Consider the following 57,671-nt stretch of genomic DNA (forward strand, 5'->3'; position numbering starts at 1 on the left):
CTTCTCGGGCCGCCTGCCCGTGACCTGGCCGGCCTCGGCCGACCAGGTGCCGGTCAACCAGGGTGACGACGTCTACGAGCCGGCGTTCCCCTACGGCTGGGGCCTGTCGACGACCCCCCCGCGCGCCGCGCTCGAGGCGGTCGCGGCCGACCTCGGTCCGGGCGCGGTCGCGGCCCGGGTCCGCTCGGCGCTGCGGGCGCCGGTGTGGACGGCGGACGGCCAGGTGCGCGACTCCTCCGCGGCGCGCGAGACCGCGGGGGAGCGCCTGCTCGCCGCGGTGGAGCAGACGCAGCGGGGCCGCGGGAAGGACTCCGACGCCGCGGAGCCCCTCGTCGAGGTGCTGCGCGACGTGGCCCAGGCCGACGTCGTCGCCGGGGACGCCGCGCCCGGTGCGGCGGCGCTCGTCGCCGACGCCGAGCACGCGCTCGCGAGCGGCGACGTCGTCGGGGCCGCGCGCCTCATGGCGCAGGTGGTCGCCGAGGGCTGAGCGCCGCGCCGGCGCCGCCCCGCCGGCCGGACCGACGGGCCCGCCGCCCCTCCTCGGGAGGGGTGGCGGGCCCTGTCCGTCCCGCGGCCCCGTTCCGTCGGGTCGACCACGTCACGTCGCCCCGGGGTGCCTCCTCCCCGCACGTCGACGACGTCGCGCGCCCGGCGGCGCCCTTGTGTCGCACGTCGACGACTTCTCGCGCCTGGGGATGCCCCTATGTCGCACGTCGACGACGTCGCGCGCTCGGGGGCGCCCGTATGTCGCACGTCGACGACTTATTGCGCTCGGGGGTGCCCCTGTGTCGCACGTCGACGACGTCTCGCGCCTGGGGGCGCCCTTACCCGGCACTTGGACGACTTCTTGCGCCTGGGGGCGCCCCTGTGTCGCACTTCGACGACTTCTTGCGCTCGGGGGTGCCCCTCACCCGCACTGCGACGACTTCTTGCGCTCGGGGGTGCTCTCGGGTCGCACGTCGACGACGTCGTGCGCTTGGGGGCGCCCGTATGTCGCACGTCGACGACTTATTGCGCTCGGGGGTGCCCCTGTGTCGCACGTCGACGACGTCGTGCGCTTGGGGGCGCCCGTATGTCGCACGTCGACGACTTATTGCGCTCGGGGGTGCCCCTCACCCGCACTTCGACGACTTCTTGCGCTCGGGGGCGCCCTCGGGTCGCACGTCGACGACGTCGTGCGCCCGGAGGTGCCCCGGTGTCGCACCTCGACGACGTGGTGCCGGGCGACGCAGGAGGGACCGTAGGGTCGCGGTCCGTGAGCGCGTCCCCCGTCGTCGGCGTCCTCGGCCTGCAGGGGGACACCCGGGAGCACCTGCGCGCGCTGGCGGCCGCGGGCGTCGAGGCCGTGGTCGTGCGGAGGCCGGACGAGCTCGCCGCCGTGCACGGTCTCGTCCTGCCCGGCGGGGAGTCGACGGTCATCGACAAGCTGCTGCGGGTCTTCGAGCTCCGCGAGCCGCTCGTCGACCGGATCGTCGACGGGCTGCCGGTCTACGGCTCGTGCGCGGGGATGATCCTGCTCGCCGACCGCCTCCTCGACGGCACGCACGACCAGCAGACGCTGGGCGGCCTCGACGTCACCGTCCGGCGCAACGCCTTCGGCCGCCAGGTCGACTCCTTCGAGACGGACCTCGAGCTCGCCGGCGTGACCGACCGCGACTGGCCCTCGCCCGGACCGGAGGACGGCGGCAGCGTCCATGCCGTCTTCATCCGGGCGCCGTGGGTCGAGGACGCCGGGCCGGGCGTCGAGCCGCTCGGCGTCGTCCCCTCCGGCCCCGCCGCCGGTAGGATCGTCGCGGTGCGAGCGGGGAACCTGCTCGCGACGTCGTTCCACCCGGAGATCACCGGGGACACCCGGGTGCACCGGCTCTTCGCCGAGGTTGTCCGCGCGGCCTAGCCCGACGACACGTCTGGCGGACCCGCGACGGACGCACGGCGGGGCACCGGGGCCCGCACGCGCAGGAGGTCGATCCGCCATGTCCGGCCACTCCAAGTGGGCTACCACCAAGCACAAGAAGGCCGTCGTCGACGCCAAGCGGAGCAAGCTCTTCGCGAAGCTCATCAAGGACGTCGAGGTGGCGGCCCGCACCGGTGGGGGCGACCTCGCCGGGAACCCGACGCTCTTCGACGCCGTCCAGAAGGCCAAGAAGAGCTCGGTCCCGGGCGACAACATCGACCGCGCGGTCAAGCGCGGCTCCGGCGCCGAGGCCGGCGGCGTCGACTACCAGACGATCATGTACGAGGGGTACGGCCCGAACGGCGTCGCGGTGCTCGTGGAGTGCCTGACGGACAACCGCAACCGGGCGGCCTCCGACGTCCGCGTCGCCTTCACCCGCAACGGCGGCACCATGGCCGACCCGGGCAGCGTCTCCTACCTCTTCTCCCGCAAGGGCGTCGTCACGGTGCCGGCCGAGGGGCTCGAGGAGGACGACGTGCTCGCCGCCGTCCTCGAGGCGGGCGCCGAGGAGGTCAACGCGACGGGCGACGTCTACGAGGTCGTCAGCGAGGCGACCGACCTCGTCGCGGTGCGGACCGCCCTGCAGGAGGCGGGCATCGAGTACGACTCCGCCGAGGCGCAGTTCGTGCCGTCGATGCAGGTCGAGCTCGACGTCGAGGGCGCCGAGAAGGTCCTGCGCCTCATCGACGCGCTCGAGGACAGCGACGACGTCCAGAACGTCTACGCCAACTTCGACGCCAGCGACGAGGTGCTCGAGCAGGTCGGCTGACGCCGTCCGGCGCCCGGCGCGCCGGGCGCGCGCCTGCGCCGTCCTGCCCGCGCGGCCTGCGACGGTGGGCACGTGCGCGTGCTGGGGGTCGACCCGGGGCTGACCCGTTGCGGCGTCGGCGTCCTGGACGCCGCGCCGGGCCGGCGGGCCGTGCTCGTCGACGTCGCCGTCGTCCGCACGCCGGTCGACGCCCCACTCGCCGAGCGGCTGCTCGCGCTCTCGGAGGCGCTGGAGCTGGCCGTCGCGCGGCACCGCCCGGACGCCGTCGCCGTGGAACGGGTCTTCAGCCGGCACGACGTCAGCACCGTGATGGGGACCGCGCAGGCCTCCGGCGTCGCCCTCCTGGCGGCCGCGCGGGCCGGGCTCCCCGTGGGGCTGCACACGCCCAGCGAGGTCAAGGCCGCCGTCACCGGCTCCGGCCGGGCCGACAAGCGGCAGGTGACCGCGATGGTGACCCGCATCCTCGGGCTCGAGGAGGCGCCGAGACCCGCGGACGCCGCCGACGCGCTCGCGCTGGCGCTGTGCCACCTGTGGCGCGGGGCGGCCCCGGCCTCCTCCGCCTCCGGTGAGCCGACGGCCGCCCAGGCCGCGTGGGCGGCGGCGGACCGCGACGCCCGGGCGGTGCGCCCGACGGCGTGGGGCGCGGCGGCGCGCCGGTCCTCCGGGGTGCGGCCCGGCGTCGGGGGTGCGCGCTAGCGTCGCCGTCGAACACCTGTCCGGGCGGTGCCGCCGTCCGGGCCCCGCCCGACGTCCCGTCGCCGAGGAGAACGCCGCCCGTGATCGCCTCCGTCTCCGGCCGCGTGGCCGCGCTGCGCCTCGACGCCGCCGTCGTCGTCACCGGCGGCGTCGGCCTCCTCCTGCACGCGACGCCGGCGGTGCTCGCGACGCTGCGCGTGGGGCACGAGGCCGAGCTGGCCACGAGCATGGTCGTGCGGGAGGACTCGCTGACCCTCTACGGGTTCGCCGACGACGACGAGCGCGCGGTCTTCGAGATGCTGCAGACCGTCAGCGGCGTCGGTCCCCGCCTCGCCCTGGCGATGCTCGCGGTCCACGCCCCCGACGGGCTGCGGGCGGCCGTCGCGGGAGAAGACCTCACCGCGCTGTGCCGGGTCCCCGGCATCGGTCGCAAGGGCGCGCAGCGGCTCGTCCTCGAGCTCGGCGACCGGCTCGGGCCGCCGCAGGCCGCCTCTGGTGCGACGCCCGCGGCGGCGCTGCCGACGACGACGGCGTCCTCCGCGGCCGGGGGAGGGCCCGTGGTCGAGGCGCTCGTGGGGCTCGGGTGGACGGCGAGGGCGGCGCAGGACGCCGTCGCCGCCGTCGGCCCGGCCGACGGCGAGGAGGACGGCCGCGACGTCGCGCAGGTGCTGCGCGACGCGCTGCGCCACCTCGGGAGGGGCCGATGACCCCGAGGAGCAGCCCGGGGGCCGACCCGGGCGAGGGGGCGCACGCCGACGGGTCCGCCGAGCTCGACCTGGGCGCGGCGCCGACGGCCGCCGAGGAGGCCGAGCTCGCCGGGCGCGGCGGACGCCTCGTCGACACCGGGGCCGACCTCGACGACCGGGCGGCCGAGGCGGCGCTGCGCCCGTCCTCGCTGGACGACTTCGTCGGCCAGCGCGTCGTGCGCGAGCAGCTGTCCCTCGTCCTCGAGGCGGCGCGCCGCCGCGGCCGGGCGCCGGACCACGTCCTGCTCTCCGGCCCTCCCGGGCTCGGCAAGACGACGCTGGCGATGATCGTCGCGAGCGAGCTGGGGCGGCCGCTGCGGATCTCCAGCGGGCCCGCCATCCAGCACGCGGGCGACCTCGCGGCGGTGCTCTCGTCCCTGGAGGTGGGCGAGGTGCTCTTCCTCGACGAGGTCCACCGCATGGCGCGTCCGGCCGAGGAGATGCTCTACGTCGCGATGGAGGACTTCCGGGTCGACGTCGTCGTCGGCAAGGGCGCCGGCGCGACGGCGATCCCGCTGCACCTGCCCCCGTTCACCCTGGTGGGCGCGACGACGCGGTCCGGGCTGCTGCCGGCCCCGCTGCGCGACCGCTTCGGCTTCACCGGGCACCTCGACTTCTACGCGCCGGACGAGCTGGAGCAGGTGCTGCGTCGCTCGGCGGCCCTGCTCGGCCTGGAGCTCACCGGGGGAGGAGGGCGCGAGATCGCACGGCGGTCCCGCGGCACGCCGCGCATCGCCAACCGCCTCCTGCGGCGCGTGCGGGACTGGTCGCAGGTGCGCGGCAGCGGCGTGGTCGACACGGGCGCCGCCCGCGCCGCGCTGCGGGTCTACGAGGTGGACGAGCTCGGGCTCGACCGGCTCGACCGGTCCGTCCTCGGCGCGCTGTGCCGCCGCTTCGGCGGCGGTCCCGTCGGGCTGTCGACGCTCGCCGTGGCGGTGGGGGAGGAGCCGGAGACCGTGGAGACGGTCGCCGAGCCCTTCCTCGTCCGCGAGGGGCTCATCGGTCGCACCCCTCGCGGACGGGTCGCGACGCCGGAGGGGTGGGCGCACCTGGGCCTGCGGCCGCCGCCCGGGGCCGTGCTCCAGCCGACGCTGCCGGTGCTCGGCGAGGGGCGCCTCCACGGCGGGGCCGTCGACGACACGACGTGATCGCTCGCACGGTCCGTCATCGCGTCTCGACTCTCGGTCACGGGTGGCGGGACGGTCGTCGACCCGCTCGCCCGACCGGGGGCTCCAGGTGCCTCCCGTAGAGTGACGAGGAGTGCCCTGCGTGGACGCCTCCCACGGCGTCCACCTCGACGACTGCGAAGGCTGGCTCCGCCCCATGGAATCCGCGATCCTGCTGCTCCTCCTCGTGCCGCTCGTGCTCATCGCCTTCCGCGGCAGCAAGCAGCGCAAGCAGGTGGCGCAGATGCAGAGCAGCCTGGGCCCGGGCACGGAGGTCATGACCGCCTCCGGGCAGTTCGGCTACGTGGTCACGGTCGAGGGGGACCGGGTCGAGCTGGAGATCTCCCCGGGCGTCACGACGTGGTGGCTGCGCCAGGCCATCGCCCGCACGGTCGACCCCGTCGCCGACGACGACGCGGTCGACGAGGAGTCGGTCGACGACGACGTCCTGTCCGACGACGACCCGCGTCACGACGCCGTCACCGGTACCCCGGAGACCCGCGTCGACGACGGCGACGACCGGCCCGACGGCACGCGCCGCCCCGCCTGACCCGACCCCGCACGGGTCGTCGGCGGGCATCGCCGCCCGCCCGCCCCACCCCGCCTGGAGGACGACGCCGCCGTGGCCGCCACCACCCGCACCCGCTCGATCCGCACCCTCGGCGCCCTCGGCGTCGTCGTGGCGCTCCTCTACGGCGGCATCGCCGCCGCCGCCACGTGGGGGAGCGCGGCCTGGACCCCCGGCCTGGGCCTGGACCTCGCCGGCGGGACGCGCGTCATCCTCACCCCCGTCCCGACCGAGGACGGCTCGCAGCGCCAGGTCACCGACGACACCATCGACGACGCCATCGAGATCATCCGGCAGCGTGTCGACGGCAGCGGCATCGGCGAGGCGAGCGTCAGCGCCCAGGGCGCGCAGAACATCCTCGTCGAGCTCCCCGGCGACCCGCAGGACCAGCAGGCGACGCTCGAGCTCATCCGCCAGTCCGCGCAGATGACCTTCCGCCCGGTCCTCACCGTCGCGGGCCCCGGCCCGATCGACCCGACGACCGGCCAGCCGCTCGACGGGGCGACGCCCGCGCCGACCGACGGGGCCACCCCGGTCCCCACCGACGGCGCCACCGGAGCACCCACGGACGGCGCGACCCCCGCGCCGGCGGCCACCGCTCCCGAGACGGCGAGCCCCCAGACGGCAAGCCCCGAGACGGCGAGCCCCGAGACGGCGGCCCCGCAGACACCCGCTCCCGCGGTGACGCCCGAGTCGACCCAGGGCAGCGTCGTCCCCTCCGCGCTCCTCACCAGCACGCCCGCCGCCGCGACCACGGCCGCCACCCCGGCGGCGACGCCGACCGCCCCGGCGACGACCGCTCCGGCCACGGAGGCGCCCGCCACGCCGGCACCGACGGCGGCGCCGACCGAGGCCCCGGGCGCCGGGACGGCCAGCGACCTCTCCGCCATCACGGCCGAGGTCGCCGAGGAGTTCGCGGCGCTCGACTGCACCGACCCGGCGAACCGCAGCGGCGGGGCCGCGTCCGACCCCGACGCCCCGCTCGTCACCTGCGACCAGGAGGGCCAGCAGAAGTTCATCCTCGGCCCCGTCGAGCTGTCCGGCTCCGACCTGTCCGGCGCGAGCTCGTCGCCCGCCACCAACAACCAGGGCTTCCAGACCGGTGGCTGGGTGGTGTCGATGGACTTCACCTCCGAGGGCGGCGACCTCTTCCGGGACATCACCTCGCGGATCTCCCAGCTCCAGCCGCCGCAGAACCAGTTCGCCATCGTCCTGGACGGTCTCGTCATCTCGGCCCCCAGCGTCCAGGGCCCCATCGCCGGCGGGCAGGCGCAGATCGACGACGGCGGCTCGGGGACGTTCACGCAGGAGACGACGCAGACCCTCGCCAACCAGCTGCGGTTCGGCTCGCTGCCCGTCTCGTTCCAGGTCCAGACCGAGGAGCAGATCTCGGCCACGCTCGGCACCGAGCAGCTGCAGAGCGGCATCGTCGCCGGCCTCATCGGCCTCGGCCTGGTCGTCGTCTACTCGCTGCTCCAGTACCGGGCGTTGGGCCTCGTGACCGTCGGGAGCCTCCTCATCGCGGCTCTCCTGTCCTACGGCGCCATCACCTTCCTGTCGTGGAGCGCGGGGTACCGGCTGAGCCTGCCCGGCGTCGCGGGTCTCATCATCGCCATCGGCGTCACCGCGGACTCGTTCATCGTCTACTTCGAACGCGTGCGCGACGAGGTCCGCGAGGGCCGCTCGGTGCAGGCCGCGGTCCAGACCGGCTGGGCCCGTGCGCGGCGGACGATCATCATCAGCGACGTCGTCCAGCTGCTCGCCGCCGTCGTGCTGTACGTGCTGGCCGTCGGCGGCGTCCAGGGCTTCGCCTTCACGCTCGGGCTCACCACGATCATCGACCTGCTCATCGTCGTGATGTTCACCCACCCGCTGCTCAGCCTGCTGGCCCGCACGCGCTTCTTCGGCGGCGGTCACCGGCTCTCCGGCTTCGACGCCGAGCACCTCGGCCGCACCGTCGCCTACGCCGGGCGCGGACGGCTCCGCATCCCGGCGAGCGGGCGCGACCTCGCGGGCCCGGACGGTCCCGCCGGACCGGACGACCGGCCGCCGGCCGACGCGGACCGCACCCGGCCGCGCCACGGCGAGGGCGCCGACGCGACGTCGCCCGAGGAGGCCGGGCACCCGCGCCGTCTGACGATCGCCGAGCGCCGGGCGGCGGAGGAGCGTCGCCGGCGCGACGGGGAGCAGGACCTGGAGCGGCCCGAGGACGACGGCGCCCGCGGTCCCGGCGACGACACCCCCGTGCCGCACGGCGTCGCCGGTCGCCCGACCACCACCCCGGAGGACTGAGACGTGCCCAGCTTCGCCGCCTTCGGCAACGACCTCTACACGGGGCGCCGCTCCTTCGACTTCGTCCACCGCTGGCGCCGCCTCCTGACGATCGCGGCCGTCGTCGTGCTGCTCTGCGTGCTCGCGCTCGTGGTGCGCGGCTTCAACCCCGGCATCGAGTTCACCGGAGGGTCGGAGTACACCGTCTCGCAGGTGGCGGACCCGGACGAGGGGCTCGCCACCGAGGCGGTCGAGTCCGTCGACGCCGACGCGCAGCCGCCGGCCGTGTCCGTCGTCGGCGGGGACAGCGTCCGCGTCCAGACGGAGCAGCTGCCCGAGGAGCAGACGGGGGAGGTGGCCGCCGCGCTCGCCGCGGCGTACGACGTCGACCCCGCCCAGGTCACCTCGAGCTTCGTCGGACCGGTGTGGGGCGACGACATCACCCGCCAGGCGCTCCTGGGCATCGGCATCTTCCTCGTGCTCGTCACCGGGGTCATCGCCCTCTACTTCCGCGACCTCGCGATGGCGGGCGCGGCGCTCGTGGCCCTGCTGCACGACCTGCTCGTCACGGCCGGCGTCTACGCCCTCGTCGGCTTCGAGGTGACGCCGGCCTCGGTCATCGGCTTCCTCACCATCCTCGGCTTCTCGCTCTACGACACCGTGGTCGTGTTCGACAAGGTGCGCGAGCAGACGGCGGGCGTGCTCGACGGCAGCTCGCGCACCTACCTCGAGCAGGCGAACCTCGCGGTCAACCAGACGGTGGTGCGGTCCATCAACACCTCGGTCGTCGCGGTGCTGCCCGTCGCCTCCATCCTGTTCATCGGCGCCCTGCTCCTCGGCGCGGGGACGCTGCGCGACGTGTCGCTGGCGCTCTTCGTCGGCACGCTCGCCGGCACGTACTCGTCGATCTTCGTGGCCCCGGCCTTCCTCGGCCTCGTCAAGAGCCGCACGGCCGTGGTGCAGGCGCACGACGAGCGGGTCCGCGAGCACCGGCGCGAGGAGGCCGAGCGTGACGAGGCCGAGCGGGCCGGGGCCGGGCCGGCGCTCGCGACGGCCGGCGCCGCAGCGGGTGACGGCGCGGCCGGTCCTGCCCGCGGGCAGCGCCCGCAGCCTCGCCGCGGGCGTCGTCGTGGGTGAGCCGCCCGCGGCGGTGCTGGCGGAGGGCGCGGCGGGCGGGACGGCCGACCGGCTGCTGCCGCTGCTGACCGCCGTCCCCGACCACCCCGTCCCGGGGGTCGTGTTCCGCGACATCACGCCGCTGCTGGGAGACCCGGGCGCGCTGCGGGAGGCCGTCGGGGCGCTCGCCGGGCTGCTGCCCGCGGGGACGGACCTCGTCGCGGGCGTGGAGGCACGTGGCTTCGTCCTCGGCGCGGCGGTGGCCGTCGCCGCGGGGGCGGGCTTCGTGCCCGTCCGCAAGTCCGGCCGGCTGCCGCGGGAGGTGCTCGTGGAGTCCTACGAGCTCGAGTACGGTTCCGCCGCCGTCGAGGTGCACGCGGACGCCGTCCCCGCCGGGAGCAGGGTCGTCGTGCTCGACGACGTCCTCGCCACCGGCGGCACCGCGTCGGCCGCCTGCCGGCTCGTCGAGCGGGCCGGCGGCGAGGTGGCCGCCGTGGTCGTCCTCGCCGAGATCGGCGGCCTCGGCGGACGTGACGCCCTGGCCGGCCGGCGCGTCGAGGCGCTCCTGACCCTCTGACCGGCGGGCGGCTCTCCGCCCGCCCCCGCCCACGTACCCGCCCTGACGCGAGGGACGGCGATCCCCGCCCACCGGGCGCGGACGTACGCTGGGCACCAGGTCGACGCACCGGGGGAGGTCCTCCTCCGGGGCCGCGCGAGGAGGTGCCGGTGTCCGACGACGTGGTGCAGCGCTCCGGGACGGCCCCGGCGGCGACCGGGACGCCCGCGGCAGACCCCGCACCCGGCACGCCCTCCGTCACGGACGTGCCGACGCGGCTCGACGACGGCACGTCGACGGGTCTGCGGGCCCGCCTGGCACGGCTCGGGTCCCGGCCCTCCAGCACCTCGCCGGTCCTCGAGCCGTTGCTGCGGAGCCTGCGCTCGAACCACCCCAAGGCCGACACCGCGCTCGTGGAGCGCGCCTACGTCGTCGCCGAGAAGGCGCACCGCGGCCAGGTGCGCAAGAGCGGGGACGCCTACATCACCCACCCGGTGGCGGTGACGACGATCCTCGCCGACCTGGGGATGACGGCGCCGACGCTGGCGGCCGCGCTGCTGCACGACACGGTGGAGGACACGGGCTACTCGCTGCCGGCGCTGCGGGCGGACTTCGGCGACGAGGTCGCCATGCTCGTCGACGGGGTCACCAAGCTCGACAAGGTGCAGTACGGCGACGCGGCGCAGGCCGAGACCGTGCGCAAGATGGTCGTCGCGATGGCGCGCGACATCCGCGTGCTCGTCATCAAGCTGGCCGACCGGCTGCACAACGCCCGCACCTGGCGGTACGTCTCCGCCGCCTCCGCCGAGCGCAAGGCGAAGGAGACCCTGGAGATCTACGCGCCGCTGGCGCACCGGCTTGGCATGAACACCATCAAGTGGGAGCTGGAGGACCTCTCCTTCGCGACGCTGTACCCCGGCGTCCACGCGGAGATCGTCCGGCTGGTCGCCGAGCAGGCGCCCGCGCGCGACGAGTACCTCACGGTCGTGCGGGACCAGGTGGCCGCGGACCTGCGGCAGGCCAAGGTGCGCGCGACGGTGACCGGCCGGCCCAAGCACTACTACTCGGTCTACCAGAAGATGATCGTGCGGGGCCGCGAGTTCGCCGACATCTACGACCTCGTCGGGGTCCGGGTCCTCGTCGACTCGGTCCGCGACTGCTACGCCGTCCTCGGCGCGCTGCACGCGCGCTGGACGCCCGTGCCCGGGCGCTTCAAGGACTACATCGCGATGCCCAAGTTCAACATGTACCAGTCGTTGCACACGACGGTCATCGGGCCCGAGGGCAAGCCCGTCGAGATCCAGATCCGCACGCACCAGATGCACCGCCGTGCCGAGCTCGGGGTCGCGGCGCACTGGAAGTACAAGGACGCCACGAAGACGGGCTCCGACCCGGCCGACACCGGCCCCAAGGGGGGCACGGACGCGAACGACATGGCGTGGTTGCGCCAGCTGCTGGACTGGCAGCGCGAGACCGCCGACCCGGGGGAGTTCCTGGAGTCGCTGCGCTTCGAGATCAACGCCGCCGAGGTCTACGTGTTCACCCCCAAGGGTGACGCCGTCGCACTCCCCGCGGGGTCGACGCCGGTGGACTTCGCCTACGCCGTCCACACCGACGTGGGCCACCGCACGATGGGCGCGCGCGTCAACGGGCGGCTCGTGCCGCTGGAGTCCGCGCTCGACAACGGCGACGTCGTCGAGGTGTTCACCTCCAAGGTCGAGGGCGCCGGGCCGAGCCGCGACTGGATGACCTTCGTGCGCAGCCCCCGCGCGCGCAGCAAGATCAAGCAGTGGTTCTCCAAGGAGCGTCGCGAGGAGGCCATCGAGCAGGGCAAGGACGCCATCGCGAAGGCGATGCGCAAGGAGCACCTGCCGATCCAGCGGCTGATGTCCCACGACTCGCTCGCGGGCGTCGCGCGGGACACCCACCACGCCGACGTCTCCGCCCTCTACGCCGCCGTCGGCGAGGGGCACGTCTCCGCCGCCTCCGTCGTGCAGCGGCTCGTCACCGCGCTCGGGGGCGAGGGCGGCGCCGAGGAGGACCTCGCCGAGGCGGTCCTGCCGCCGCCGCGGACCCCGGAGCGCCGGCGCTCCGGCGACCCCGGCGTCGTGGTCAAGGGGGTCGACGACGTCTGGGTCAAGGTCGCCCGCTGCTGCACCCCCGTCCCGCGCGACCCGATCATCGGCTTCGTCACCCGCGGCCAGGGCGTCTCGGTGCACCGGCGTGACTGCGGCAACGTCAGCGGCCTCATGGGCCAGCCGGAGCGGATCGTCGACGTCGAGTGGGCCGTGGGCGCCGACAGCGTCTTCCTCGTGCAGATCCAGGTCGAGGCCCTCGACCGCTCCGGGCTGCTCTCCGACATCACCCGGGTCCTCACGGACAACCACGTCAACATCCTCTCGGCGTCCGTGACGACGTCGCGGGACCGCGTCGCCATCTCGAGGTTCACCTTCGAGATGGGGGACCCGAGCCACCTCGACCACGTGCTGGGCGCGGTCCGCCGCGTCGACGGGGTCTTCGACGTCTACCGGGCCACCGGTCGTCGGGAGGAGCACGCCGGCGCCTGACCGACGGCGTCGACCTGCGTGCCGCGCGCCCAGGCGAGGGCCGCGCGGTCCTGCGGGTCGGCCGAGCCGGTGAGGTCCTCGACGGTCCGCTCCGGACCGGTGACGACGAGGTCCCCCACCGTCCGCGCGCCGCGCGCGGGCTCCGCGACGCGGCGCAGCCGGACCGCGCCGCCGGCCGGGCCGGGCCCGGTGCCCCGGGGGACGAGGAGGTCGACGCGCCGCGGCGGCGCGGGGCAGCCGTGGACCCACGCGGCCGCCGCGAGGGCGACGACCGCTCCCGGGGGCAGGCACCAGCGGACCGAGCCGGGGAGGGCGCAGGCCCCCGTGACGTGGGCGACGAGCGCGGCGGCGCGGGCCGCGGGCTCCCGCACCAGGTCGGCGGGCAGCCACACCGACGGCAGGACCTCGACGAGGAGCCCCTCGGCGGCCATGGCGCGCCGGACCCCCGCCGGCGGCGCCCCCGCGGTCCAGACCGGCGACGCGGGGCGGACGGCGACGGGCACGCGCCGATGGTCCCTGCGCGCCCTCCGTGGGGCCGAGGCCCGTGCACCCACTGTGGACGGTCGGCGCGCCGACGCGCCTGTGGACGCGGGTTCAGCCGCCGAGGTCGGCGGCCGCGCGCTCGACCTGCTCGAGCCAGGCGCGACGCGCGTCCAGCGCCTCCTGGGCACGGCGGACCGCACGCTCGTCCCCGGCGGCGCGGGCCTGCTCCAGCTCGGCCTCCAGCCCGCCGATCGAGTCCTGCAGCTGGCCGAGGGCGCCCTCGGCCCGCGCACGGACCTCCGGGTTGGTGCGGCGCCAGCGGTCCGAGTCCGCCTCGCGCACCGCCTGCTCCACCGCGCGCATGCGCTTCTCCACCCGCTGCAGGTCGGCTCGGGGGACGCGGCCGGCGGCGTCCCACCGCTCCTGGACGTCGCGCAGGGCCGCGGTCGCCGCGCGGACGTCCCGCACGGGCAGGAGGGCCTCCGCCTCGACGAGCAGCTGCTCCTTGACGGCCAGGTTCTCCTTCTCGCCGGCGAGCTGCTCGGCGTCCTTGGCGTCCCGCGCGCCGAAGAAGACGTCCTGCGCGGCGCGGAAGCGCGCCCACAGGGCGTCGTCCTCCTTGCGGGACGCCCGTGGCGCCGCCTTCCACCGGTCCATGAGCTGGCGGTACGCCGTCGAGGTGGGGCCCCACTCGGTCGAGGCGGAGAGCGCCTCCGCCTCGGCGATGAGCCCTTCCTTGACCGTCTTCGCCTCGCCGTGCTGGGCGTCGAGCTCGGCGAAGTGGTGGCGGCGGTGGCGCTCGAAGCGGTTGCGCGAGTGCTTCAGCCGGCGCCAGAGCTCGTCCTCCTCGCCCTTGGGCAGGCGCGCGGTGCCCGCTGCGCGCTGCTGCTCGCGCCACTCGTCGAAGATCGCGCGGAGCCGCTCGCCCGAGGACTTCCACTGCACCTGCGCCGGGTCGGTCTCGGCGAGGGCCTCGGCCTCCTCGACGATCGCCACCCGCTGCGCCCGGACGACGGTCCGCGCCTGCTCGCGGGCGATGTTGGCCTCGCGCTCGCGCTCGGTGACGCGAGCACCGAGGTCGTCGACGCGCGCACCGAGCGCGGCCAGGTCACCGACGGCCGCCGCGTCCGTGACGGCCCGCTGCACCTTGGCCAGCGCCGAGCGCAGCTCGCCGACGGGGGCGTCCGGCACCGTCAGCCGCTGCTCGACGAGGTCGAGCCGGGCGACGAGGTCGGCGAAGCGCCGCCCGAAGTAGGCGAGCGCCTGGTCGGCGGGCACGTCGGGGTAGGAGCCGACGACGCGCTCGCCCTCGGCCGTGCGGACGTGCACGACGCCGTCCTCGGCGACGCGACCCCACTCGCCGGTGTCGGCGGGTGCGTGCTCGGCGCTCACGGCCGGTGCGCCGCCGCCCTCGCCGTCCTGCCCCCGGCGTCGGGCCCCCGCCCGCCCGGCGGGGCGGCCCGGGCGGGCCTCGGCGGAGGGCGGCCGGACCCCCGAGGGCGTGGGCGTCGGACGGGCGCCGCCGGGGGCCGGGCGCGGCCCCGGTGCGGGCCTCGGTGCAGGACCCGGTGCGGGGTCCGGCCCCGGGCCCGGTGCGGGGCCTCCGGCCGGACGGGTGGCCTCGGTGCCCGGCGCGGGCGGGGAGGCCGTGCCGTCGCCCTCGTCGCCCTCGTGGGACGGAGCTCCGGACGGAGCCACGGCCTCCTCGGGGCGCTGCGCGCCGGCGTCCGCGGAGGGCCCCTCGGCGCCGGCGTCCTCGTCCTCGGACCGGGCTGCGGCCGCGGAGTCCTCGTCCGCGACCGGCTGCGCGCCCTGGTCGTCGGCGGGCTGCTCGCCGGCGCCCGACCCGGCCGCCGGCTCCTGCGCGGCAGGCTCCGCCGGGGCAGGGTCCTGCGACCCGGGGGCCTCGACGTCGCGCCCGGCGTCCACGGACTCGCTCACTGGGTGCTCACTCCCTCGATGGTGATGGGTCGCGCGGGGGCGGTCCCGTCGGCGGCGGTCCCGCCCTCGGCGATGGTCTGCACGACGTCCAGCCCCTCGGTGACGCGGCCGAAGACGGTGTACCCGCCGGCGGAGTCGGAGGGGATCGTCGAGTCCTCGTAGACGAGGAAGAACTGGCTGCCGTTGCTCCCGGCGTCGTCCCCCACGCGCGCCATGGCCAGCGTGCCGGCGGGGTAGACGTCGTCGGCCGGGGCGTTCTCGATCGGGCCGAAGGAGTAGCCCGGGCCGCCGCTGCCGGTGGCCGTGGGGTCGCCGCACTGCAGCACGAAGATGCCGGACGTCGTGAGCCGGTGGCAGATCGTGTCGTCGAAGAAGCCCTCGCCGGCCAGGAAGGCGAAGCTGGCGACCGCCTGGGGTGCGGCGTCGGGCAGCAGCTCCACGGTGATGTCGCCGCACGAGGTGGTGAGGACGGCGGACGTCGCGTCGCTGGAGCCGGCCTCCGGCGGGGCGTCGAACTGCGGGGGCTGCGCCACGGGCTGGGTGCCGGGGTCGGGGCAGGGGTTGTCCGCCGGCGGCGTGCTCGGCGCCGCGGTGCTCGGTGCCGCCGTCGACGGGAGCGGGGTCGGGCTCGCCGCGGGCTCGTCGTCCCCGCCGGTCAGGAGCACGGTGAGGGCCACGGCCACGGCGACCACCGCGGCGAGGGCGACGCCGAGGGCTCCGAGCAGCCGACGACGGCGCTGCTCCCGCTCGGCCCGGCGGCGCAGCTCCTCGGCCCGCCGTCGTCGTGCGTCGTCGCGCTGGCTCGGCGCCACCGGTGGACCTCCCCGCTCACGGCTGCCCGCGGGGCCCCGGGCACGCCGTGCCGGCGCGCGCTGGGCGCCTGCGCCTCGGGCTCGTGCCCGGACGGCGTCGGCCCCGCGGCGGACGCGCCGGAGTCTATGCGCGCCACCGGCCCCGGCGGCGAGGCAGGAGCCGCGCGCGCGTCGCTAGGCTCGCCCGGTGCTGCTCCGGACCGTGCCCGCCCAGGTGCTGGGCACGAACACCCTCGTCCTCGCCGACGGGCCGGGGGAGCGGGGCCGCCCCCGGGACTGCCTGCTCGTCGACGTGGGGCTCGGGGTGGCCGACCGGGTCCTCGCGGTCGTCGACGAGCTGCACCTGCGCCCGGTGGCCGTGCTCGTCACGCACGGGCACCTGGACCACGTGGGGGAGGCGGCCCAGCTGGCGCGCGCCGCGGACGTCCCGGTCGTCGTCCACGCCGAAGACGCGCACCGGCTCGCCGACCCCGTCGAGGGGCTCGGGCCCCAGCTGCGCACGGCGCTGGCGGCCCAGCTCGGCGACGTGCCCTGGACGCCCCCCGAGCAGGTGCGGCTCCTGGTGGACGGGGACGAGGTCGTCGCCGGTGACCTGCGGGTGCGCGCGGTGCACGCGCCCGGCCACACGGAGGGCTCGACGCTGTACCTGGTCGAGGACGTCCCGGACGGCGCCTCGGTGGCCGCCGGCGGCCTGCCCCCCGGCACCGGGGGCCTGCCCGCCGGGGTGGTGCGGACGGCGCTGACGGGGGACGTGCTCTTCGCGGGCTCGGTCGGGCGCACGGACCTCCCCGGCGGGGACGGGGCCCGCATGCAGGCGACCCTGCGCGACGTCGTCCTCGCGCTGCCCGACGACACCCTCGTCGTCCCCGGCCACGGGCCCGCCACGACGGTGCGGCACGAGCGCGCCACCAACCCCTTCCTCACCGGCGCCTGAGCGCGCCGCCCGCGGCCCGACCGACGAGATGACCCGATCGACGAGATGACCCGACCGACGAGATGACCCGATCGACGAGATGAAGGAGAACCGCTGATGGCCGCGCGCACCCCCGGACCCCTGTCGGGGTTCCCCGAGCTCCTGCCCGGGGAGCGGGTCGTCGAGGAGCACGTCCTCGACGTCCTGCGGGAGGTCTTCGAGCTGCACGGCTTCTCCGGGCTGGAGACGCGCGCCGTCGAGCCGCTGTCCGTGCTGCTGCGCAAGGGGGAGATCGACAAGGAGGTCTACGCGGTCCGGCGGCTCGCCGAGGTCGCCGAGGACGGGGTGGGCTCGGCGGAGCCCTCCGACGACGTCCTCGCCCTGCACTACGACCTCACCGTGCCCTTCGCCCGGTACGTGCTCGAGAACGCGGGGCGGCTCACGTTCCCCTTCCGCCGCTACCAGGTCCAGAAGGTCTGGCGCGGGGAGCGGCCCCAGGAAGGGCGCTTCCGGGAGTTCCGGCAGGCCGACGTGGACGTCGTGGACGCCGGCTCGCTCGCGCCGCACCACGAGGCCGAGCTGCCGCTCGTCATGGCGGACGTCTTCGCCCGGCTGCCGCTGCCCCCCGTCACGATGCAGGTGAACAACCGCCGGCTCGTGGAGGGCTTCTACCGCGGCCTCGGCCTCGAGCAGAGCGCGGCGGTGATGCGCGAGGTCGACAAGCTCGACAAGACCTCGCCCGAGCGGGTGCGGGCCGCGCTCGTCGAGGGCGTCGGCGTCGGCGAGCGGGAGGCCGACGCGTGCCTGCGCCTGGCGACGGTCCGCGGCGACGACGGCACCGGCTTCGTGTCCGAGGTCCGTGCGCTCGGCGTGCGCGACGAGCTGCTGGACCAGGGCCTCGACGAGCTCGCCGCCGTCGTCGCGAGCACGCAGGCCGCGGGCGGCGCTGCGGGCGACCGCTTCTCGGTGGTCGCCGACCTGTCGGTCACCCGTGGCCTCGACTACTACACGGGCACCGTCTACGAGAGCCGGATGAGGGGCTTCGAGCACCTCGGCTCGGTGTGCTCCGGCGGCCGCTACGACGCCCTCGCCGACGACGGCCGGACGACCTACCCCGGGGTCGGCCTGTCCCTCGGGGTCACGCGGGTGCTGGCGCCGCTGCTGGCGCGCGGGCTGCTGCGCGCCTCGCGGCCCACGCCCACCGCCGTCCTCGTCGCCGTCGCCGACGAGGCGCACCGCGCGACCTCGACCGCCGTCGCCACGGCGCTGCGGTCGCGGGGGGTGGCCACCGAGGTGGCGCCGTCGGCGGCGCGGTTCGGCAAGCAGATCCGGTACGCCGACCGCCGTTCGATCCCCTTCGTCTGGTTCCCGCCCCGCGACGGTGCCGACGGCGAGGCGCACGAGGTCAAGGACATCCGCTCGGGGGAGCAGCTCCCGGCGGACCCGGCGTCGTGGGTCCCGCCGGAGCAGGACGCCCGCCCGCGGGTCGGCTGGGTCGAGCCCCCCTCCTGACGCGCGCTCGTCCGTCCCGCCGGCGGCGCGGTGGAGGCAGGACCGCGGACCCTCGTGCTCCGACGGACGACCGCTGCTCGCCGCCGGTCCCTCAGCGCACCCCGCGCGGGCGCAGCTGCACGCTCACGCGCGGGCCCACCGGGCGCGAGGTCTTCGGCACGGCGTGCTCCCACGTCCGCTGGCACGAGCCACCCATGACGAACAGGTCGCCGTGCCCCACGGGCAGCCGCAGCTCGGTGCGCCCACCGCCACGCGGGCGCAGCACGAGCGGTCGGGGCGCGCCGAGCGACACGATCGCGACGACGGTGTCCTCGCGGCTGCTGCGCCCGATGCGGTCGCCGTGCCAGGCGACGCCGTCACGGCCGTCGCGGTACAGGCAGAGCCCCGCGGTCACGAGCGGCTCGCCGAGCTCCGGGAGGTAGTGCGCCGACAGCGCGTCCCGCGCCTGCCCGAGCAGCGGGTGGGGCAGCACCGCGCCCTCGCCGTAGAAGCAGAGCAGGCGGGGGACGTCCACCTCGCGCTCGTACATCTGCCGCCGCTCGGCGCGCCACGGGACGTCGGCGAGCAGGTGCTCGAAGAGCGCCTGCGAGTGCCGCACCCAGTCGGGCCGGACGTCGACCCAGGCGCCGCGGGACAGCTCGTGGCGCTCGAGGCCCTCGGCGAGCGGGGCGAGCCAGGACGTCCCGCGGTCGTCCACGTCGTCGAGCAGGGACGGCTGCGTCGTCAGCGACATGTCCCCAGACTAGGCGACGGTCGAACTGGCGTTCGACCGCCGCCCGGTCGGGGTGGGAGCCCGGCGGGCTCAGGCGGCCGGCGCCGGGAGGTCGTAGGTGGCGACGAGGGTCGCGCGCGCGAGCGTGTGGAAGAAGAGGTTGAAGCCCAGCTGGGCCGGCGGGACGTCCGCGTCGAGCCCGAGGCTCTCGACGTCCACGGCGTGCACGACGACCCAGTAGTGGTGCGTGCGGTGACCGGGCGGCGGGGCGGCGCCGACGAAGCCCGCGAAGCCGCCGTCGTTGCGCAGCTGGAGCGCCCCCTCCGGCAGGCCGCCGTCGGAGGCGCCGCGCGCCAGCGAGGTCGTCGAGACCGGCAGGTCGGCGACGGCCCAGTGCCAGAAGCCCGACGCCGTGGGCGCGTCCGGGTCGAAGACCGTGACGGCGAAGCTCTTCGTCCCCTCGGGCGCCCCCGACCAGGACAGCTGCGGCGAGGCGTCCTGGCCGCCCTCGACGCCCATGGCGCCGCTGGCGTGCCGGTCGTCGAGGCGCTCGCCCTCGGCGACGTCCTCGCTCGTCAGCGTGAAGGAGGGCACCTGGGGCAGGTGCTCGTACGGGTCGATCGGTCCGCGGCTGCCGGGGTGCTCGGGCACGGGAGGTCCTTCCGTCGGGGGGCCCGGGCGGACGCGGTGCGTCGCCCCCGGGCGGGGTCCGGCCATCGTCGGACGCCGCCCCGGGCCCCGCACGACGGGGCCGCCCGGACGCGCAGGAGGGGCACGGGCACGCAGGCCCGGGCGACGCCGGGGGAGGCACGAGGAGGCCGGGGCCCGCACGAGAAGGCGGACGACGCGCGCGGGCGCCGCCCGTAGCATCGCCCGCGCGACCAGGCGCTCGTCCGTGAGTGCCGCCGCCACCTCCAGCACCGCTCCCGAGAGGACCTCCCTGTGCTCCGCACCCACGAGGCCGGCGCCCTGCGCGCCGAGCACGCCTCCGAGACCACCGACACCGACGGCGCCGGGGTCACCCTCGCGGGCTGGGTGGCGCGCCGGCGGGACCACGGCGGGGTGGCCTTCCTCGACCTGCGCGACGCCTCGGGCGTGGTCCAGGTCGTCGTGCGGGACGAGCTGCTGGAGTCCTCCGGCGCCCACGACCTGCGCAGCGAGTACGTCGTCCAGGTCACGGGCACCGTGCGCCGTCGGCCCGAGGGCAACGAGAACCCCGACCTGCCGACGGGCGAGGTCGAGGTGCTGGCCACCGCGCTGGACGTGCTGTCGACGGCCGACCCGCTGCCCTTCCCGGTGGAGTCGTCCGGCTCCGGCGAGGTGGGGGAGGAGGTGCGGCTCAAGCACCGCTACCTGGACCTGCGCCGTCCCGGACCGGCGGCCGCCCTCCGCCTGCGCAGCGCCGTGAACCGGGCCGCGCGCGGCGTCCTGGACGGCCACGGCTTCACCGAGGTCGAGACGCCGACGCTGACCCGCTCGACCCCCGAGGGCGCGCGCGACTTCCTCGTGCCCGCGCGCCTTCAGCCCGGCTCCTGGTACGCGCTGCCGCAGAGCCCGCAGCTGTTCAAGCAGCTGCTCATGGTCGGCGGCGTCGAGCGGTACTACCAGCTGGCCCGGTGCTACCGCGACGAGGACTTCCGCGCCGACCGCCAGCCCGAGTTCACCCAGCTCGACGTCGAGATGAGCTTCGTCGAGGCGGACGACGTCATGGCGCTCACCGAGGAGCTGCTCACGGCGCTCTGGCGCCTCGTCGGGCACGAGCTCGAGGGCCCGGTCCCGCGCATGACGTACGCCGACGCGATGGCGCGGTACGGCAGCGACAAGCCGGACCTGCGCTTCGGGCTCGAGCTCGTCGACTGCACGGACTACTTCTCGGGCACCCCGTTCCGCGTCTTCCAGGCCCCGTACGTCGGTGCCGTCCTCATGCCCGGCGGCGCGTCGCAGCCGCGTAAGCAGCTCGACGCGTGGCAGGACTGGGCCAAGCAGCGCGGCCACCGCGGCCTCGCCTACGTCCTCGTCGGCGAGGACGGCGAGCTGGGCGGACCGGTCGCCAAGAACCTGTCCGAGAGCGAGCGCGCCGGGCTCGCCGAGCACGTCGGCGCCGCACCCGGCGACTGCGTCTTCTTCGCCGCCGGCCCGCCGGCCTCGGCGCGCGGCCTGCTCGGCGCCGCCCGGCTCGAGGTCGGACGGCGGACCGGTGCGGTCGACACCGACGCGTGGTCCTTCGTCTGGGTCGTCGACGCGCCGCTGTTCGAGCCGGCCGAGACGGCCACGGCGTCGGGCGACGTCGCCGTCGGCGCCGGCGCGTGGACCGCGGTGCACCACGCCTTCACCGCCCCGACGCCGGGGTGGCGCGACCGCTTCGAGGAGGACCCGGGCGCGGCCCTGTCGCAGGCCTACGACATCGTCTGCAACGGCAACGAGATCGGCGGGGGCTCGATCCGCATCCACACCCGCGAGGTGCAGGAGCGGGTCTTCGCGGTGATGGGGCTGCCGGAGGAGGACGCGCGGGCGAAGTTCGGCTTCCTGCTCGACGCGTTCGCCTACGGCGCCCCGCCGCACGGGGGCATCGCCCTGGGCTGGGACCGGATCGTCGCGCTGCTCGCCGGCGTCGACTCGATCCGCGAGGTCATCGCCTTCCCGAAGAGCGGCGGCGGGTACGACCCGCTCACCGCGGCGCCGGCGCCCATCACGGCCGCGCAGCGCAAGGAGGCCGGCGTCGACGCCCGCCCGGAGCCCGGGCCGGGCGAGCCGCCGACGGCGCCGGAGCGCGGCGGGACGCCGTGAGCGTCCAGGTCCGTCCGGAGGGGCCCGAGGACGAGGGCGCCGTCGCCGCGGTCGTGACCGCCGCGTTCACGGGTGCGGGCGCCGAGCCCGGGCCCGAGGCGGCCTTCGTCCACGAGCTGCGGCTGGAGCCGGGCGCGTACCTCGCCCGCTACAGCCTCGTCGCGGTCGAGGACGGCGTCGTGGTCGGGCACGTCCTGGCCAGCCGCATCCACGTCGGGCAGGCGCCGGCGCTGGCGCTCGCCCCCGTGTCGGTGGCGCCGACGCACCAGCGGTCCGGGGTGGGGCGACAGCTGGTCGAGCGCGTGCTCGCCGAGGCGACCGTGGCGGGGGAGACGCTCGTCCTCGTCCTCGGCGACCCGGCCTTCTACGGCCGGTTCCGCTTCGAGCCCGCCTCCGAGGTGGGCATCACCGGCCCCTACGCCGGCGCGGAGTTCATGGCGCGACGCCTGGCGGCGGACGCGCCCGTGGGCGAGGCCGTCTACTCGCCCGTCTTCGGGCGCCTGGAGGCCGGTCGGCTCTGACCGGGTGGTCCGTCGCCCTCCACCCCGGGGGCGTCTCCGGGCGGTGGCCCGTCCCGCTCCTGCGGCGGCGGGCGCCGGTCGCGGTCGCGGTCGTAGGGTCCCGTCCGTGAGCGAGCAGAGCAGCACGCAGCTGTCCCGACCCGTCCGCATCGGCGTGCAGGTCCAGCCGCAGCAGGCCGACTACGCGCAGATCCGCCGGGCCGTCGCCGCCGCCGAGGAGGCGGGCGCGGACCTCGTCCTGAACTGGGACCACTTCTTCCCGCTCTACGGCGACCCCGACGGCAAGCACTTCGAGTGCTGGACGATGCTCGGCGCCTGGGCGGAGGCGACGACGCGGGTGGAGATCGGCGCGCTCGTCAGCTGCAACAGCTACCGCAACCCCGACCTGCTCGCCGACATGGCGCGGACGGTCGACCACATCAGCGACGGCCGGCTGCTGCTCGGCATCGGCGCCGGCTGGTTCCAGCGCGACTACGACGAGTACGGCTACGAGTTCGGCACGGCGGGCTCGCGCATCGGGGACCTCGCCGAGGCGATGCCCCGCATCGAGGCGCGCTGGGCGAGGCTCGTCCCCGCGCCCGTCCGGGACATCCCCGTGATGATCGGTGGCGGCGGGGAGAAGAAGACCCTCCCGCTCGTCGCCCGGCACGCGGACATCTGGCACTCCTTCGGCGACGCGGAGACCCTCCGACGCAAGGCCGGCCTGCTGGACGGCTACTGCCGCGAGATCGGCCGCGACCCCCGCGAGGTCGAGCGCTCGGTCGGCGTCGAGGGCGACCCGGCCGACGTCGGCGACGCCCTCCTCGGGGCCGGGGCGACGCTCTTCACCGTGAACGCCGGCGGGCCGGGCTACGACCTCGGTCCCCTGCGCGACTGGCTCGCCTGGCGCGACGACCACCGCGGCTGACACGCCGCACCCGTTCCGCAGGACCAGGTCCACGGCCACGCCGCCCAGCACCCCGACATGGCCGCAGATCGGGGTGGGGGGCGGACGGCGTGGCCCGACGTGGCCACACGTCCGGGTGGGGGCGGGCGGCGCCTCAGCGGCCGGCGGCGCGGGAGTCGAGGTAGTCGCTGACGACGTACTCGCCCAGCCGGTCGGCCGACGGCGCCAGGACCCGCCCGCCGTTGCGCCGTGCGAGCGCCTCGACGAAGCGGCGCAGACCGGGGTCGTCGCCGAGGACGAAGGTGTTGATCGGCGTCCGCATCCGGGTGAGCGCGTCGACCTCGTGCACCGTCGCCTCGATCGTCTCGGGCAGGCTCGGCCACCAGAACACGGCCTCGCCGTCCTCCAGGTGCGCGGTCGGCTCGCCGTCGGTGACGACGAGGACGACCGGCTCCAGGCCGGGGTGCCGCCCCACGTGGCGGCGCGCCAGCGCCAGCGCGTGCTGGAGGTTCGTGCCCTGCACGCCGGACGGCTCGACGGCGGCGAGCTCGGCCGCCGTCAGCACCTCGGCGGTGCGGCCGAAGCCGATGATCTCCAGCTCGTCGCCCGGGAAGCGGGTCGCGATGAGGTGGGAGAGTGCGAGCGCCGTCTGCTTCATCGGCGCCCAGCGGCCCTCGGCGACCATGGAGAACGACAGGTCGACGCAGAGCGCGACCGCGGCGCCGGTGCGGCGCTCGGTCTCCACGACGGCGAAGTCGTCCACGTCGAGGGTGACCGCGCCGCCGGCCCCGCGCCCGGGCGTCCCCGCCGTCCGCAGCACGGCGCGCTGCACGGTGCGGACGGCGTCGAGCGGCTGCTCGTCGCCGAACTCCCACGCGCGCCAGCTGCCGGTCGCCTCTCCGGCGGAGCCGGCGGACCGGTCGTCGTGCTGGCCGCGCCGCCCGCCCCGCATCCGGGAGAAGACCGCGGCGAGCGCCGTCTGACCCAGCCGCCGCATCGCCTTGGGCGTCAGCGAGAGCGCGTCGGCGCCGTCGGGGGAGAGCCAGCCCTGGCGGCGCAGCTCCGCGTCGAGCTCGGCCAGGGCGCGGACGTCGGCGGCCGCCCCAGCGCCCAGCTGGCGCTCCACCGCCTCGACGTCGACGTCGTCGAGCGTCGCCCCGGGGTAGTCCTGGCCGAGGGCCTGGGCGAGGGAGTCGAGGTCCGAGAGCTCGGCGAGGGCGTCGGTCGCCTCGCCGACGCCCATCGGGTCGGAGCCGGTGAAGCGCTCGCGCGAGCGCCGGTCGAGGCCCGGCCGCAGGGCGCGCAGCGCGTCGCCGAGCGCCGCCATCTCCGCCTCGAGGCCGGCGTCGCCGAGGGCGTCCGCCATGAGGTCGGAGAGCTCGGCGCGCTGCTGGGGCGACAGGGACGAGAGCATCCGGTCCATGGCCGCCTGCCGGCGCGCCAGCTCGTCGACGAGCTCCTCGACGCTCTCCGGGGGGTCGTCGCCGAAGGCGTCGCCGTGGCGCTCCATGAACTGCTCGAACTGCTCGGTGGTGTCCTCGCCGCGTGCGTGGGCCGCCAGCAGGGCGTTGAGGTCGGCGAGCATGTCCTTCATCTGCGCCATCGCGGCGGCCTGCTGGGCGCGCGCCCCCTCGGCGTCGCCCCCCTCCTCGGCCGCGCGCCGCGCCTCGCGCGCCGCGGCCAGCGCGTCCCGGAGCCCGGCGAACTGCGCGCCCATGACGTCGTCGCGCAGCTGCTCCCGGATCTGCCGGTAGAGCTGCTCGGCCACCGGGCTGCGCCACGCGTCGTCCTCGAGCTCGCGCACCGCCTCGGCCGTGTCGCGGGGGAGGTCGTCGAGGCGCTGCTCGCGCTCGCGCGCCGCGTCGTCGTCGGACATGGCGAGGGCCTCGCGCTCGGCGTCGAGGGCCTGCGCGAGCTGCTCGCGGGCGCGCTGCAGCGGGCCCGCGAGGTCACCGGAGCGGCGCAGCTCCTTCTGCCGCCGGGCGGCCCGGGCGGCGAGGTCGCGCAGCCCGCGGCGCCCGTCCTCGCCGCGCTCGAGCAGGTCGCGCAGCGCGTCGCGCACGCTGCGACCCTCCATGACCTCGCGCCCGAGGGCGTCGACGGCGGCGCGGACGTCGAGCGGGCCGGCCAGCGGGTCGGGCCCGCCGGCCCACGCGCCGTAGGAGAAGCGGGCCATCAGGGCCTCCCGGCAGTGGTGCGGCAGTGGTGCGGGGCGAGCGGGTCGACCGTGGTCAGCCGCCGTAGAGCGTGCGCGGGCCGCCGGGGGCGTCGACGACCTCCTTGCCGAGGCGCCGCAGCAGGTGCAGCCCCTCGAGGACGAGCTCCACGGCCGAGGCGGCCTGCGGCGCGCTGGGTTCCGCGCCGAAGCCGAACCGCTCCAGCACCTGCGAGAGGCCGGGCACGGCGCCGAGCGAGGCGAGGACGTCGGCCGCGGGCACGAGCTCGCCGGTCTCCACCGTCCCGCCGTCCGCGACGACGGAGGTGAAGCCGGACAGGTCCAGCCCGCGCGTGCGGCGGCGGAAGACCTCGGCGACGGCCGTGCGCCGCAGGTGCTCCAGGACGTCGTGCTCGCGCCCCTCCTCGCCGGACTCGAACTCGACCTTGCCGCGCAGCGTCGTGACGACGGAGGCGGTGTCCCCGACGCGGGCGACGGCGGGCTGCTCGCCGACCAGCGCCGAGCGCCGGAGCGCGGCGGCCGCCGTCGTCTCGGCCGCGGCCACGGCGAAGCGTGCGGAGACGCCGGAGCGCTGGTCGACGGACGGCGACTCGCGGACGGCGCGGGTGAAGCGGACCAGGACCTCCACGAGGACGTCGGGCAGCTCGGCCGACAGCGACGCCTCCTGCCGCACGAGCGCCACCTCGGCGTCGACGTCGACGGGGTAGTGGGTGCGGACCTCGGCGCCGAAGCGGTCCTTGAGCGGGGTGATGATCCGTCCGCGGTTGGTGTAGTCCTCGGGGTTCGCGGTCGCGACGACGAGCAGGTCCAGCGGCAGCCTCAGGGTGTAGCCGCGGACCTGGATGTCCCTCTCCTCCAGCACGTTCAGCAGGGAGACCTGGATCCGCTCGGCGAGGTCGGGCAGCTCGTTGAGGACGAAGATGCCGCGGTGGGCGCGCGGCACGAGCCCGAAGTGGATGGTCTCGGGGTCCCCGAGGCTGCGGCCCTGGGCCACCTTGACCGGGTCCACGTCACCGACGAGGTCGCCGACGCTCGTGTCCGGCGTCGCGAGCTTCTCGGTGTACCGGGACGAGCGGTGCAGCCAGCCCACGGCCAGGTCGTCGCCGTCGGCGGCCGCCCTCGCCCGGGCCCCGGCGGACACGGGGGCGTAGGGGTGGTCGTGCAGCTCGCTGCCGGCGACGACGGGCGTCCACTCGTCGAGCAGGCCGACGAGGGTGCGCGCCAGACGGGTCTTGCCCTGCCCGCGCTCGCCGAGGAGCACGAGGTCGTGGCCGGCGAGCAGGGCCCGCTCCACCTCGGGCAGGACCGTGTCGTCGTAGCCGACGACGCCGGGGAACCGCTCCCCGGCGGTGCGGCCGGCGCGCATGGCGGCGAGGAGGTTCTCGCGCATCTCCTCGCGCACGCCGCGCAGCACGTGGCCGCTCGCGCGCAGGGCGCCGAGGGTGCGGGGCAGGTCGGCCGGGGGGACGGGGTCGAGCAGGAGCTCGGTGGCGTCGAGCGGGGCGGTCACGCCCGCGGGGGCGGAGGGGGTCGGCTCAGCCGGAGGGGTCACGTCATCACGCTACGTCCGCCTCTCGCCGGCCTGCGCGCCGGCACGGGCGGCCTCCGCCGCCGGGTCGACCTCACGCGACCGGGGGGAGGGGGCGGACGCGGCGCGAGGAGAAGCGGTGCGAGCACCGCCACCCCAGCCGGCCGTACAGGCGTCGTGCGACGTCGTTGTCGGCGTACATGCCGAGCGTGACGACGGGGTGCTCCGCCAGCAACCGCCGGGTGACGGCGGCCGTGACGGCGGCGCCGAGGCCGCGGCCGCGCAGCCCCGGGTGCGTGGCGACGGCGGCGAGGTGCGGCGCGGGCCCGCCGTCGTCGCTCGTGCTCGCGATGCACGCGACGACGTCGTCCCCGCGGCGGACACCGGCCCACAGGCGGGCGTGGGGGTCGCCGGGCCGGACCGACGAGCGCGGGTTCGCGGCGGCGAGCAGATCGCGGACGCGGGCGGCGTCGGGGCCGGGCGCCCGGCCGGTCCCCACGTCGAGCGCGACGACGTCGTCCTCGCCCGCGAGGTGCTGCGGCGGCGCGGCGTCCGTCCAGAACCAGTCCCAGTCGTCGCCGCCGACGAGCCGGGCGGCCGTCTCGGGCGCGCGCTCGGCGAGGACCTCGACCGTCCCGCGGACGAGCGTGACGACCTCCGGGGCCGCCTCGTCGAGCACCTCGGCGACGAGCGCCGCGGCCTCGCCCGGGTCGCCCACCGCGACGAGCGACCGGCCGCGCCGCCGGTCCGCGAGGACCGCGGTGGCCCGCCCGCGCCGCCACGTGCGGTGCACCGCGGACGGGGCCAGCTGCCAGCGCAGGAACAGGTCCTCGGGCTCGTGCCGCCCCTCGCCGCCGTGCACGCCCGGATGCTCGCACCCGGTCGCCGCCCGCCCCCTCCGGGGCGAGCGGGAGCGCCGCTGCTCGACCCGGCCCCGGGTCGCCACGGGACGCCCGTCGGGGCCCCCGGGACCGGCCTCGACGCGCGTGGTCCCGGTGGCCGGGGCCCGCAGGACCCGAGCCCTCGCCCGGCGGTCACGCCCCCGGGCGGCGCCTAGCCTGGAGCGGTGAGCGGGCCCGACCTCTTCAGCGACGACGCGGAGGAGCCCGGCCCGGGCCCCGGCCGGCGACCCGCGTCCGGCGGCGCGCGCCCCCCGCTGGCGGTCCGGATGCGCCCGCGGACCCTCGACGAGGTCGTCGGCCAGCAGCACCTGCTCCGTCCCGGCTCCCCGCTGCGGCGGCTCGTGGAGAGCCTCACGGACCCGGGGGGCAGCTCGGGTGCGGACCCGGGGGCGCGACGGGGACCCGGTGCCGCGCCGTCGGTCGCAGAGCCGGCGCGTCCCCGGCGCGTGACCCGCGCCGCACCGACCTCCGTCGTCCTGTGGGGCCCGCCGGGGACGGGGAAGACCACGCTGGCGCACGTCGTCTCGCGGGCGAGCGGCGGGGACTTCGAGGAGCTGTCGGCCATCACGGCCGGCGTGAAGGACGTCCGGCGGGTGATGGAGGTGGCCCGCGAGCGTCGCGACCTGCACCGGCGCCGGACCGTCCTCTTCCTCGACGAGATCCACCGGTTCACGAAGGCGCAGCAGGACGCGCTGCTGCCCGGCGTCGAGAACGGCGTCGTCGTGCTGGTCGCGGCGACGACGGAGAACCCGTCCTTCAGCGTCATCTCGCCGCTGCTGTCCCGGTCGCTGCTCCTGACGCTGCAGCCGCTGGGGCCCGCCGACGTGCGGGACCTCCTCGAGCGCGCCCTCGCCGACGAGCGCGGTCTCGGCGGTGAGGTCGCCGTCGCCGCCGACGCCCTGGAGCACCTCGTCCGCGTCGCCGAGGGCGACGCCCGGCGCGGCCTCACGGCGCTCGAGGCGGCGGCGGGCGCCGCGGCGGCCGACGCCTGGGAGGCGGGCCTGCCCGACGACCAGCCGGTGCCGCTGCGCCTGGAGCACGCCGAGCGCGCGCTCGAGGCCGCCGTGCTGCGCTACGACCGCGACGGCGACCAGCACTACGACGTCATCAGCGCCTTCATCAAGTCGATGCGCGGCAGCGACGTCGACGCGGCGCTGCACTACCTCGCCCGGATGCTGGAGGCGGGGGAGGACCCCCGCTTCATCGCCCGGCGCCTGGTCGTCGCGGCCAGCGAGGACGTCGGCATGGCCGACCCCTCGGCGCTGCAGACGGCTGTCGCGGCGGCCCAGGCCGTGCAGCTGCTCGGGATGCCGGAGGCGCGGATCACGCTGGCGCAGGCCGTCGTCCACCTGGCGACGGCGCCGAAGTCGAACGCCGCCTACCTCGGCGTCGACGCGGCGGTGGGCGACGTGCGCGCGGGGAGGGCGGGGGTCGTGCCCGCGCACCTGCGGGACGGCCACTACGCCGGGTCCGCGCGGCTCGGGCACGGCGTCGGGTACGTCTACGCCCACGACGCGCCGCACGGCGTCGCGCCCCAGCAGCACCTGCCGGACACCCTCGTCGGGCGCCGCTACTACGAGCCCACCGACCGGGGGGCGGAGCGGGAGATCGGCGCGCGGCTGGAGCGCCTGCGCGCGGTCCTCGAGGGGCGCGCCCGGCCCTGACCACCGGGCGTCGCGCCTCGCCGCAGCGCCCGGTCGGTGAGCGCCACGGCGCCCGCGTGCGGCACGGTGAGGCACAGGACGAGCACGAGCGCGGCCGGCACGACGTCGCCGCCCGCGACGAGGGCGAGCGCGACGAGGGTGGACAGCGCGAGCGCCGTCGGCAGCGCCGCGGCCCGGGCGAAGCGTGCTGCGGCGCAGCGGAGCTCCTCGCGCCGCAGGGGGCCGGTGGTGGCCCCGCCGCTCGCCCCGTCCCGGTGCCGCACGGCGTCGAGCGCGAGCAGCCGGGCCAGGTGGCGCAGGCTGTGCCACAGGCCGAAGTAGGCCGCGAAGGCCGGCAGCGGTGGCGCGAGCACGAAGAGCCCGGCGAGCAGGAGGGGCTCGACCGCACCGACCACGTCCCGGCGTCGGACGGCGACGGCCACGACGACGGCGACGGCGACGCCGACGGGCACGAGCACCGCCCGCGCACCGTCGACCACGGGGCCGTCGGCGCCGTCCGCCAGCACGGCGAGCAGTCGCCGGACGTCGCCGTCCGCGAGCGCGAGCGGGACGGCGACGGGCAGACCGCCGAGCGCGACGACGCGGGCCGCCGCGACGGCGCGGTCCCCTGCTCCTCGGTGCGCCGGCGCCCTCCCGGTCCGCCACCCGTGCACGACGTCGTCGGCGAGACCGAAGTGGGCGGCGGCGAGCACGAGCAGGACGGCGAGCACGGGCAGGGGAGCGGCGCGCAGCGCGAGCACCGCGGCCGCGACGAGCCCGAGGTAGGCCGTCCCGAGGAGCGCCCGGGCGCGAGCGGACCGCGGGGTCAGCTCGGGCTGGAGGAGGTCGACCGCCCCGTGCGGCAGCCCGACGACGACGGCCGCCACGAGCAGGAGCGGCCCCGCCGCCGCGGCCGGCCCGGGGACCAGCGCGGCGGCGGCGGGGACCACCGCGGCGACGAGCGCCGCGGCCGCGAGGGGGACGGCGACGACGACGGCGCGCAGCGCACCGCTCAGCGGCGGCAGCACCGGGGCGACGAGCGGTGGCCGCCCCGCCCGGGGACGCGCACGCCCCGTCGTCGTCGCCACGCGCTCAGCCCCGGCGCTGGCGTCGGGGGGTGCCCGTCGCCGCGTGCTCGCCCCGGGGACGGCCGTCCGAGGCGCCGCCGCCGGCGGCGGGGACGGGAGCCGGGTCCGCGGGCAGGCTCACGAGCTCGCCGGAGATCCACACCTCGGCGGGGTAGAGGTCGGGCAGCCGGGCCGCCTCGGTGCGGGCGTCCTCGGCCGTGCGCAGCTTGGCGATCTTGTGCACGAGCACGCCGAACCCGACCTTGGCCGTGATGTCCGCCGCGGAGAACAGCACCTGGACGGTCACCGCCCAACCCGCGCTGTCGTCCCCCGCCCACAGCGGCACGAGGTAGAGGAGCGGGTAGGCGCCGAAGACGCTGAAGAGCAGCACGACGGCGTTGCGCAGGCTCGTGCCCGCCTCGGCGCCGACCTCCGCGCGGGCCGCCCGGTAGGGCCGCCAGAGCAGGACGTACAGAACCACGAAGAAGACCGTCGAGACGATCCCCCAGACCACGAGCGGCGTCGTGGGGTCGCCGCCGCCCAGCGTGATCGCGCCGAAGTAGCCGGTGAGGATCATGAGGAAGGCGCTGCCCAGGGCCGCGAAGCGGGTCCAGGCGCTGGTGCGGCGCGCGAGCGTGCAGATGGCGAACAGCTCCGCCGCGAGCAGCGGGACGGTCACCGACCAGTCCATGTAGCGCAGCGGCGTGACGGCGAGGCCCGGGTCGGGCACGAAGCTGGTGCCGTCGTCCGTGGCCGTGAAGCCGCGCAGCCACTGGACCACGAGCAGCGCGTAGGCGAGGAAGGCGACGCCGCAGATGAGCGCCGACGCGAGGCTCGCCGGGCGGTAGCGCTTGGAGATCTCCGACCGGGTGGCGAGCGCGTACACGGCGCCGGCGAACAGGGCGAACATCGCGACCGCGAAGCTGTAGAGCACGAGCTGGTACTGCCAGGCGGCGAAGGTCGTGGTGCCGGTGAAGACGGCACCGCTCAGGACGTGCGGTGTAGGGGTCATGGGCTCCTCCGGAGGGGCGGTCGTCGGCTGCCCGGGACGGTCCTCCCCCGGACGGGTGACACCGTGGCCCCGTCGTTGCCGTCATGCAACATTTGCGGCGACGCACCGTCGTGGCGGGCGGACCGACGGCGCGGGTCTGAGACCCTGCGTCGGGCCGGAGGAAGGGGTGCCCATGGACGCTCGGGCCGACGGGCGCGGCGGGGAGCCGGGCTGGGAGGAGCTGTCACGGGTGGTCGTGGACGTGGTCCGGACGGCGGTGGCGGGGTCGCAGGACGCCCTCACGCCCGTGCAGCTGCGCTGCCTCGAGGTCCTCGCGGACGGGGCGGGACGCCGGGTCGGGGACCTGGCCGACGAGCTCGGCGTCGTCGCCTCCAGCGCCAGCCGCCTCGTCGACCGGCTCGTCGCGCTGGGGCTCGTCGGCCGTCGCCAGGCGACGGCGAGCCGGCGCGAGGTGGACGTCCGGCTGACGCCCGCGGGCCGGCGGGCCCTCGCGCGCACGGCTTCCGCCGTCGAGGAGGCGCTGGCCGCGGCGACGGCGCCGATGACCTCGGAGGACCAGGACGCCCTGCGGCGCGGGCTCGCCGCGCTCGCGCAGGCGACGGACGAGGCGGCGCGGCCGGCGTCGGCCGGCCGGCCGGGGCCGGAGGTCGACCGGTGACCGGCGGGACGGCAGGCGAGGACGTCGCGGCCGACGTCGACGCCGTCGTCGGGGACCTGCTGCGACGGGCGCTCGACGTGGCCGCCTGGACCGTGCCGGCCCTCGTGGTGGACGTGCTCGGTCCCGCGCTCGACGCGCGGGGGCTGCGGCTGCTGCTCGTGGACCACGAGCTCGTGGAGCTGCACGAGGTCGCCGCCTGGCCCTCCGGGCCGCAGGGCCGCTCGCGCCCGGTCGACGGCGACCGGGAGGTGGAGCCGGCGGGGTGGGCCTTCCGGCGCCGCGCCGTCGTCCGGGACGCGCGGGGATGCCTGCACCAGCCGGTGCACGTGCGTGGGCACCGGCTCGGGGTCCTCGTGGCGGAGGGGCCGGGGGAGGGGGCGGAAGGGCTGCTCGCCGCGGCGGCGCCGGCCGTGGCGCTGCTGCTGCGCCAGGCGGCCGGGTCCAGCGACCTCGTCGAGGTGCGGCGGCGCTCGCACGCCTTCAGCATCGCCGCGGAGCTGCAGTGGGACGTCCTGCCGCCACCGGGCCACCGCGGTCCGGGCGTCGAGCTCGCGGGGCTGGTCGAGCCGGCCTACCTCGCGACGAGCGACCTGTTCGACTGGGCGGTCGACGACGACGTCGCCTGGCTGGCGCTGCTGGAGGCCTCGGGGGAGGGGCTCGCCGCGGCGCGGGCCGCGGACCTCGCGCTCGGCGCGCTGCGCCACGGCCGGCGGTCCGGGTCGAGCCTCGCCGACCAGGTCGCGACGGCCGACGACGTCCTCGCGCGCGAGCACCGGGGCGGCGCCACCGTCGACGCGGCGCTCGTGCGCCTCGACCTCGCGGACGGGACCGCCGAGGTGCACGTGGCGGGCGACGCCGTCGTCCTGCACCGGCGCGAGGGCGACCTTGGCCCGCTGCACGTCGTGGCGGGGCCCCCGCTCGGCGCGGGGGAGGAGGACCGGGCCGGACGGGAGGTGGCGCTCACGCCCGGCGAGGAGCTGGTCCTCGTCTCCTCCGGGGTCCTGCGTGCGCTCTCGCCCCGGGGTGCGGCCTTCGGGCTCGCGGGGGTCCGCGCGGCGCTCGACCAAGCCGAGGAGGTGCTGGACGCCCCGCGGTCGGTGGCCCGGGCCGTGCGCGAGCACGCGGGGGGCCAGGTCGAGCGGGACGCGACGAGCCTCGTCGTGCGGTGGTCCGGCCCGCCCGCCGGCGCTCAGGCGGGACGGCGCCCGGGCGCGTAGGGGCAGCGGGCCGGGTCGGACGCCGACGCCCCGAGGACCAGGAGCGCCAGCGCGTCGACGGCGGCGTCGGCGTCCGCGACGGGAGAGGGGAACAGCAGCCGCAGCGAGGCGGTCGTGGACGCCGCGCACGGGGCGTCCCCGTGCGAGGCGCCGGCGCAGCAGACCTGCCCCGCCCACGGCGTGGAGGTCCGGCAACGGAGCACGAGCCCGTGGCGGTCGGCGCCCACGCAGCGCACCTCCTCGACGCGGGCCAGGTCGCGACCCGTCGACGGCGCGCCGGAGCCGGCGCCCCCGGGCGCGGGGTGCACGTGCCCCATCCCCTGCACCAGGCCGACGAGGCGGTCGCCGAGCTCGGCCTCCACCCGCGCGAGCACGTGGCCCTCGCGCAGGGTGACCGGGTCGGGCACCGCCCGCGCCAGGTCCTCGACCGGGACGTCGGTGCAGCCCTCCGGCCAGTGCAGCCGCGCCGCCGCGGGCTCCACGGCCGCCAGCACCGCGTCGGGCCAGTGCGCGTGCAGCTCGGCGAGGTCCCCCAGCGCGCACGTCGCGTCGAGCGCGGCGCCGACGTCCGCGTCCGCCAGCGGCGCGAGCCAGCCGTCGAGGACCAGCTGCGCCCGGGGGACCGTGAGGTCGGGCAGGGCCGCCTCCACGACGACCTCGAGCCGGACGGCGACGTCCGGCCCGCCCTCGGCCCCCAGCCGTGCGGCGCCGTCGGCGGTGAGCAGCACGACCACCTCGCCGGCGGCGGTGCGGGCGTGCACCACGCCCACCTGCTCGCCGGTCTCGGCGGAGGTCACGGTCGCGGTGCCGGTGCCGCAGAGGGCGGTGGCGGCGACGACCGCCGCGCCGGGGAGGTGGCTCATGCAGGTGAGGCTAGCCTAAGGTCTGGTGCTGCGGGAGTCCCCGGGCGGCGTGAGCGCGCCTCCCGGGAGCTCCCGACCAGCTCTTCCGCCGTCCCCCGGGACGGCGCGCCGCGGCCCCGGGCCGCAGCGCGACCGACCCGCCGGCAGCCCGACCACCCACCGGCAGCCCGACCCCAGACCCCAGGAGCCCGCGTGTCGTCCTCGACGTCGACCTCCCGCGCCCGCAAGCAGGTGCGCCTCTCGCGCCGCCTCGGCCTCGCCCTCACGCCGAAGGCCGTCAAGCACTTCGAGAACCGGCCCTACCCGCCCGGCGAGCACGGCCGGGGCCGCCGCCGCACCGAGAGCGACTACGCGCTCCGGCTGCGCGAGAAGCAGCTCCTGCGCGCCCAGTACGGCGTCCGCGAGGCGCAGCTGCGCCGCGCCGTCGACGAGGCCAAGCGCCACCCCGAGCGCACCGGCGACGTCCTCGTGCAGCTGCTGGAGAGCCGCCTCGACGCCGTCGTCCTGCGCGCCGGCCTCGCCCGGACGACGCGGCAGGCCCGGCAGGCCGTGGTCCACCAGCACGTCCTCGTGGACGGCGAGCGTGTCGACCGCCCGTCCTACCGGGTGCGCCCCGGCCAGGTCGTCGAGGTCGCGGCGAGGAGTAAGCGGCTCGACCCCTTCCTCGTCGCCGCCGCCGGCGGCCACGCCGACGTGCTCCCCGCCGTCCCGCCGTACCTGCGTGCCGACGTCGCCGAGCTGCGCGTCGCCGTCCTTCGCGCCCCGGCGCGCGAGGAGGTCCCCGTCACCTGCGACGTCGCCAAGGTCGTCGAGTACTACTCGCGCTGACGGGCGGCCGGGGCGGCGCCGACGCGGGTCGTCGTCCGGGGCCGGTCGACGGTGCGACGACGTCCGTCGGGGGGCGCCCGCGCGGGGTCACCGCGCCGGTGCCCCGCCCCCGGTCCGGGCACTGGCGACGGCGCGCCGTGGTCGCCCACCGCTCGGGTCGGGGCGCCTGCCTGACGTGCCCTTCCCGGGGCCGTGCCACCGGCGGTGTGTGCGTCACCTGCTCCGCAGCCGGACGAGTCGGGTCGCCACCCTGGTGACCAGGTGCGCCCCGGTCCCCGGACGGCGCCCGTCCACCGGTGCGTGCGGTGACGCCCGGGGGGTCCGGGTGCGCGCGGTAGGGTCGCCGCGCGCCTCGGCAGCGGGGCGGGAAGCGCCGTGCCCGCGCACCGCCGCCGGTCGGCCCGCGACGTCCGCAGGACGGCGGCCGCCGCGCCGGGGTCGCGGACCGACCCGGAAGGACCGGTATGACCGGAGGAGACGTCGCGGGGATCATCGCCGCGATCGCGTTCGTGCTGCTCGTGGGGCTGCTCGCCGTCCCCCTGCTGAAGCTGGGCAAGGTGCTGGACGAGACGCGGGACGCCGTGCGGCGGCTGTCGGACGACACGCGACCGCTCATCACGGAGACCACCACCGCGGTCACCCAGGTCAACGAGCAGATGCAGAACGTCGACACCATCACGACGGGCGCGGCGCAGGTCGCCACGAACGTCTCGGCGCTCACGGCCCTGTTCGCGGCGACGCTGGGCTCGCCGGTCGTCAAGGTCGCGGCCTTCACCTACGGCGTGCGCAACGCCGTCGCCGGCCGCCGGAAGAAGGACTGAGCCGTGGGCCGGCTCGTCTGGATCGGCCTCGGGGCGGTGGCGGGCGTCGTGGCCGTGCGCCGCGCCGCGAGCGTGGCGCGCTCGTACACCCCCGCCGGGCTGCAGGGGCGTGCCTCCGGCTGGGCCGACGGCGCCCGTGCCTTCGCCGCCGAGGTGCGCGCCGGCGCCGCCGAGCGGGAGGCCGACCTGCGCGTCGCCCTCGGCGTGGACGCCGGCGCGATGAGCGAGACCGAGGCGCGCGACCTCGTCGAGCGTCCCTACAGCCCGCGCGGCTGAGGCCGGCGGGTCCCCGAGCCGACGGGGACCGCAGGCCCGCCGCCCCGCCCGGCCGTGTCGTCCGCGACGCGCCGGCCCCCACCTGGAAGGCCCCGCATGGAGACCGCGGAGATCCGCCGACGCTGGCTCAGCTTCTTCGAGGGCAAGGACCACACCGTGGTGCCGAGCGCCTCGCTCGTCTCGCCCGACCCCACGCTGCTGTTCACCGTGGCGGGCATGGTGCCGTTCATCCCGTACCTGACGGGCCGGGAGCCGGCGCCGTACGACCGCGCGACGAGCGTGCAGAAGTGCGTGCGCACCCTCGACATCGAGGAGGTCGGCAAGACCACGCGGCACGGCACCTTCTTCCAGATGAACGGCAACTTCTCCTTCGGTGACTACTTCAAGGAGAAGGCCATCCCGTGGGCGTGGGAGCTCGTCACCACGCCGGCCGACCAGGGCGGGTACGGGTTCCGCGAGGAGGACCTGTGGGTCACCGTCTACGAGGAGGACGACGAGGCCCACCGGATCTGGACCAAGGACGTCGGCGTCTCGCCCGACCGCGTCCAGCGCCTCGGCATGGGCCCCAACTACTGGTCCACCGGGGGGCCCGGCCCGTGCGGGCCCTGCAGCGAGATCTTCGTGGACGCCGGCGCCCGCCACGGCCGGGACGGCGGTCCGGCGGTCGACGAGGACCGCTACATCGAGATCTGGAACCTCGTGTTCATGGAGTTCGAGCGGGGGGAGGGCGGGGACAAGTCCGGCTTCCCGATCCTCGGCGAGCTGCCGCGCAAGAACATCGACACGGGCATGGGCCTGGAGCGGGTGGCGTACCTGCTGCAGGGCAAGGACAACATGTACGAGATCGACGAGGTCTTCCCCGTCATCGAGGCCGCGGCGGCGATGGCGGGCACCCGTTACGGCGCCGACCACGAGGCCGACGTGCGGCTGCGGGTGGTGGCCGACCACGTCCGCTCCGGCCTCATGCTCGTCGGCGACGGCGTCCGGCCGGGCAACGAGGGCCGCGGCTACGTGCTGCGCCGGCTGCTGCGCCGCGCGGTGCGGGCGATGCGCCTGCTCGGCGTCGACGCGCCGTCGCTGGCCGACCTCACGGCCGTCTCGAGCGAGCGGATGGCGCGGTCCTACCCGGAGCTGGCGGCGGACGCCACGCGCATCGGCGAGGTCGTCGCGGCCGAGGACGAGGCGTTCCGGCGCACCCTCGTGTCCGGCACCACGATCCTCGACACGGCGGTCCGGGAGACGAAGGAGTCCGGCGGCACGCAGGTGCCGGCGACCCGCGCCTTCCAGCTGCACGACACCTACGGCTTCCCCATCGACCTCACGCTCGAGATGGCCTCCGAGCAGGGCGTGTCCGTCGACGAGCAGGGCTTCCGCGAGCTCATGACCGAGCAGCGCGAGCGCGCCCGCGCCGACGCGCGCTCGAAGCGGACGGGTGCGGCGGCGACCGGCGCCTACCGCGACGTCCTCGAGGCGGACGGGCCGACGGACTGGCAGGCGTACACGACCCTGACGACCTCGTCGCGGGTGCTCGCCGTGGTCTCCGGGGTGGACCCGGTGACGAGCGCGGAGACGGGTCGCGTCGTCGAGGTCGTCCTCGACCGCACGCCCTTCTACGCCGAGTCCGGCGGGCAGAGCGCCGACGCCGGGACGCTCGTGTGGGACGGCGGGTCCGCGGAGGTGCTCGACGTCCAGCGCCCGGTCAAGGGGCTCGTCGTGCACCAGGTGCGCGTGCTCGACGGCGAGCTCGCCCAGGGCACGCACGTCGAGGCGTCGGTCGACCCGCAGTGGCGCGTCGACGCCTGCCAGGCGCACTCCGGCACGCACGTCGTCCACGCGGCGCTGCGGCAGGTGCTCGGCCCGTCGGCGCAGCAGTCGGGCTCCTACAACCGGCCGGGGTACCTGCGGCTGGACTTCGGCTGGAAGGGCGGGCTCTCGGCGCAGCAGCGCCGGGACGTCGAGGACGTCGCTAACCTGGCCGTGCGCGACGACCTGCCCGTCAGCGCGCAGTGGATGAGCCTGCCGGAGGCGCGCGAGTGGGGCGCGCTCGCCCTCTTCGGGGAGACCTACGGCGACGACGTCCGCGTCGTCGAGATCGGCGGTCCGTGGTCGCGCGAGCTGTGCGGCGGCACGCACGTGCAGCGCAGCAGCCAGATCGGCCCGCTCGTCGTCACGGGGGAGTCCTCCGTCGGGGCGGGCAACCGCCGCGTGGAGGCCGTCGTCGGCGTCGAGGGCTTCCGCTACCTGGCCCGCGAGCGTGACCTCGTCGCCCAGCTCACCGAGCTGCTGGGCGCGCCGGAGAGCGACCTCGTGGGGCGGGTCGGCGACATGGTCGGGCGCCTGCGCGACGCCGACCGCGAGCTGGCGCGCTCGCGCACCGACCGGGTGCTCGCCGCGGCCGGGCGCCTCGCGTCCGCGCCCACCGACGTCTTCGGCGTCGCCTACGCCGGTCACGACGCCGGCGAGGTGGCCTCGGCCGACGACCTGCGGGCGCTGGCGCTCGACGTCCGCGGCCGTCTCGGGGCCGACCGGCCCTCCGTCGTCGCCGTCGGCGGCGTCGCCAAGGGGCGACCGCTCGTCGTCGTGGCGACCAACGAGCGCGCCCGCGAGTGGGGCGTGAGGGCCGGGGCGCTGGTGCGGACGGCGGCCGGCGTCCTCGGCGGCGGGGGCGGGGGCAAGGACGACCTCGCCCAGGGCGGCGGCTCCGACGCCGGTCGGCTCGGCGAGGCCCTCACGGCGCTCGAGCACCAGGTCGGCGCCGCGGTGACGGCCTGAGCCCGGCGGCCGTCGTGGCGCGCACGGGCCGGTCCCGGCCGAAGCGGAAGGCGGTGCCCTCGGGGGAGCCCGCCGCCGCACCGGCCGCCCCTGTCGAGGACGCCCCTGCGGGCGCCGCCCGCGCGGGCTCCCGGCTGGACGGCGCAGGACCCGTCGGCGACGGGGAGGTGCCGGCGCGCGGGCCGTTCCGCCGCGGCGTCCGCCTCGGGGTCGACGTGGGGAGCGTCCGCGTCGGCCTCGCGGCGTGCGACCCCGACGGCCTCCTGGCCACCGCCGTCGCGACGCTGCGCCGCGACGACCCGCCGCGGCCGCCGGGACGGCGGCGCCGGCGGTTCGAGGAGGGCCGCGACGCCGACGCGGTCCCGGCCGACGTGGCCCGCGTCGCGGACGAGGTCGTGACCCGTGGCGCCGTGGAGGTCGTCGTCGGGCTGCCGCGCTCGCTGTCCGGCCAGGAGGGGCGTGCGGCCGGACTCGCGCGCGCCTACGCCGACCGGCTGGCCGCGGCCGTGGCGCCCGTGCCGGTGCGCCTGGTCGACGAGCGCCTCAGCACCGCGGGGGCGCACCGCAGCCTCTCCGAGGGGGGCACCAGCAGCCGCCGGCACCGCTCCGTGGTGGACCAGGTGGCCGCGGCGTGGATACTGCAGACCGCCCTCGACCTCGAGCGGAGCTCGGGCCGGCCGGTCGGACCGCAGGTGCGGGTGACCTCGGTCGACCCGCCCGGGGGAGGCGGCACGGTGCACGGCGGGCCCGCGGGTGCCGGGCAGGGGCAGGGCACCGGGCAGGACCAGCACGACCAGCGGGAGCACGACGAGCAGCACGACGACGAGGTCGGTGGGCGCACGGGGGCGCCGCGCACCGGCGAGGACGCCGAGCGGCGGGCGCAGGGCCCGTCCGCCGAGGAGGACGCCAGCGTGAGCACCGGACCGACCGCCCTCGGCCCCCGGCCGTCCGGGGGGCCGCGGCCAACACCCCGCCCCGGACCCCGGGGCGACGCCCCGGGGACTCCCCGTCGGGCCGTCCGGCCCGGGGACGACGGAGGTGGGCGGTGAGCCGCCGCCGTCCCGCCGAGGGCGGCGACGTCCCGCTGGTGGGGGCCGTCGCCGACCCGACCGCGCCGCCGCCGGACGCGGCGACGCCCCGCCGGCCGCGGCGCCGCCGCCGCGCCGTCGCGGCGGTCGTCCTCGTGCTGGCGCTCGTGCTCGTCGCCGCCGCCGGCGTCGTCGGCTGGGGGTTCGTGCGGCCCCTGCTCGACCGCGACCCGGGGCCCGCGGACTACGCCGGCCCGGGGACGGGCGAGGTGCAGGTCCAGGTCGAGGAGGGCGACACGGGGGCGGCCATCGGGCAGACCCTCGTGGAGGCCGGCGTCGTCGGCTCCGTCGAGGCCTTCACCGGTGCCGCGGCCGCCGACCCCGAGTCCGACTCGATCCAGCCCGGCACCTACGCCCTGCGCGAGCGGATGAGCGCCGCGGGCGCCCTCGACCTCCTGCTCTCGCCCGCGGCGAAGGTGGACCTGCAGGTCCAGCTCATCGAGGGCCTACGCGCCGTCGACGCCCTGGCCCAGATCTCCGAGGCGACGGGCATCCCCGTCGAGGAGCTGCAGGCGGCCGCCACGGACCCGTCGGTGCCGCTGCCCGCCGAGGCCCAGGGGAACCTCGAGGGGTACCTCTTCCCGGCCACCTACACCTTCGAGCCCGACGTCACCGCCGTCGAGGTCATCTCCACCCTGGTGAGCCGGGCCGAGCAGGGACTCGTCGAGGGAGGTGTCCCGCAGGAGCAGTGGCACCGGACGATGACGGTGGCGAGCCTCGTCGAGGCGGAGGCGTCCCGCGAGGAGGACCGCCCGAAGGTGGCGCGCGTCATCGAGAACCGGGTCGCCGCGGGCATGGCGCTGCAGTTCGACACGACCGTCGACTACGCGACCGGCAAGCGGGGCGTGACGACGACCGACGAGGACCGGGCCACCGACTCGCCGTACAACACCTACGTCTACCCGGGCCTGCCGCCGGGGCCGATCAACTCGCCCGGGGACAGCGCCATCGCCGCGGCGGTGGCCCCGGCGGACGGCCCGTGGCTGTACTTCGTCGCCGTCGACCCGGACACGGGCGAGACGCGGTTCGCGACGACCTTCGAGGAGCACCAGGCGAACGTCCGCCTCTTCCAGCAGTGGCTGCGCGACAACCCGCAGGGCTGAGCGCGGACGCCGCGCCGGACGGGGGCCCGCTGCACGGCCGGCGGGCCGCCGTGCTGGGCTCCCCGGTCGCCCACTCCCTGTCCCCGGCGATGCACCGGGCCGCGCACGCGGCCCTCGGCCTGCAGGGCTGGACGTACGAGGCCGTGGAGGTGGACGAGGCGGGACTCCCTGCGTTCCTCGAGGGCTGCGGCGCCGCCTGGGCCGGCCTGTCGCTGACGATGCCCCTGAAGCGGGCCGTCCTCCCGCTGCTGGCGCACCGGGACGACGTGGCCGCGGCCACGGGCGCCGTGAACACCGTCACGTGGGTCCGCCACGCCACCCACGACGTCGGCCGGGCGGGCCGCGAACCCGTCGGGGCCAACACCGACGTCGAGGGCGTCGTGCGTGCCCTCGGCCCGGTGCTGACCCCGGCACCCGCGGGCGGGCGCCGGGGAGTGGTCCTCGGCGGCGGGGCGACCGCGGTCTCCTCGGTGGTCGCGCTGGGACGCCTCGGGTGCCCGCAGGTGGTCGCCCACGTCCGGGAGCCCGCCCGCGCGGGCGCGCTGGTCGCCGCGGGGCAGCGCTCCGGCGTCGAGGTCGAGCTCGCGCCGTGGGCGGAGGCCGCCGCGGGCCTGGTGGCGGCCGACGTCGTCGTCTCGACGGCCCCCGCCGGGGCGGCCGACGACGTCGCCCGGTCGCTGGCCCGCGCGACGGCGACGGGCGCCGCGCTGCTCGACGTCGTCTACGACCCCTGGCCCACCGCGCTGGCCCGGGCCTGGGCCGGGCGGGGGCCGGTCGTCGACGGCGTCGAGATGCTGGTCCACCAGGCGGTCGCGCAGGTGGCCCTCATGACCGGGCACAGGCCGGCCGCGGACGTCCTGCGGCACGCGGCGGCGCGCGAGCGCCGACACCGCGCGACCTCCGGCGGCTGATCCCCGCCCGAGGCCCCGGCCGTTCGTCCGTCCGGGTCAAGCCGGGCGGCCGACCTGCCGATGGGAGGGCGCGGGCCGCGCGAGCCTGCCGCCCGTCCGGGGCGGCGGTGCGGCTGCGTCGAGCCGGGGGCGAGACGGTGAGGAGCCGGGCGTGAGGAGCAGCAGGACCAGGGCCCGCCTGGGCGACATCCTCGTCGCCGACGGCGTCGTCACGGCCGAGCAGCTGGACGACGCCCTGGCCGCGCAGCAGAGCACGCAGCAGCGCCTGGGGCAGGCGCTCGTCAGCACCGGTGCCCTGACGGAGGCCCAGCTCGTCGCCACCCTCGCGGCCCAGGTGGGGCTGGAGTTCGTCGACCTCGGCGAGCACCCGGTGGACCCCTCCGCCGTCGCGCGCGTCCCGGCGGCCCTGTGCCGGCGGAGCTCGCTGCTGCCGCTGCGCGTGGACGAGCAGCGCCGTCTCGTCGTCGCGATGGCCGACCCGGGCGACGTCGTCGCGGTGGACGACATCCGCAGCATCACCGGCCTGGAGGTCGTGCCCGTCGTCGCCACCCGCGACGACGTCCGCGCGGCCGTGGAGCGGTACTGCCGGGCCGACGCCGACCTCGACGACCTCACGACCGCCATCTCGGCGGACGCCGACCCGCAGGAGGACCTGTCCGCGCACGCGGCGGCGGTGGAGGACGCCCCGATCGTCCGCTACGTCAACCTGCTCGTCGACCAGGCCATCACCGACCGCGCGTCCGACATCCACATCGAGCCGGGCGAGCACGAGCTGCGCGTCCGCTTCCGCATCGACGGGGTGCTGCACGAGGTGATGCGCTCGCCCCGCTCGGTGCAGTCCGGCGTCATCTCGCGCCTGAAGATCATGGCGGACATCGACATCGCCGAGCGCCGCCGCCCGCAGGACGGGCGGCTGTCCGTCAACCACCACGGCCGCAAGATCGACCTGCGGGTGGCGACCCTGCCCACGGTGTGGGGCGAGAAGGTCGTCATGCGGATCCTCGACAACTCCACCGCGAGCCTGGACCTGGCGGACCTCGGCTTCAGCGCCGACAACCACGCGCGGTTCGCGACGAGCTACCGGAAGCCCTACGGGATGCTCCTCGTCACGGGGCCGACGGGGTCGGGCAAGTCGACGACGCTCTACGCGACGCTCAACATCGTCAGCAAGCCCGAGATCAACGTCATCACGGTCGAGGACCCCGTCGAGTACCGGCTGCCCGGCATCAACCAGGTGCAGGTCAACGCCAAGGCCGGGCTCACCTTCGCCGGCGCCCTGCGCTCCATCCTGCGGTCGGACCCCGACGTCGTCCTGCTCGGCGAGATCCGCGACAAGGAGACGGCGACGATCGCCGTCGAGGCCGCGCTCACGGGCCACCTCGTGCTGTCGACGCTGCACACCAACGACGCGCCGTCCGCCATCACCCGCCTGACGGAGATGGGGATCGAGCCGTTCCTCGTCGGGTCGGCGCTCGACTGCGTCCTGGCCCAGCGCCTCGCCCGGCGGCTGTGCCCGAGGTGCAAGGAGCCCTACGAGCCGGACGAGGCGAGCCTCGCGACGGTCGGCTTCCCGCACGTGCCGGGGGAGCCGCTGCCGGTGCTGCACCGCGCCGTGGGTTGCTCGGCGTGCGCGCGGACCGGCTACAAGGGCCGGCTGGCGCTCCACGAGGTGATGACGGTGACCGAGGGCGTCGAGCGCCTCGCCGTCTCGCACGCGTCGTCCTCGGACATCGCCCGTCTCGCGGCCTCGGAGGGCATGGGCAGCCTGCGCGACGACGGCTGGGCCAAGGTCCGCGCGGGCCTGACGTCGGTGGAGGAGATCCTCCGGGTCGTGGCGTAGTCGGGCGGTGCCCCGATGGCGCGGGCCTCGTCCGCACCGGTGACGTCGAGCGGGGAGGGTCAAGGGCGGTCGTGGCCGTACCGATGGAGCGCCCATGGAGCTGCAGCCGCTCGGCCTCGCGAGCCCGGTGCTCGTGCCGACCACCGCCACCGCGCAGGCGCACGGGCACGACCCTCGTGACGTCGTCGACCCGCCCGTCGAGCTCCTCGTGCCGCAGCCGCGCAGCGGGGGGTCGGAGGAGGAGCGCGAGGTCGACGTCGTCGGTGCGCTGACGGCGATGATGGCCGCGGGCGCCTCGGACCTGCACCTGACGGTCGGCGTGCCGCCGACGGTCCGGGTCCGTGGAGAGCTGGAGGCGCTGGCCGGGTTCCCCGCGTGCACGCCCGACGCGCTGCAGGCCGGCCTGTTCGGGATGCTCGCGCAGAAGCAGCGGGAACGCTTCGAGGAGCGGCTCGAGCTCGACCTCGCGCACGCCGTCCCGGGGGTCGGCCGGTTCCGCGTGAACCTCTACCAGCAGCGCGGCAGCGTGGGCGCGGCGTTCCGCGCCATCCCCACGGAGCTGCGGGCGCTGGAGGACCTCGGCGTCCCGCCGGCCGTGGCGACGTTCGCGCACCTGCCGCGCGGCCTCGTGCTCGTCACCGGGCCCACGGGCTCGGGGAAGTCGACGACGCTCGCGTCGATCATCGACCTCGCCAACCGCACGCGGCGCGACCACATCATGACCGTCGAGGACCCCATCGAGTTCCTCCACGCGCACAAGAGCTGCGTCGTCAACCAGCGCGAGGTGGGGGAGGACACGCACTCCTTCGGCGACGCCCTCAAGCACGCGCTGCGGCAGGACCCGGACATCATCCTCGTCGGCGAGCTGCGGGACCTCGAGACCATCTCGATCGCGCTGACCGCCGCGGAGACCGGCCACCTCGTCTTCGCCACGCTGCACACGCAGGACGCCGCGCAGACGATCGACCGGGTCATCGACGTGTTCCCCGCCGACCAGCAGGAGCAGATCCGCGTGATGCTCGCGGGCGCGCTGCAGGGCGTCGTCTGCCAGACGTTGTGCAAGCGCGCGGACGGCCGCGGCCGTGCCGTCGCCACCGAGGTGATGATGGCGACCCCCGCGGTGCGGAACCTCATCCGGGAGGGCAAGACCCACCAGGTGTACTCGGCGATGCAGGCGGGCGGCCAGCACGGGATGCACACCCTGGACCAGCACCTGGCCGAGCTCGTGCGCGTCGGCGCCATCACCTACGAGCACGCCGTCGAGAAGAGCCACAGCCCCGCCGACGTCGCCCGCCTCTGCGGCCGGGCCTGAGCCGCACCACCTCCCGGGAGCGAAGACCATGGCGACCGCCACGAAGACCTACGAGTACAGCGTCCGCGACGCCTCGGGACAGCTCGTCACCGGCTCGCTCGACGCCGCCAGCGAGGCGGCGCTCGTGGCCCGCCTCAAGGGGATGGGTTACGCGCCGGTCTCCCTGCAGGAGAAGGGAGGTGGCACCGGGCTCAACCGGGAGATCACCCTGCCCGGCGGCGACCGCGTGACGATGAAGGACCTCGCCGTCATGTCGCGGCAGTTCGCCACGATGGTGGGCGCGGGGCTCTCCCTGATCCGGTCGCTCGCGATCCTCGCCGAGCAGAGCGAGTCCAAGGGGCTCAAGAAGGCGCTCGCGGACGTCAGGTCCCGCGTCGAGACCGGCGCCTCGCTCTCGGACGGGCTCGCGGCGCACCCACGCGTCTTCCCGCCGCTCATGACGAACATGGTCCGCGCCGGCGAGGTGGGGGGCTTCCTCGACACCGTGCTGCTGCAGGTGGCCGAGTCCTTCGAGGCGGAGACGAAGCTGCGGGCGAAGATCAAGTCCGCGATGACCTACCCGGTCGTCGTCTTCGTCATGGCGATCCTCGCCGTCATCGGGATGCTCCTGTTCATCGTCCCGATCTTCACGGGGATGTTCGCCGAGCTCGGCGCCGAGCTGCCGGCGCCGACCAGGCTGCTGGTCGGGCTCAGCGCGCTGCTGCGGACGACGGCACCCGGCCTGGTCGTGCTGGGCGTCGTCGGCGCGGTGGTGTGGAGGCGCTACAAGCTGCACCCGAAGGTCCGCGACGTCGTCGACCCGTTGAAGCTCAGGCTCCCCGTCTTCGGCGCGCTGTTCCGCAAGGTCGCGATCAGCCGGTTCACGCGGAACCTCGGGACGATGGTCGCCTCGGGCGTTCCGATCCTGCAGAGCCTCGACATCGTCGGGCAGGCCGCCGGGAACGTCGTCATCGAGCGGGCGACGGACGACGTCGCCGAGTCCGTGCGGCAGGGTCGGTCGATCTCCGCCCCGCTGGCGCAGCACGACGTCTTCCCCTCGATGGTCGTGCAGATGCTCGCCGTGGGTGAGGACACGGGCGCCGTCGACACGATGCTGCACAAGGTCAGCGACTTCTACGACCAAGAGGTGGAGGCGACGACGGAGGCGCTCACGTCCCTCATCGAGCCGCTGATGATCGCCGTGCTGGGCTCCGTGGTCGGGGCCATGATCGTCGCCCTCTACATGCCGATCTTCACCATCTTCAACGCCATCGAGTGAGACGCCGGCACCCACCGGTGCCCGCGCCACCAGGACGCCCCGGGAGCTGCTGCGCGCAGCTCACGGGGCGTCCTGCGTCCGAGCGGGTGAGGGCCCGCCGCAGGAGGTTTGGCGGCTCAAGGCAGGTCGCGCGGGGCCGATGGAAGGGGTGCCACCGAGTCGCGAAGCGCACCAGGCGCGCGGGCCCACCGGGCGACTCACCACCCTGAGAAGGAGATCAGCCCATGCTGGCTCGCATCCGCAAGTCGGTCGAGGAGAAGGACGCCGGCTTCACGCTCGTCGAGCTCCTCGTCGTCATGATCATCATCGGCATCCTCGCCGCGATCGCCATCCCGGTCTTCCTCAACCAGCGCCAGAAGGCGAACGACACGTCGATCAAGTCCGACCTCAGGACCGTTGCCACGCAGGTCGAGACGGCCTTCGTCGACACCCAGGCCTACCCGACGCAGGCGGCGTACGCCAACTACAGCTCGGTCACCGGCATTGGGACTGCCCAGACCACGACCGGCAACACCATCCAGTACAAGTCCATCGCCAACGGCTTCTGCCTGCGGGGCTCCACCACCAACCCGAGCACGGCTAAGGGTCCGGACTACTTCTTCTACGACTCCACCACGGGTGGCCTGAAGACCGGTGCCGCGGCGGCGACCAGCGGGAGCTGCTGACCACGTACTGCGTGCTTGACCGAGCATCTGAAGACCTCGACGAGGCTGGAGCCCCCCATGCGCCCGACGCAGCGCCGCACCCTGGCTGCGGGCGAGGGGGGCTTCAGCCTCGTCGAGGTCGTCGTCGCGCTGGGGATCCTCGCGGTCGTGGCGACGGCGGCGCTGGGGTTCTTCTCGCGGTCGCTGGCGGCGGAGGTCGCCGTCCAGCACCGGGAGGCGGCCGTGGCCCTGGCCAACGCCGCCATGGAGCAGGTCCGGGTCGTGGACCCAGCCTGGGGCACCGCCACGACGAACGGCGCGGGGACGCAGCAGGCGCAAGGGCTCGCCGCCGGGCGCACCAAGGCCGCGGCGAAGGCGGCGTGGGACGCGAGCAGCGCCCCCGAGAAGGCCGTCACCGTCATGGCCTGGGACCCGACCGCGACCGGGTCCTCTACCCCCGTGGTCCCGATCACCTCCGGTCCGGCGCGCGTGTCGGACCAGGACTTCACCACCACCGTCCTCGTCGGCACCTGCGGTCGGCCGCGAACCTCCGCCGCCGGCGACTGCACCACCGCGGTCACGGCCAGCGGGGTCGTCCTGCTGCAGCGCGTCGTCGTGGAGGTCCGGTGGAAGCCCGTCGCCGGCACCTGCCCGGCCGCCGGCTGCGTGTACCGCACGAGCGCGCTGGTGGACCCGAACGCCGACGCCACCTGGCTGAAGCCGTCGTGACCGCGCACGGACGTCCTTCCCGGCGGCCGGCGGGCGAGGCCGGGATGACCCTCGCCGAGCTCGTCGTCGCCATGGGCATCTTCATGGTCGTCGTCGCGGTCTTCCTCTCCGGCGTCGTCGCCCTGACCCGCAGCACCGTGCGCAGCGGGAACGAGGCGGACGTCGCCACCGACCTGCGCCGGGTCTTCACGCAGGTCGACCGGACCGTGCGCTACGCCGACGCGGTGGACTACCCCGGGACGTCGGGGAGCGGCGCCTGGTACGCAGAGGTGCGGTCCAGCACCGTGCGGGGCACGCCGCCCGTCTGCACGCAGTGGCGCTGGACGCCCACGAGCTCCCGCCTCGACGTCCGGACGTGGCCCGCCGCCTCCGGCGTCGCGGCGGCGGGCGCGTGGCGCACGCTCGCCACGACGGTCGTCGGACCGACGACGACCGCGCCGTTCACGATGACGCCGGCGGGAGTGACGAGCAGCCGCGTGCGCCAAACCCTCGCCGTCGACCTGGTCGCAGCCAAGGGCACCGGGGCCCAGCGCGCTCAGGCCCGCACCAGCACGTCGTTCGTGGCGCGCAACAGCAGCCAGAGCTCGCCCGGCAACAGCGCGACGGCGGCCTCGGCCGGCACGGCCGTCCCCGTCAGCGCGAGCCCCGCCTGCGGCGACCCCGCCACCACGAGGACGTGAGGGACACCATGGGCCGAACGCTGCCCGACCGGCTCGGTGCCGCCCTGCGCGAGGAGGACCGCGGCGCGGCGATGCTCACCGCGCTCATGCTCATCATGGTCGTCGGCACGCTGAGCGTGCTCGTCCTCGGCACGCTCGTCTCCCAGGTCCGACCGGCGAGCCTCGTGCAGAAGACGACCCGGACCGTCTTCGCCGCAGAGACGGGCTCCCAGGTGGCGCTGGGGGAGATGCGGACCAACCTGGCCGCCGCCGACAGCAACGGCGACGTCTACGGCGACCCGACGAAGCTGCCGTGCACTCTCTCGGGACCCGTGGGGGAGTCGTCGGCGCAGCTGACCTACGCCGTCACCGTGCAGTACTTCGCCGCCGACCCCAGCGCGCTCAGCAGCGCGCAGCGGAGCTCGGCGGCCATGACCTGCGGTACCAGCGGCGGGCGCGGCGTGACGACGGCGCCCGCGTACGCCGTCATCAGCTCGAAGGGGTTCGACGCCGGGGTACCCGGCCTCGCGACGACCAGCGGTGACCGCACGCTCGAGACGCAGTACGCGTTCCAGGTCACGAACAAGAACGTGCCGGGCGGCCTCTTCCGGACGTCGGACACCGGCTTCTGCCTGGAGGCCGAGAGCGCCCAGGCGGGCAGCGGCGTCCGGTACCGGAGCGACTGCTCCTCCCGGAACGCGCGCATGCTGTGGGTGCACGCGAAGCAGAGCTACATCCAGCTCGCGAGCACCATCGGCACCTCCACCCCGCTGTGCCTGCAGGGGCCGACCGGCCCGAGCGGCGGCCAGGAACTGGTCCGGCTCCAGGCGTGCGCCGTCACCGGCCCCCAGCTGTTCAGCTACAAGGGGTCGTTCCGCTACCAGGCGCAGAACGACTCCAACACCGGGGTCGGGACACGGTGCCTGTGGTCCGGCTCGCAGAGCGCCGCCCTCGAGAACGCCCGGCTCCGCTCGTCGGCGGACGGTTGCGTCCGCAGCGGTGACGACTCCTACCTGGTGCGGCCCTACTGGTCCTGGAACCCCGAGCCCGCCGTCGGCGCCGGCAGCGCCTCGCAGCCCTCCTCCCTCCAGCTCGTCAACTACGCCGAGTTCGGGCGCTGCCTCGAGGTGACGCAGGAGAACCTCTGGGCGGACCGGATGGGGATCGGTCCGTGCAAGCAGGCCGTCCCGGGGAACGGCAACCGGTGGAACCAGGTCTGGGCTCGGAGCGAGCCGGCCGACGGGACGTCGAGCGTGACGACGGCCCTGTCGGTCAACAACCCCTACGACGCCTACGACAAGCGGTGCCTCCAGACGCCGGGTGCGGGAGCGTCGCCGGCCTACCCGGTCCTGGCCTACTGCAGCTCCGGCGAGCCCGACCAGGTCTTCACCCGGACGACGGCCACCAGCAGCTACACGACCAGCTACCTCCTGGTGGACCGCTACGGACGCTGCCTCGGGGGCGGACCGACCTACTTCCCCGACGGGTCGGCCCTGACCTCGGTGGTCGCCGAGCCCTGCGACGGCTCGCTCGACCAGAAGTGGAACGCCCCCCCGAACACCACGCCGGCCGGGCAGAGCAACACCCACGAGGGCGGCTGACCCGCGGGGCGCCGCCCGCCCGGGGCTCAGGTGGGGGCTCCTCCCTGCCGATGCTCCGGCAGGCGCCCGGAGGACCGGCGCCGACGACGTCGAGCCGTGGGGGGACGGGGATGCGCGAGCAGCGCGAGCACCGGGCCCCCTCGGGCGACGCCGGCCTCACGCTCGTCGAGGTCGTCGTCGCCATGGTGCTCGTCGTGGCCGTCGGCGCATCCCTGCTCGTCTTCTTCGGGCGCAGCTCCGCGCTGACGCAGTCGCTGGCGCGCAAGCAAGCCGCAGTCGCCCTCGCCGACGAGGCGATGGAGCTCGTCCGCACCGTCACCCCTGCGGCTGCCACCGCGACCGCCAGCGCCGTCGTCGGCGGGCGCACCGCCGACCTCGTCGCGGCGCAGTGGGCGGCCGCCCCGCCCGACGTCGCCGCCGCGCTGGCGCAGACGGCGCCCGCGTCCGACCCCACCGCCCTCGGCGGGAGCACCCCGGTCGTACCGCTGCGGACGACCGCCGCCGTGAGCGGCGTCGACTACATCGTCGACCGCTACGTCGGCACCTGCCGACGGCCCCTGACCACCTCGGCTCCCTGCAGCAGCGCGACCACGGTCGGGACCACGCTGCTGCGCGTCGTCGTGGCCGTCTCCTGGAGCGAGGGCGCCGGTACGAGCTGCGGCGGTGCCGCCTGCCGCTTCGTGCTCTCCTCGCTCGTCGACCCCCTGCCGGACCCGCAGTTCCTCACGAGCGGCGCCTCCGTCGGCGGGCTCGTCGGGGTGGCCAAGCCGGACGCCGCCACGGTCGCGGCCGGCGGCTCCGTCGAGATCAACGTCAAGAGCAACGACCTGGGGACCCTCGACCCCGCCCGACCGGTGACGGCCGTGGCCCCGGCCGGGCTCGTCCGGGGGAGCGTCGCCCTCGCCGGGGCCAGCGTGGGAGCCGTCACCTACACGGCCGGGAGCCTCACGCTGGTCGAGCGCCTCGTCGGCACCGGGTACACGGACGTCTTCCGCTACACCCTGCAGGACGCCGCCGGTCGCACGAGCACGGCCCTCGTCACGGTCACGGTGACGCCGTGAGCGCGGGCTCGAGGGGCCGTCCCCGACGGGTGCGGCGGGGTGAGGCCGGGTTCACGCTCGTGGAGCTCGTCGTCGCGATGAGCCTGCTCTCGCTGCTCGCGGGTCTCGTCATGGCCGTCGTGGTCGGCGCCACCCGGGAGACCGTGACCGCGACGAACAGCGCGGACGACGCCGCCGACCTGCGCCGCGCCTACACGGTCCTGGACGCCCAGGTGCGCAGCGCCGAGGCGCTCAACCGTGCCACCGCGCAGGCGGGTGCCTGGTACCTGGAGATGCGCCTCGCGCCCGCGGACGCCGGCGGCGCGTCCTCCTGCGCGCAGTGGCGCCTGTCCGCCGACGGGACGCTCGCCTACCGCACGTACCCCACGTCGGGGACCACCGGCGCCTCCGGCTGGCGCACGGTGGTCACCGAGCTCGTCGTCCCGGCCGCGACGGCGACGCCGCCGCTGCAGATGCAGCCGGCCGACGCCGTCCACGGACGCCAGCGCCTCGAGGTCGCTCTCACCGCCGAGCACGGGAGCACGCGGTCTGCGCAGCTGGACGTCACCCTGGTCGCCCGCAACACCACCGCCAGCACCGTGACGAACGGCCTGACCACCACCACCCACGTGTGCACCCAGGGAGGACGACCGTGAGCCGACCCGGCAGGTGGCCCGGCCCGCTCGCCGTCGTGCGCGCGGCACAGGCGTCGGCGGACCCACGGCCCGGTACGCCCGCGGACCGGCGCGACGGAGGGGCCGCCCTCGTCCTCGTCCTCGTCGTCATGATGCTGGGGGCGAGCCTCGCGCTGCTGGCGCTGACGGCCGTGACGTCGCAGGTCCGCCCCACCGCGGTCGAGCGCAAGCACGTCCGAGCGCTGCACGCCTCCGAGGCCGGCACCCAGGTCGCGCTGAGCATGCTGCAGAGCGCCACCACGCCGGACCCGCTGGTCGCCGGCAGCGTCGTGGGCGACCGCTCGCTGCTGCCCTGCCCGGGCGGCGGCACGGCCGCCTCCGGCGCCGTCGGCGGTCAGCCGGGGGACTACACCTACGCCGTGACCGTGCGGTACTTCCTCGCCGACCCCGAGGACATGACGACGACGCAGCGCACCGCGGCCGCGATGCCGTGCCCGCTGGCGGCCGTCCCGCAGTACGCCCTCATCACCTCGACGGGCGCCGCGCCGGCCGCGGGGGGCGTGGGGGCCGGCGAGGCGGACCGGACCACCGAGCTCGTCTACTCCTTCCGCACGGGCACGACCAACGTCGTCGGGGGCACGCTGGCGTCCGGGTCCACCTGCTGGCAGGCCGACGCGGCCGCACCGGGCGCGGCGATCCGGATGGCGACGTGCTCGGCCACCTCGCCGCTGCAGAAGTTCTCGTGGCGCGACGACCTCACGCTCGTCCTCGCCCCCAGCGTGACCACGGCCCCGCTGTGCGTCACGGCCGACCGCGCGGCCGGCGCCGGCAGCGCGACCCTGCCGGCGTCCCTCGCGCTGTGCGACGGCCTCCTCCACCAGTCGTGGGGCGTCAGCGACGGGCGCATCTTCTACGGGTACCCCGACGGCGTCGGCGGGGCCTCGCGACAGCTCTGCGCGGCCAGCGGTCTCCTGCAGGCCTCCTCGTCGTGCGGCACCGCCTTCACCATCGCCCAGGCCGTCGGCTCCGGCCGGGCGGGCAGCGTCTCCGCGAGCCAGCCGGACCGGGTGATCCACTGGGTCAGCTACGCCGAGTACGGCCGGTGCCTCGACGTCAACAGCTGGCGCATCACCAACGACCTCATCCTCTTCCCCTGCAAGCAGGACCCGAGGACCGGTGAGCTGCGCTGGAACCAGGGGTGGCTCTACGGCGCCCCGGACGCCGCGGGCCGGTCGGAGATGTCCACCTACTACGGGAGCACCAACGAGGACTACGCGAGCGCGAGGGCCCGCGGCGTCCCCCGGGTCTGCCTCGACGGCGCGGCGGCCACGGGCACCGCTCTCCAGCTGCGGACGTGCTCGGGCGCGCCGTCGCAGCGGCTCGTCGTGAACCGGGAGGTCACCGCCGCGGACGGCACGGTCGACTACGCCCGCAGCTACACCATCGTCGACAGCACCGGCCGCTGCCTCGACGTGGGGCCGCAGACGGCCGCGTCGGCCGGGAACGTCGGGACGACGGAGTGGTCCTCCGTGCGGTGGAGCGCCTGCACCGGCGGCAGCGCCCAGAAGTGGAACGCGCCGCCGAGCTTCACCCCCTCCAGCCAGACCGGCTTCCGCGAGGACTCGTGACCGCCGCCCTCGTCCTCGCCTGCGCCGTCCTGGGCCTGCTCGTCGGCTCCTTCCTCAACGTCGTCGTCCACCGGGTGCCGGCGGGGGAGTCGGTCGTCTCCCCGCCCAGCGCCTGCCCGCGGTGCGGGCACCGGCTGCGGGTGCGCGACAACGTGCCCGTCCTGTCGTGGCTCGTCCTGCGGGGGCGGTGCCGGGACTGCCGCGCGCCGATCAGCGCCCGCTACCCGCTGCTCGAGGCGGGCACGGCCGCCCTGCTGGCCCTCACGGCGCTGGAGCTCGGCCCCGTGCCCGCGCTGCCGGCCTTCCTCTACCTGGCCTGCGTCGCCGTCGCCCTCACCGCGATCGACCTCGAGCACCACCGGCTGCCCGACCGCATCGTCCTGCCGTCCTACGTCGTCGGCGCGGTGCTCCTGGTCGGAGCCGCTGCGCTGCAGCAGGACTGGTGGTCCCTCGGGCGGGCGGCCGTCGGGCTCGCCGCGCTCTGGCTGCTCTACTTCGGCCTCGCGGTCGCGAAGCCGGGCGGCATGGGGTTCGGCGACGTCAAGCTCGCCGGCCTGCTGGGGATGCACCTCGGCTACCTGGGCTGGGCGCCGCTGGTCGTCGGGGCCTTCGCCGCCTTCCTCGTGGGCGGCCTCGTCGGCGTCGCCCTGCTCGCGACCCGACGGGCCGGCCGCACGTCCGCCATCCCCTTCGGCCCGTTCATGCTCCTCGGCGCGGCGCTCGGCGTGGTCGTCGGCCCGGAGCTCGCGCAGGGCTACCTGCACCTCGTCGGCCTGGGCTGAGCCTCCCCCGCGAGGACGACCACCCGCACGGCTCAAGGCGGACCCCCGGGTGCCGATGAGGTGCGGGACGGCACCCCGCCGTCGGGGCGCCTGCCGGCGTCCGTCCCAGAGGAGGTGCCGTGCCCCGCACGAGCGTCGGTCTCGACATCGGGACCTCGGGCGTCCGCGCCGCCGAGGTGGCCCACACGCGCTCCGGCCCGGTCCTGGAGCGCTTCGCGTCCGTCGGCCTGCCGCACGGCGCCGTCCGCGACGGCGACGTCCTCGACGGGCCCGCGGTCACGGCGGCCGTCAAGGAGCTGTGGTCCCTCGGACGGTTCCGCTCGAAGCGCGTCGTCATCGGCGTCGCCTCCCAGCGCGTCGTCGTGCGCACGGTCGACCTCCCGAAGATGCCGCCGGAGGAGATCCGCAAGGCCCTGCCCTTCCAGGTCCAGGACGTCCTGCCGATGCCCGTCGACCAGGCGGTCCTGGACTTCCTGCCCGTCGAGGAGCGCACGGCCGAGGGGCAGACCACGGTCCGGGGCCTGCTCGTCGCGGCCGCCGAGGACGCCGTGCTCGCCCGGGTCGAGGCCGTCAGGGCGGCCGGGCTGCGGGTGGCCGGCGTCGACCTCGTGCCCTTCGCGCTGCTGCGCTCGGTCGCCAGCCCGGCCGGCAGCCGTGACGGCGCCGAGGCCGTCGTCGACGTGGGCGCCCGCGTGACGAACGTCGCCGTGCAGTCGCGCGGCGGCCCGCGCTTCGTCCGCGTGCTGCTGGGCGGCGGGGACCGCGTCGTCGACGAGCTCGTCACCTCCGGCCTCGACCCGGACGACGCCCGGCGCCTGCTGCGCGACGAGGGCGTCGACGTCGACGGGCGCGTCGACGGGGGCGACCCCCGCTCGGCGGCGGTCGTCACCCGCGCCGCCGAGCGCCTCGCCGAGGGCGTCCGCGGGTCGCTCGACTACTACTCGGCGACGCAGGGCGGCGACCCGCTGCGCTCCGTCGTCCTCGTCGGGGGGACGGCCCTGGTCCCCGGCTTCGCCGACCTCCTCTCCGACGTCGTCGGGCTGCCGGTTCGGCGCGGTGACGCGCTCTCCCGCCTGGTCGTCGGCCGCGGCGGGGCCGACGGGGAGCTCGCCGGCGAGGTGGCCGCGCTCGGCGGCGTGCCCGTCGGCCTCGCCCTCGGAGGTGCGGCGTGAGCTTCTCGAGCACCTTCGGTTCCACGCCCGGGACCGCGGGCGGCGCCGGCCTCCCGGGGCAGCGGCGCGCGGACGGCGCCGACGTGGAGGTCGTCGTCCTCGGCGGCGTCCCGCGCGTCGACCTCCTCCCGGCCTCGGTCGCCGCGGGCGACCGCTTCCGCCGCCTGCAGCTGGGCCTGGCGGCCGGGCTCGCCCTCGTCCTCGTCGGCGCCGCGGGCGCCACGCTCCTGGCGGGTGCCGGCGTCGCCGACGCGCAGCAGGACCTGGCGACCGAGCAGGCGCGCACGAGCGCCCTGCAGGCCGAGCAGGCGCAGTACGCCGAGGTGCCCCTGCTCCGCGGCCAGCAGGCGGCGCTCGAGCAGGCGCGCGACACCGCCATGGCGGACGACGTCCTCTGGTACCGGTACTCGGCCCGCCTCTCGAACGCCCTGCCGGCGGACCTGCGGCTGACCACGCTCGACATGCAGCTCGGGGACGACGGCGCCGTCGACCCGACCGCTGCCGTCGCGGGAGCACCTGCCGCCGCGCTCGGGAGCATGACGCTCTCGCTCGAGGGCAGCGCCGTCCCCGACACCGCGGACCTCCTCGACGTCCTCGGCGACGTCCCCGGCCTCGACGGGCCCTGGGCGGACAGCACCACCGCGGAGGGCGAGGGCGACGGGACGGTCGTGCAGGCGCACGCCGACGTCTCCGACGAGGCGCTCTCGCACCGGTACCCGGGCGCCGACGCCGCGACGACCGACGGGGGCACGACCGACGGGGGCACGACCGTCGGGGGCACGACCGACGGGGACGTGGCCGACGAGACGACGACCGAGGGGACGGGCAGCTGACGTGAGGCTGACGCGCACCACCGCATGGGTGGGCGGGACCGTGCTCCTGACCCTGCTCGCCGCGACCGCCACCTGGTTCCTGCTCGTGGGGCCCCGGCAGGAGGAGGCCGCGGCGCTGCGGGAGCAGACCGTCGCGACGGCGAGCACCAACGACGCCCTCGCCGCCCAGGTGCAGCAGCTGGAGATGCAGCTCGCCGACGTGCCCGCGACGCGCGCCGAGGTGGCCCGCCTGCGCGAGCAGGTCCCGGTGGACGCGGCGCTGCCCGACCTCCTGCGGCAGGTCTCCGCGCTGGCGGAGCAGGCCGGCGTCGAGCTCACCGGCGTCACGCCCACCGAGCCCGTCGTCGACCCCGCGGCCGCGGCCGTCCCCACCCCCGTCCCCTCGGCGACGAGCACGGCGGCGCCCGCGGACGGCACCGCCACGGACGGCACGGCGACGGACGGCACCGCCACGGACGGCACGACGACGGACGGCGCGGCGGCGGCTCCGGCCGAGGCGGCCGCCGTCCCGGGCGTGGAGACGGTGCCCGTGACCATCACCGCGGAGGGCACCTTCCCGCAGGTCCAGGAGCTGCTGCGCCTGGTCCAGGTGGAGATGGCCCGCGCGGTCCTCGTCCGCGGCGTCACGATGACCGCCGGGGAGAGCGGGACCCTCCAGCTCTCGATGACCGCGGAGGTCTTCACGCTGCCGGCGACCGACGCCGACGCGCGGCTCGCCGAGCTGGCGGCGTCCCCGCCGGTCGGCGGCGGCACGACGGAGGCGCCCGACGCCGTGCCGACGGAGGGCGTGACCCCCGTGGACGTCGTCGCCGCGTCCTCCGGGACGTCCCTGCCCACGAGCAGCCCGACCGGCTCCGGCGCCCCGTCGCCGCAGCCGGTCCCCACCACGCAGACCACCGGGGAGACGCAGTGAGCACCGGGACCCAGCCGGCCGGACGACCCGACGACGCCCCCGGCGGGGGGAGCGGCCTCGGGGGACCGCTCTTCGGGGACAACCCCTTCGCCTCGCCCCTCACGCCGTCCGCGCCGACGGCCGCCTCCCCGGTGGCCGGTCCCCGGACGACGGGCGCCGGTGCGGCCGTCACCGCGCCCTCCCCGGTGCCGCGGACACCCACGGGGTCCGGACCCGGGGCCCTCGAGCTGCCGGCCGGAGCACCTCGCGTGCTGCTCGGCCCGGCCCCCGGACCTCCCGGGGCGCCGACGACCGCCGGGACGCCCCGGCCGGCCCCGCCGACGGTCGCCGTGACGCCCCGGCCGGTCCCGCCGACGGTCGCCGGCCCCACCGGCGTCCCGGCCCCCCGGCTGCCCGGCGCGTCGGGCGCGGCGCCCGCCGGTGCGGGCTCCGCCCTGGCCGCCGTGGGAGCCGCCCTGCCTCCCCCCTCGTCCTCGTCCCTGTCCGGGTCCTCGCCCGCGCCGCCGGGTCGTGTGGTCCCGGCGAGCACGCCCGCGCCCGCGCCGGGCTCCCGCCGCCGCCTGCTCGTGCTGGCCGGCGCCGGGGCGGCCGCGCTCGCGGTCCTCGGTGGGGTCCTCCTCCTCGGCGGACCGTCCGCCGAGGAGGAGGTCCTGCCCGTGGTGAGCGCCGCACCGGCGCCGACCGCGGGGGCGGCGGCGGGCGAGGCCGCCGCCGCGGAGCCCGCGCTCGCCGAGGAGGCCGTCGTGCGCGACCCCTTCGCCGGGGGTACCGGCGGCGCGGCCGC

The 57,671-nt window shown here is 76.5% G+C and carries 52 protein-coding genes (2 of these 52 running past the window's edge); 41 read left to right on the top strand and 11 right to left on the bottom strand.

Annotation, left to right across the window (positions count from 1 at the left end):
- From WDZ17_RS04840 to WDZ17_RS04890, 11 genes are all read left to right on the top strand, one after another.
- Positions 1-487, top strand: the end of a protein-coding gene (locus tag WDZ17_RS04840) for a glycoside hydrolase family 3 N-terminal domain-containing protein (RefSeq protein WP_339574003.1). It extends 4,178 nt beyond the left edge of the window; the window shows 487 of its 4,665 coding nt (coding positions 4,179-4,665); its start codon lies beyond the left edge, outside the window; the stop codon is at positions 485-487.
- 768 nt (positions 488-1,255) lie between these two features.
- Positions 1,256-1,894 (top strand): pyridoxal 5'-phosphate synthase glutaminase subunit PdxT, encoded by a 639-nt coding sequence (gene pdxT, locus WDZ17_RS04845; protein WP_339574004.1) that lies wholly within the window; start codon positions 1,256-1,258, stop codon positions 1,892-1,894.
- A gap of 79 nt (positions 1,895-1,973) precedes the next feature.
- Positions 1,974-2,723, top strand: coding sequence for a YebC/PmpR family DNA-binding transcriptional regulator (locus tag WDZ17_RS04850; RefSeq protein ID WP_339574005.1), 750 nt, complete (start codon positions 1,974-1,976; stop codon positions 2,721-2,723).
- Positions 2,724-2,795: 72 nt separating this feature from the next.
- The gene (gene ruvC / locus WDZ17_RS04855) at positions 2,796-3,419 is read left to right on the top strand and encodes a crossover junction endodeoxyribonuclease RuvC (protein WP_339574006.1); all 624 of its coding nucleotides are present in this window, start codon (positions 2,796-2,798) and stop codon (positions 3,417-3,419) included.
- Between the two features lie 80 nt (positions 3,420-3,499).
- The gene (gene ruvA / locus WDZ17_RS04860; RefSeq protein ID WP_339574007.1) at positions 3,500-4,126 is read left to right on the top strand and encodes a Holliday junction branch migration protein RuvA; all 627 of its coding nucleotides are present in this window, start codon (positions 3,500-3,502) and stop codon (positions 4,124-4,126) included.
- Positions 4,123-5,313, top strand: coding sequence for a Holliday junction branch migration DNA helicase RuvB (gene ruvB, locus WDZ17_RS04865; RefSeq protein ID WP_339574008.1), 1,191 nt, complete (start codon positions 4,123-4,125; stop codon positions 5,311-5,313). The genes ruvA and ruvB overlap by 4 nt, the downstream gene beginning before the upstream one ends.
- A gap of 121 nt (positions 5,314-5,434) precedes the next feature.
- Positions 5,435-5,881 (top strand): preprotein translocase subunit YajC, encoded by a 447-nt coding sequence (yajC, locus tag WDZ17_RS04870; protein WP_339574009.1) that lies wholly within the window; start codon positions 5,435-5,437, stop codon positions 5,879-5,881.
- Between the two features lie 72 nt (positions 5,882-5,953).
- Positions 5,954-8,191 (top strand): protein translocase subunit SecD, encoded by a 2,238-nt coding sequence (gene secD / locus WDZ17_RS04875; protein WP_339574010.1) that lies wholly within the window; start codon positions 5,954-5,956, stop codon positions 8,189-8,191.
- A 3-nt stretch (positions 8,192-8,194) separates the two neighbouring features.
- Positions 8,195-9,307, top strand: a complete 1,113-nt coding sequence (gene secF, locus WDZ17_RS04880) for a protein translocase subunit SecF (RefSeq protein ID WP_339574011.1) — start codon at positions 8,195-8,197, stop codon at positions 9,305-9,307.
- 52 nt (positions 9,308-9,359) lie between these two features.
- Positions 9,360-9,863, top strand: coding sequence for an adenine phosphoribosyltransferase (locus tag WDZ17_RS04885; RefSeq protein ID WP_422631834.1), 504 nt, complete (start codon positions 9,360-9,362; stop codon positions 9,861-9,863).
- A gap of 245 nt (positions 9,864-10,108) precedes the next feature.
- Entirely contained in the window at positions 10,109-12,409 is a 2,301-nt protein-coding gene (locus WDZ17_RS04890) for a RelA/SpoT family protein (protein ID WP_422631835.1), read from the top strand.
- Here the strand turns inward: WDZ17_RS04890 and WDZ17_RS04895 are convergent.
- From WDZ17_RS04895 to WDZ17_RS04905, 3 genes are all read right to left on the bottom strand, one after another.
- Positions 12,367-12,912 carry a hypothetical protein gene (locus tag WDZ17_RS04895; protein ID WP_339574014.1) on the bottom strand — a complete coding sequence of 182 codons (546 nt, stop codon included), beginning with the start codon at positions 12,910-12,912 and terminating at the stop codon, positions 12,367-12,369. The two genes, WDZ17_RS04890 and WDZ17_RS04895, sit on opposite strands and share 43 nt — an antisense overlap.
- A gap of 91 nt (positions 12,913-13,003) precedes the next feature.
- Positions 13,004-14,833, bottom strand: a complete 1,830-nt coding sequence (locus WDZ17_RS04900) for a DUF349 domain-containing protein (protein WP_339574015.1) — start codon at positions 14,831-14,833, stop codon at positions 13,004-13,006.
- Complete coding sequence (locus tag WDZ17_RS04905) at positions 14,830-15,645, bottom strand: peptidylprolyl isomerase (protein WP_339574016.1); 816 nt, start codon at positions 15,643-15,645, stop codon at positions 14,830-14,832. The genes WDZ17_RS04900 and WDZ17_RS04905 overlap by 4 nt, the downstream gene beginning before the upstream one ends.
- A 187-nt stretch (positions 15,646-15,832) precedes the next feature.
- On the opposite strand from WDZ17_RS04905, the gene WDZ17_RS04910 reads away from it, so the two are divergent.
- Positions 15,833-16,579, top strand: coding sequence for an MBL fold metallo-hydrolase (locus tag WDZ17_RS04910; protein ID WP_339574017.1), 747 nt, complete (start codon positions 15,833-15,835; stop codon positions 16,577-16,579).
- 96 nt (positions 16,580-16,675) lie between these two features.
- Entirely contained in the window at positions 16,676-18,070 is a 1,395-nt protein-coding gene (gene hisS, locus WDZ17_RS04915; RefSeq protein WP_339574018.1) for a histidine--tRNA ligase, read from the top strand.
- A gap of 91 nt (positions 18,071-18,161) precedes the next feature.
- Here the strand turns inward: hisS and WDZ17_RS04920 are convergent, their stop codons facing one another.
- Complete coding sequence (locus tag WDZ17_RS04920; protein WP_339574019.1) at positions 18,162-18,803, bottom strand: alpha-ketoglutarate-dependent dioxygenase AlkB; 642 nt, start codon at positions 18,801-18,803, stop codon at positions 18,162-18,164.
- Between the two features lie 69 nt (positions 18,804-18,872).
- Positions 18,873-19,433 (bottom strand): YbhB/YbcL family Raf kinase inhibitor-like protein, encoded by a 561-nt coding sequence (locus WDZ17_RS04925; RefSeq protein WP_339574020.1) that lies wholly within the window; start codon positions 19,431-19,433, stop codon positions 18,873-18,875.
- A gap of 291 nt (positions 19,434-19,724) precedes the next feature.
- On the opposite strand from WDZ17_RS04925, the gene aspS reads away from it, so the two are divergent.
- From aspS to WDZ17_RS04940, 3 genes are all read left to right on the top strand, one after another.
- On the top strand, positions 19,725-21,569 hold the full coding sequence (gene aspS / locus WDZ17_RS04930; protein WP_339574021.1) for an aspartate--tRNA ligase: 1,845 nt from the start codon (positions 19,725-19,727) through the stop codon (positions 21,567-21,569).
- Complete coding sequence (locus tag WDZ17_RS04935) at positions 21,566-22,090, top strand: GNAT family N-acetyltransferase (protein WP_339574022.1); 525 nt, start codon at positions 21,566-21,568, stop codon at positions 22,088-22,090. The genes aspS and WDZ17_RS04935 overlap by 4 nt, the downstream gene beginning before the upstream one ends.
- 106 nt (positions 22,091-22,196) lie before the next feature.
- Entirely contained in the window at positions 22,197-22,997 is an 801-nt protein-coding gene (locus WDZ17_RS04940; RefSeq protein ID WP_339574023.1) for an LLM class F420-dependent oxidoreductase, read from the top strand.
- Between the two features lie 133 nt (positions 22,998-23,130).
- Here the strand turns inward: WDZ17_RS04940 and WDZ17_RS04945 are convergent, their stop codons facing one another.
- The 3 genes from WDZ17_RS04945 to WDZ17_RS04955 all read right to left on the bottom strand — a co-directional run bounded on the left by WDZ17_RS04945 (position 23,131) and on the right by WDZ17_RS04955 (position 27,542).
- On the bottom strand, positions 23,131-25,152 hold the full coding sequence (locus tag WDZ17_RS04945) for a VWA domain-containing protein (RefSeq protein ID WP_339574024.1): 2,022 nt from the start codon (positions 25,150-25,152) through the stop codon (positions 23,131-23,133).
- A 55-nt stretch (positions 25,153-25,207) separates the two neighbouring features.
- The gene (locus WDZ17_RS04950) at positions 25,208-26,662 is read right to left on the bottom strand and encodes an ATP-binding protein (protein ID WP_422631836.1); all 1,455 of its coding nucleotides are present in this window, start codon (positions 26,660-26,662) and stop codon (positions 25,208-25,210) included.
- A 112-nt stretch (positions 26,663-26,774) separates the two neighbouring features.
- On the bottom strand, positions 26,775-27,542 hold the full coding sequence (locus WDZ17_RS04955; RefSeq protein ID WP_339574026.1) for a GNAT family N-acetyltransferase: 768 nt from the start codon (positions 27,540-27,542) through the stop codon (positions 26,775-26,777).
- A 306-nt stretch (positions 27,543-27,848) separates the two neighbouring features.
- Here WDZ17_RS04955 and WDZ17_RS04960 point away from each other — a divergent pair, with 306 nt between their 5' ends.
- Positions 27,849-29,246, top strand: coding sequence for a replication-associated recombination protein A (locus WDZ17_RS04960; RefSeq protein ID WP_422631837.1), 1,398 nt, complete (start codon positions 27,849-27,851; stop codon positions 29,244-29,246).
- Here WDZ17_RS04960 and WDZ17_RS04965 read toward each other — a convergent pair.
- Both WDZ17_RS04965 and WDZ17_RS04970 read right to left on the bottom strand, forming a co-directional pair.
- A complete protein-coding gene (locus WDZ17_RS04965; protein ID WP_339574028.1) occupies positions 29,156-30,313 on the bottom strand; it encodes a beta-carotene 15,15'-dioxygenase, Brp/Blh family in 1,158 nt (385 codons plus the stop codon). The genes WDZ17_RS04960 and WDZ17_RS04965 overlap by 91 nt on opposite strands.
- A 4-nt stretch (positions 30,314-30,317) precedes the next feature.
- Complete coding sequence (locus WDZ17_RS04970) at positions 30,318-31,304, bottom strand: bacteriorhodopsin (RefSeq protein ID WP_339574029.1); 987 nt, start codon at positions 31,302-31,304, stop codon at positions 30,318-30,320.
- Between the two features lie 172 nt (positions 31,305-31,476).
- On the opposite strand from WDZ17_RS04970, the gene WDZ17_RS04975 reads away from it, so the two are divergent.
- Positions 31,477-31,962 (top strand): MarR family winged helix-turn-helix transcriptional regulator, encoded by a 486-nt coding sequence (locus WDZ17_RS04975; RefSeq protein WP_339574030.1) that lies wholly within the window; start codon positions 31,477-31,479, stop codon positions 31,960-31,962.
- Positions 31,959-33,179 (top strand): PP2C family protein-serine/threonine phosphatase, encoded by a 1,221-nt coding sequence (locus WDZ17_RS04980; protein ID WP_339574031.1) that lies wholly within the window; start codon positions 31,959-31,961, stop codon positions 33,177-33,179. Before WDZ17_RS04975 ends, WDZ17_RS04980 begins: the two co-directional genes overlap by 4 nt.
- Here WDZ17_RS04980 and WDZ17_RS04985 read toward each other — a convergent pair.
- Positions 33,152-34,042, bottom strand: a complete 891-nt coding sequence (locus tag WDZ17_RS04985) for a hypothetical protein (RefSeq protein ID WP_339574032.1) — start codon at positions 34,040-34,042, stop codon at positions 33,152-33,154. The two genes, WDZ17_RS04980 and WDZ17_RS04985, sit on opposite strands and share 28 nt — an antisense overlap.
- Positions 34,043-34,234: 192 nt before the next feature.
- Between WDZ17_RS04985 and rpsD the strand changes: the two genes are divergently transcribed.
- The 22 genes from rpsD to WDZ17_RS05095 all read left to right on the top strand — a co-directional run.
- A complete protein-coding gene (gene rpsD, locus WDZ17_RS04990) occupies positions 34,235-34,870 on the top strand; it encodes a 30S ribosomal protein S4 (RefSeq protein WP_339574033.1) in 636 nt (211 codons plus the stop codon).
- Positions 34,871-35,334: 464 nt separating this feature from the next.
- Complete coding sequence (locus tag WDZ17_RS04995; protein WP_339574034.1) at positions 35,335-35,691, top strand: DUF948 domain-containing protein; 357 nt, start codon at positions 35,335-35,337, stop codon at positions 35,689-35,691.
- 3 nt (positions 35,692-35,694) lie between these two features.
- Positions 35,695-35,967 (top strand): DUF6167 family protein, encoded by a 273-nt coding sequence (locus tag WDZ17_RS05000; protein WP_339574035.1) that lies wholly within the window; start codon positions 35,695-35,697, stop codon positions 35,965-35,967.
- 96 nt (positions 35,968-36,063) lie between these two features.
- Complete coding sequence (gene alaS / locus WDZ17_RS05005; protein ID WP_339574036.1) at positions 36,064-38,739, top strand: alanine--tRNA ligase; 2,676 nt, start codon at positions 36,064-36,066, stop codon at positions 38,737-38,739.
- Between the two features lie 53 nt (positions 38,740-38,792).
- The gene (ruvX, locus tag WDZ17_RS05010) at positions 38,793-39,788 is read left to right on the top strand and encodes a Holliday junction resolvase RuvX (protein WP_339574037.1); all 996 of its coding nucleotides are present in this window, start codon (positions 38,793-38,795) and stop codon (positions 39,786-39,788) included.
- On the top strand, positions 39,785-40,930 hold the full coding sequence (gene mltG, locus WDZ17_RS05015) for an endolytic transglycosylase MltG (RefSeq protein WP_339574038.1): 1,146 nt from the start codon (positions 39,785-39,787) through the stop codon (positions 40,928-40,930). Before ruvX ends, mltG begins: the two co-directional genes overlap by 4 nt.
- On the top strand, positions 40,903-41,841 hold the full coding sequence (locus tag WDZ17_RS05020; protein ID WP_339574039.1) for a shikimate dehydrogenase: 939 nt from the start codon (positions 40,903-40,905) through the stop codon (positions 41,839-41,841). Before mltG ends, WDZ17_RS05020 begins: the two co-directional genes overlap by 28 nt.
- Before the next feature lie 151 nt (positions 41,842-41,992).
- Positions 41,993-43,681 (top strand): GspE/PulE family protein, encoded by a 1,689-nt coding sequence (locus WDZ17_RS05025; protein ID WP_339574040.1) that lies wholly within the window; start codon positions 41,993-41,995, stop codon positions 43,679-43,681.
- A gap of 94 nt (positions 43,682-43,775) precedes the next feature.
- Positions 43,776-44,993 (top strand): type IV pilus twitching motility protein PilT, encoded by a 1,218-nt coding sequence (locus tag WDZ17_RS05030; protein ID WP_339574041.1) that lies wholly within the window; start codon positions 43,776-43,778, stop codon positions 44,991-44,993.
- 28 nt (positions 44,994-45,021) lie between these two features.
- Positions 45,022-46,251, top strand: coding sequence for a type II secretion system F family protein (locus tag WDZ17_RS05035; protein WP_339574042.1), 1,230 nt, complete (start codon positions 45,022-45,024; stop codon positions 46,249-46,251).
- Positions 46,252-46,475: 224 nt separating this feature from the next.
- A complete protein-coding gene (locus WDZ17_RS05040; protein WP_339574043.1) occupies positions 46,476-46,916 on the top strand; it encodes a type II secretion system protein in 441 nt (146 codons plus the stop codon).
- Positions 46,917-46,973: 57 nt separating this feature from the next.
- Complete coding sequence (locus WDZ17_RS05045; RefSeq protein ID WP_339574044.1) at positions 46,974-47,624, top strand: type IV pilus modification PilV family protein; 651 nt, start codon at positions 46,974-46,976, stop codon at positions 47,622-47,624.
- A 44-nt stretch (positions 47,625-47,668) separates the two neighbouring features.
- Positions 47,669-48,304, top strand: a complete 636-nt coding sequence (locus tag WDZ17_RS05050) for a PulJ/GspJ family protein (RefSeq protein ID WP_339574045.1) — start codon at positions 47,669-47,671, stop codon at positions 48,302-48,304.
- 8 nt (positions 48,305-48,312) lie between these two features.
- Complete coding sequence (locus WDZ17_RS05055) at positions 48,313-49,884, top strand: DNA-directed RNA polymerase subunit beta family protein (RefSeq protein WP_339574046.1); 1,572 nt, start codon at positions 48,313-48,315, stop codon at positions 49,882-49,884.
- 110 nt (positions 49,885-49,994) lie between these two features.
- Entirely contained in the window at positions 49,995-50,945 is a 951-nt protein-coding gene (locus WDZ17_RS05060) for an Ig-like domain-containing protein (RefSeq protein WP_339574047.1), read from the top strand.
- Positions 50,942-51,580: a PulJ/GspJ family protein gene (locus tag WDZ17_RS05065; RefSeq protein ID WP_339574048.1), complete on the top strand. Its 639-nt coding sequence runs from the start codon at positions 50,942-50,944 to the stop codon at positions 51,578-51,580. The genes WDZ17_RS05060 and WDZ17_RS05065 overlap by 4 nt, the downstream gene beginning before the upstream one ends.
- Positions 51,577-53,187, top strand: coding sequence for an RICIN domain-containing protein (locus tag WDZ17_RS05070; protein WP_339574049.1), 1,611 nt, complete (start codon positions 51,577-51,579; stop codon positions 53,185-53,187). Before WDZ17_RS05065 ends, WDZ17_RS05070 begins: the two co-directional genes overlap by 4 nt.
- The gene (locus tag WDZ17_RS05075; RefSeq protein WP_339574050.1) at positions 53,184-53,969 is read left to right on the top strand and encodes a prepilin peptidase; all 786 of its coding nucleotides are present in this window, start codon (positions 53,184-53,186) and stop codon (positions 53,967-53,969) included. Before WDZ17_RS05070 ends, WDZ17_RS05075 begins: the two co-directional genes overlap by 4 nt.
- 119 nt (positions 53,970-54,088) lie before the next feature.
- Positions 54,089-55,141 carry a type IV pilus assembly protein PilM gene (pilM, locus tag WDZ17_RS05080; protein WP_339574051.1) on the top strand — a complete coding sequence of 351 codons (1,053 nt, stop codon included), beginning with the start codon at positions 54,089-54,091 and terminating at the stop codon, positions 55,139-55,141.
- A complete protein-coding gene (locus tag WDZ17_RS05085) occupies positions 55,138-55,974 on the top strand; it encodes a hypothetical protein (RefSeq protein ID WP_339574052.1) in 837 nt (278 codons plus the stop codon). The genes pilM and WDZ17_RS05085 overlap by 4 nt, the downstream gene beginning before the upstream one ends.
- Position 55,975: 1 nt before the next feature.
- A complete protein-coding gene (locus WDZ17_RS05090; RefSeq protein ID WP_339574053.1) occupies positions 55,976-56,887 on the top strand; it encodes a type 4a pilus biogenesis protein PilO in 912 nt (303 codons plus the stop codon).
- Positions 56,884-57,671, top strand: the 5' portion of a protein-coding gene (locus tag WDZ17_RS05095; protein ID WP_339574054.1) for a hypothetical protein. Its footprint extends 451 nt past the window's final position; 788 of the gene's 1,239 nt are visible here — the first part of the coding sequence; the start codon lies at positions 56,884-56,886; its stop codon lies off the right edge, out of view. Before WDZ17_RS05090 ends, WDZ17_RS05095 begins: the two co-directional genes overlap by 4 nt.

The sequence above is a fragment of the Pseudokineococcus basanitobsidens genome, assembly GCF_037482545.1.
GTDB classification, from domain to species: domain Bacteria; phylum Actinomycetota; class Actinomycetes; order Actinomycetales; family Quadrisphaeraceae; genus Pseudokineococcus; species Pseudokineococcus basanitobsidens.

Coding starts and splice junctions, on each gene's coding strand:
- WDZ17_RS05040 (WP_339574043.1), top strand. CDS start 46,476: ATGCTGGCTCGCATCCGCAAGTCGGTCGAGGAGAAGGACGCCGGCTTC.
- WDZ17_RS04970 (WP_339574029.1), bottom strand. CDS start 31,304: ATGACCCCTACACCGCACGTCCTGAGCGGTGCCGTCTTCACCGGCACC.
- alaS (WP_339574036.1), top strand. CDS start 36,064: ATGGAGACCGCGGAGATCCGCCGACGCTGGCTCAGCTTCTTCGAGGGC.
- WDZ17_RS04985 (WP_339574032.1), bottom strand. CDS start 34,042: ATGAGCCACCTCCCCGGCGCGGCGGTCGTCGCCGCCACCGCCCTCTGC.
- WDZ17_RS05030 (WP_339574041.1), top strand. CDS start 43,776: ATGGAGCTGCAGCCGCTCGGCCTCGCGAGCCCGGTGCTCGTGCCGACC.
- WDZ17_RS05055 (WP_339574046.1), top strand. CDS start 48,313: ATGGGCCGAACGCTGCCCGACCGGCTCGGTGCCGCCCTGCGCGAGGAG.
- WDZ17_RS05035 (WP_339574042.1), top strand. CDS start 45,022: ATGGCGACCGCCACGAAGACCTACGAGTACAGCGTCCGCGACGCCTCG.
- ruvB (WP_339574008.1), top strand. CDS start 4,123: ATGACCCCGAGGAGCAGCCCGGGGGCCGACCCGGGCGAGGGGGCGCAC.
- WDZ17_RS05050 (WP_339574045.1), top strand. CDS start 47,669: ATGACCCTCGCCGAGCTCGTCGTCGCCATGGGCATCTTCATGGTCGTC.
- WDZ17_RS04975 (WP_339574030.1), top strand. CDS start 31,477: ATGGACGCTCGGGCCGACGGGCGCGGCGGGGAGCCGGGCTGGGAGGAG.
- WDZ17_RS04945 (WP_339574024.1), bottom strand. CDS start 25,152: ATGGCCCGCTTCTCCTACGGCGCGTGGGCCGGCGGGCCCGACCCGCTG.
- WDZ17_RS05045 (WP_339574044.1), top strand. CDS start 46,974: ATGCGCCCGACGCAGCGCCGCACCCTGGCTGCGGGCGAGGGGGGCTTC.
- WDZ17_RS04995 (WP_339574034.1), top strand. CDS start 35,335: ATGACCGGAGGAGACGTCGCGGGGATCATCGCCGCGATCGCGTTCGTG.
- WDZ17_RS04920 (WP_339574019.1), bottom strand. CDS start 18,803: ATGTCGCTGACGACGCAGCCGTCCCTGCTCGACGACGTGGACGACCGC.
- WDZ17_RS04850 (WP_339574005.1), top strand. CDS start 1,974: ATGTCCGGCCACTCCAAGTGGGCTACCACCAAGCACAAGAAGGCCGTC.
- WDZ17_RS05060 (WP_339574047.1), top strand. CDS start 49,995: ATGCGCGAGCAGCGCGAGCACCGGGCCCCCTCGGGCGACGCCGGCCTC.
- hisS (WP_339574018.1), top strand. CDS start 16,676: ATGGCCGCGCGCACCCCCGGACCCCTGTCGGGGTTCCCCGAGCTCCTG.
- WDZ17_RS04960 (WP_422631837.1), top strand. CDS start 27,849: ATGCGCCCGCGGACCCTCGACGAGGTCGTCGGCCAGCAGCACCTGCTC.